Source organism: Brevundimonas sp. 1080 (assembly GCF_040545985.1).
GTDB lineage: Bacteria > Pseudomonadota > Alphaproteobacteria > Caulobacterales > Caulobacteraceae > Brevundimonas.
Window position 1 is genome coordinate 942436 of record NZ_JBEPMW010000001.1, and the last position, 55075, is coordinate 997510.

The 55075-nt window shown below is 66.5% G+C and carries 52 protein-coding genes and 1 tRNA gene (2 of these 53 running past the window's edge); 31 read left to right on the forward strand and 22 right to left on the reverse strand.

Annotation, left to right across the window (positions count from 1 at the left end; genetic code table 11):
- On the reverse strand, positions 1 to 196 hold the 5' portion of the coding sequence (locus ABIC32_RS04800; RefSeq protein ID WP_354072705.1) for an intermembrane phospholipid transport protein YdbH family protein. It extends 3035 nt beyond the left edge of the window; only the first 196 of its 3231 coding nucleotides appear in the window; its start codon is at positions 194 to 196; its stop codon lies off the left edge, out of view.
- 318 nt (positions 197 to 514) lie between these two features.
- On the opposite strand from ABIC32_RS04800, the gene ABIC32_RS04805 reads away from it, so the two are divergent.
- The gene (locus ABIC32_RS04805; RefSeq protein WP_055754622.1) at positions 515 to 1870 is read left to right on the forward strand and encodes a M23 family metallopeptidase; all 1356 of its coding nucleotides are present in this window, start codon (positions 515 to 517) and stop codon (positions 1868 to 1870) included.
- 3 nt (positions 1871 to 1873) lie between these two features.
- On the opposite strand, the gene ABIC32_RS04810 is transcribed toward ABIC32_RS04805, so the two are convergent.
- The 3 genes from ABIC32_RS04810 to ABIC32_RS04820 form a co-directional block, all read right to left on the reverse strand.
- Positions 1874 to 3550 carry a TadG family pilus assembly protein gene (locus ABIC32_RS04810; protein ID WP_354072706.1) on the reverse strand — a complete coding sequence of 559 codons (1677 nt, stop codon included), beginning with the start codon at positions 3548 to 3550 and terminating at the stop codon, positions 1874 to 1876.
- A complete protein-coding gene (locus tag ABIC32_RS04815; RefSeq protein WP_354072708.1) occupies positions 3550 to 3975 on the reverse strand; it encodes a TadE/TadG family type IV pilus assembly protein in 426 nt (141 codons plus the stop codon). Before ABIC32_RS04815 ends, ABIC32_RS04810 begins: the two co-directional genes overlap by 1 nt.
- 275 nt (positions 3976 to 4250) lie before the next feature.
- The gene (locus ABIC32_RS04820) at positions 4251 to 4958 is read right to left on the reverse strand and encodes a response regulator transcription factor (RefSeq protein ID WP_066625181.1); all 708 of its coding nucleotides are present in this window, start codon (positions 4956 to 4958) and stop codon (positions 4251 to 4253) included.
- A 339-nt stretch (positions 4959 to 5297) separates the two neighbouring features.
- Between ABIC32_RS04820 and ABIC32_RS04825 the strand changes: the two genes are divergently transcribed.
- The 5 genes from ABIC32_RS04825 (at position 5298) to ABIC32_RS04845 (ending at position 11098) form a co-directional block, all read left to right on the forward strand.
- Positions 5298 to 5888 carry a hypothetical protein gene (locus ABIC32_RS04825; protein ID WP_055807932.1) on the forward strand — a complete coding sequence of 197 codons (591 nt, stop codon included), beginning with the start codon at positions 5298 to 5300 and terminating at the stop codon, positions 5886 to 5888.
- Between the two features lie 78 nt (positions 5889 to 5966).
- Positions 5967 to 6716 (forward strand): fimbrial biogenesis chaperone, encoded by a 750-nt coding sequence (locus ABIC32_RS04830; protein ID WP_502909303.1) that lies wholly within the window; start codon positions 5967 to 5969, stop codon positions 6714 to 6716.
- A 105-nt stretch (positions 6717 to 6821) separates the two neighbouring features.
- Positions 6822 to 9314 carry a fimbria/pilus outer membrane usher protein gene (locus tag ABIC32_RS04835; protein WP_354072713.1) on the forward strand — a complete coding sequence of 831 codons (2493 nt, stop codon included), beginning with the start codon at positions 6822 to 6824 and terminating at the stop codon, positions 9312 to 9314.
- 76 nt (positions 9315 to 9390) lie between these two features.
- The gene (locus tag ABIC32_RS04840; RefSeq protein WP_354072715.1) at positions 9391 to 10251 is read left to right on the forward strand and encodes a hypothetical protein; all 861 of its coding nucleotides are present in this window, start codon (positions 9391 to 9393) and stop codon (positions 10249 to 10251) included.
- A 370-nt stretch (positions 10252 to 10621) separates the two neighbouring features.
- A complete protein-coding gene (locus tag ABIC32_RS04845; protein ID WP_307508410.1) occupies positions 10622 to 11098 on the forward strand; it encodes a helix-turn-helix transcriptional regulator in 477 nt (158 codons plus the stop codon).
- Positions 11099 to 11326: 228 nt separating this feature from the next.
- Here the strand turns inward: ABIC32_RS04845 and ABIC32_RS04850 are convergent.
- A tRNA-Arg gene (locus ABIC32_RS04850) sits at positions 11327 to 11403 on the reverse strand.
- A gap of 144 nt (positions 11404 to 11547) precedes the next feature.
- Between ABIC32_RS04850 and ABIC32_RS04855 the strand changes: the two genes are divergently transcribed.
- Positions 11548 to 13302 (forward strand): gamma-glutamyltransferase family protein, encoded by a 1755-nt coding sequence (locus ABIC32_RS04855; RefSeq protein ID WP_354072718.1) that lies wholly within the window; start codon positions 11548 to 11550, stop codon positions 13300 to 13302.
- A gap of 4 nt (positions 13303 to 13306) precedes the next feature.
- Here the strand turns inward: ABIC32_RS04855 and ABIC32_RS04860 are convergent, their stop codons facing one another.
- Positions 13307 to 14113, reverse strand: a complete 807-nt coding sequence (locus ABIC32_RS04860; RefSeq protein WP_354072720.1) for a lipid A-modifier LpxR family protein — start codon at positions 14111 to 14113, stop codon at positions 13307 to 13309.
- A 216-nt stretch (positions 14114 to 14329) separates the two neighbouring features.
- Positions 14330 to 16219 carry a ribonucleoside-diphosphate reductase subunit alpha gene (locus ABIC32_RS04865; RefSeq protein ID WP_055809354.1) on the reverse strand — a complete coding sequence of 630 codons (1890 nt, stop codon included), beginning with the start codon at positions 16217 to 16219 and terminating at the stop codon, positions 14330 to 14332.
- Positions 16220 to 16492: 273 nt separating this feature from the next.
- Here ABIC32_RS04865 and ABIC32_RS04870 point away from each other — a divergent pair, with 273 nt between their 5' ends.
- The 3 genes from ABIC32_RS04870 to ABIC32_RS04880 are packed head-to-tail and all read left to right on the forward strand — an operon-like array spanning position 16493 to position 20008.
- Positions 16493 to 17269 (forward strand): phosphatase PAP2 family protein, encoded by a 777-nt coding sequence (locus ABIC32_RS04870; protein WP_354072722.1) that lies wholly within the window; start codon positions 16493 to 16495, stop codon positions 17267 to 17269.
- Positions 17270 to 17306: 37 nt separating this feature from the next.
- Positions 17307 to 18644 (forward strand): acetyl-CoA hydrolase/transferase family protein, encoded by a 1338-nt coding sequence (locus ABIC32_RS04875; RefSeq protein WP_502909304.1) that lies wholly within the window; start codon positions 17307 to 17309, stop codon positions 18642 to 18644.
- A gap of 59 nt (positions 18645 to 18703) precedes the next feature.
- Positions 18704 to 20008, forward strand: a complete 1305-nt coding sequence (locus ABIC32_RS04880; RefSeq protein WP_354072726.1) for a PQQ-dependent sugar dehydrogenase — start codon at positions 18704 to 18706, stop codon at positions 20006 to 20008.
- A gap of 17 nt (positions 20009 to 20025) precedes the next feature.
- Here ABIC32_RS04880 and ABIC32_RS04885 read toward each other — a convergent pair whose 3' ends face one another.
- Entirely contained in the window at positions 20026 to 20427 is a 402-nt protein-coding gene (locus ABIC32_RS04885; RefSeq protein WP_354072728.1) for a DUF805 domain-containing protein, read from the reverse strand.
- A gap of 98 nt (positions 20428 to 20525) precedes the next feature.
- Positions 20526 to 21764, reverse strand: coding sequence for an argininosuccinate synthase (locus ABIC32_RS04890; protein WP_354072730.1), 1239 nt, complete (start codon positions 21762 to 21764; stop codon positions 20526 to 20528).
- Positions 21765 to 21954: 190 nt separating this feature from the next.
- On the opposite strand from ABIC32_RS04890, the gene ABIC32_RS04895 reads away from it, so the two are divergent.
- Positions 21955 to 24819 (forward strand): M16 family metallopeptidase, encoded by a 2865-nt coding sequence (locus ABIC32_RS04895; RefSeq protein WP_354072732.1) that lies wholly within the window; start codon positions 21955 to 21957, stop codon positions 24817 to 24819.
- A gap of 98 nt (positions 24820 to 24917) precedes the next feature.
- Here ABIC32_RS04895 and yihA read toward each other — a convergent pair whose 3' ends face one another.
- From yihA to rpmH, 4 genes are read right to left on the reverse strand one after another with little or no spacing between them, the layout of a single operon-like run.
- Positions 24918 to 25571 (reverse strand): ribosome biogenesis GTP-binding protein YihA/YsxC, encoded by a 654-nt coding sequence (gene yihA / locus ABIC32_RS04900; RefSeq protein WP_354072734.1) that lies wholly within the window; start codon positions 25569 to 25571, stop codon positions 24918 to 24920.
- Entirely contained in the window at positions 25568 to 27364 is a 1797-nt protein-coding gene (gene yidC, locus ABIC32_RS04905) for a membrane protein insertase YidC (RefSeq protein WP_295175396.1), read from the reverse strand. The genes yihA and yidC overlap by 4 nt, the downstream gene beginning before the upstream one ends.
- Positions 27361 to 27765, reverse strand: a complete 405-nt coding sequence (rnpA, locus tag ABIC32_RS04910) for a ribonuclease P protein component (protein WP_055754640.1) — start codon at positions 27763 to 27765, stop codon at positions 27361 to 27363. The genes yidC and rnpA overlap by 4 nt, the downstream gene beginning before the upstream one ends.
- Positions 27766 to 27795: 30 nt before the next feature.
- Positions 27796 to 27930: a 50S ribosomal protein L34 gene (gene rpmH / locus ABIC32_RS04915; RefSeq protein ID WP_003164000.1), complete on the reverse strand. Its 135-nt coding sequence runs from the start codon at positions 27928 to 27930 to the stop codon at positions 27796 to 27798.
- A gap of 126 nt (positions 27931 to 28056) precedes the next feature.
- Here rpmH and ABIC32_RS04920 point away from each other — a divergent pair, with 126 nt between their 5' ends.
- Together ABIC32_RS04920 and ABIC32_RS04925 are read left to right on the forward strand one after the other, a co-directional pair.
- Positions 28057 to 28806, forward strand: coding sequence for a TVP38/TMEM64 family protein (locus ABIC32_RS04920; RefSeq protein ID WP_153923987.1), 750 nt, complete (start codon positions 28057 to 28059; stop codon positions 28804 to 28806).
- A complete protein-coding gene (locus ABIC32_RS04925; protein WP_066625151.1) occupies positions 28803 to 30275 on the forward strand; it encodes a sensor histidine kinase in 1473 nt (490 codons plus the stop codon). Before ABIC32_RS04920 ends, ABIC32_RS04925 begins: the two co-directional genes overlap by 4 nt.
- A 4-nt stretch (positions 30276 to 30279) precedes the next feature.
- Here the strand turns inward: ABIC32_RS04925 and ABIC32_RS04930 are convergent, their stop codons facing one another.
- Both ABIC32_RS04930 and ABIC32_RS04935 read right to left on the reverse strand, forming a co-directional pair.
- On the reverse strand, positions 30280 to 31371 hold the full coding sequence (locus ABIC32_RS04930; RefSeq protein ID WP_354072738.1) for an NAD(P)-dependent alcohol dehydrogenase: 1092 nt from the start codon (positions 31369 to 31371) through the stop codon (positions 30280 to 30282).
- A 66-nt stretch (positions 31372 to 31437) separates the two neighbouring features.
- A complete protein-coding gene (locus tag ABIC32_RS04935; protein ID WP_354072740.1) occupies positions 31438 to 31701 on the reverse strand; it encodes a hypothetical protein in 264 nt (87 codons plus the stop codon).
- Positions 31702 to 31847: 146 nt separating this feature from the next.
- Here ABIC32_RS04935 and ABIC32_RS04940 point away from each other — a divergent pair, with 146 nt between their 5' ends.
- Complete coding sequence (locus ABIC32_RS04940) at positions 31848 to 32348, forward strand: hypothetical protein (protein ID WP_354072742.1); 501 nt, start codon at positions 31848 to 31850, stop codon at positions 32346 to 32348.
- A 6-nt stretch (positions 32349 to 32354) separates the two neighbouring features.
- Here the strand turns inward: ABIC32_RS04940 and ABIC32_RS04945 are convergent, their stop codons facing one another.
- A complete protein-coding gene (locus ABIC32_RS04945; RefSeq protein WP_354072744.1) occupies positions 32355 to 32990 on the reverse strand; it encodes a glutathione S-transferase family protein in 636 nt (211 codons plus the stop codon).
- A 312-nt stretch (positions 32991 to 33302) separates the two neighbouring features.
- On the opposite strand from ABIC32_RS04945, the gene ABIC32_RS04950 reads away from it, so the two are divergent.
- The gene (locus ABIC32_RS04950) at positions 33303 to 33719 is read left to right on the forward strand and encodes an ester cyclase (RefSeq protein WP_199060090.1); all 417 of its coding nucleotides are present in this window, start codon (positions 33303 to 33305) and stop codon (positions 33717 to 33719) included.
- A gap of 22 nt (positions 33720 to 33741) precedes the next feature.
- Here the strand turns inward: ABIC32_RS04950 and ABIC32_RS04955 are convergent, their stop codons facing one another.
- Entirely contained in the window at positions 33742 to 34791 is a 1050-nt protein-coding gene (locus tag ABIC32_RS04955) for a ribonucleotide-diphosphate reductase subunit beta (protein ID WP_112862969.1), read from the reverse strand.
- 173 nt (positions 34792 to 34964) lie between these two features.
- Positions 34965 to 37103, reverse strand: a complete 2139-nt coding sequence (locus ABIC32_RS04960; RefSeq protein WP_354072747.1) for a response regulator — start codon at positions 37101 to 37103, stop codon at positions 34965 to 34967.
- A gap of 117 nt (positions 37104 to 37220) precedes the next feature.
- Here ABIC32_RS04960 and ABIC32_RS04965 point away from each other — a divergent pair, with 117 nt between their 5' ends.
- The 6 genes from ABIC32_RS04965 (at position 37221) to ABIC32_RS04990 (ending at position 41524) form a co-directional block, all read left to right on the forward strand.
- Entirely contained in the window at positions 37221 to 38009 is a 789-nt protein-coding gene (locus ABIC32_RS04965) for a nucleotidyltransferase family protein (protein ID WP_055754649.1), read from the forward strand.
- 13 nt (positions 38010 to 38022) lie between these two features.
- Positions 38023 to 38796, forward strand: coding sequence for a metallophosphoesterase family protein (locus ABIC32_RS04970; RefSeq protein ID WP_354072750.1), 774 nt, complete (start codon positions 38023 to 38025; stop codon positions 38794 to 38796).
- A gap of 79 nt (positions 38797 to 38875) precedes the next feature.
- Positions 38876 to 39319: a hypothetical protein gene (locus ABIC32_RS04975; protein WP_354072752.1), complete on the forward strand. Its 444-nt coding sequence runs from the start codon at positions 38876 to 38878 to the stop codon at positions 39317 to 39319.
- An 80-nt stretch (positions 39320 to 39399) separates the two neighbouring features.
- Positions 39400 to 40026: a hypothetical protein gene (locus ABIC32_RS04980; protein WP_354072754.1), complete on the forward strand. Its 627-nt coding sequence runs from the start codon at positions 39400 to 39402 to the stop codon at positions 40024 to 40026.
- A 193-nt stretch (positions 40027 to 40219) separates the two neighbouring features.
- Positions 40220 to 40852 carry a LysE family translocator gene (locus ABIC32_RS04985; protein WP_045810913.1) on the forward strand — a complete coding sequence of 211 codons (633 nt, stop codon included), beginning with the start codon at positions 40220 to 40222 and terminating at the stop codon, positions 40850 to 40852.
- Between the two features lie 99 nt (positions 40853 to 40951).
- Positions 40952 to 41524, forward strand: a complete 573-nt coding sequence (locus ABIC32_RS04990) for a CC0125/CC1285 family lipoprotein (RefSeq protein WP_026108394.1) — start codon at positions 40952 to 40954, stop codon at positions 41522 to 41524.
- Positions 41525 to 41566: 42 nt separating this feature from the next.
- Here the strand turns inward: ABIC32_RS04990 and ABIC32_RS04995 are convergent, their stop codons facing one another.
- Positions 41567 to 42334, reverse strand: a complete 768-nt coding sequence (locus ABIC32_RS04995; RefSeq protein ID WP_156146787.1) for a DUF6065 family protein — start codon at positions 42332 to 42334, stop codon at positions 41567 to 41569.
- A 37-nt stretch (positions 42335 to 42371) separates the two neighbouring features.
- On the opposite strand from ABIC32_RS04995, the gene ABIC32_RS05000 reads away from it, so the two are divergent.
- The gene (locus ABIC32_RS05000) at positions 42372 to 42887 is read left to right on the forward strand and encodes a prolyl-tRNA synthetase associated domain-containing protein (RefSeq protein ID WP_354072756.1); all 516 of its coding nucleotides are present in this window, start codon (positions 42372 to 42374) and stop codon (positions 42885 to 42887) included.
- 15 nt (positions 42888 to 42902) lie between these two features.
- On the opposite strand, the gene ABIC32_RS05005 is transcribed toward ABIC32_RS05000, so the two are convergent.
- On the reverse strand, positions 42903 to 43400 hold the full coding sequence (locus ABIC32_RS05005; RefSeq protein WP_354072758.1) for a hypothetical protein: 498 nt from the start codon (positions 43398 to 43400) through the stop codon (positions 42903 to 42905).
- Between the two features lie 350 nt (positions 43401 to 43750).
- On the opposite strand from ABIC32_RS05005, the gene trxA reads away from it, so the two are divergent.
- The 7 genes from trxA (at position 43751) to ABIC32_RS05040 (ending at position 51732) form a co-directional block, all read left to right on the forward strand.
- Positions 43751 to 44656 (forward strand): thioredoxin, encoded by a 906-nt coding sequence (gene trxA, locus ABIC32_RS05010; RefSeq protein ID WP_295198402.1) that lies wholly within the window; start codon positions 43751 to 43753, stop codon positions 44654 to 44656.
- A 55-nt stretch (positions 44657 to 44711) separates the two neighbouring features.
- On the forward strand, positions 44712 to 45368 hold the full coding sequence (locus ABIC32_RS05015; protein ID WP_026108391.1) for an LON peptidase substrate-binding domain-containing protein: 657 nt from the start codon (positions 44712 to 44714) through the stop codon (positions 45366 to 45368).
- A gap of 25 nt (positions 45369 to 45393) precedes the next feature.
- Positions 45394 to 45588: a Trm112 family protein gene (locus ABIC32_RS05020; protein WP_017505027.1), complete on the forward strand. Its 195-nt coding sequence runs from the start codon at positions 45394 to 45396 to the stop codon at positions 45586 to 45588.
- 91 nt (positions 45589 to 45679) lie between these two features.
- Complete coding sequence (gene gshB, locus ABIC32_RS05025) at positions 45680 to 46636, forward strand: glutathione synthase (RefSeq protein ID WP_292078344.1); 957 nt, start codon at positions 45680 to 45682, stop codon at positions 46634 to 46636.
- Positions 46637 to 46696: 60 nt separating this feature from the next.
- Positions 46697 to 48313 carry a YifB family Mg chelatase-like AAA ATPase gene (locus tag ABIC32_RS05030; RefSeq protein ID WP_354072762.1) on the forward strand — a complete coding sequence of 539 codons (1617 nt, stop codon included), beginning with the start codon at positions 46697 to 46699 and terminating at the stop codon, positions 48311 to 48313.
- Positions 48314 to 48383: 70 nt separating this feature from the next.
- Positions 48384 to 49922: a response regulator gene (locus ABIC32_RS05035; RefSeq protein ID WP_354072764.1), complete on the forward strand. Its 1539-nt coding sequence runs from the start codon at positions 48384 to 48386 to the stop codon at positions 49920 to 49922.
- Positions 49923 to 49965: 43 nt separating this feature from the next.
- Positions 49966 to 51732: an AmpG family muropeptide MFS transporter gene (locus ABIC32_RS05040; RefSeq protein ID WP_354072766.1), complete on the forward strand. Its 1767-nt coding sequence runs from the start codon at positions 49966 to 49968 to the stop codon at positions 51730 to 51732.
- 4 nt (positions 51733 to 51736) lie between these two features.
- Here the strand turns inward: ABIC32_RS05040 and ABIC32_RS05045 are convergent, their stop codons facing one another.
- On the reverse strand, positions 51737 to 52129 hold the full coding sequence (locus ABIC32_RS05045; RefSeq protein ID WP_354072768.1) for a YidB family protein: 393 nt from the start codon (positions 52127 to 52129) through the stop codon (positions 51737 to 51739).
- 105 nt (positions 52130 to 52234) lie between these two features.
- Positions 52235 to 52372: an entericidin A/B family lipoprotein gene (locus tag ABIC32_RS05050; protein ID WP_039247129.1), complete on the reverse strand. Its 138-nt coding sequence runs from the start codon at positions 52370 to 52372 to the stop codon at positions 52235 to 52237.
- A 190-nt stretch (positions 52373 to 52562) separates the two neighbouring features.
- On the opposite strand from ABIC32_RS05050, the gene ABIC32_RS05055 reads away from it, so the two are divergent.
- Both ABIC32_RS05055 and trmD read left to right on the forward strand, forming a co-directional pair.
- Positions 52563 to 54398 (forward strand): DUF885 domain-containing protein, encoded by a 1836-nt coding sequence (locus tag ABIC32_RS05055; RefSeq protein ID WP_354072770.1) that lies wholly within the window; start codon positions 52563 to 52565, stop codon positions 54396 to 54398.
- Positions 54399 to 54616: 218 nt separating this feature from the next.
- Positions 54617 to 55075, forward strand: partial view of a tRNA (guanosine(37)-N1)-methyltransferase TrmD gene (trmD, locus tag ABIC32_RS05060; protein WP_153923945.1) — the 5' portion only. It continues 267 nt past the right edge of the window; the window shows 459 of its 726 coding nt (coding positions 1-459); its start codon is at positions 54617 to 54619; its stop codon lies off the right edge, out of view.

The window sequence follows — 55075 nt, forward strand, 5'->3', positions numbered from 1 at the left end:
CATCGGCCGGGATCCCGCGCTGGTCCAGCCAGCCGACGAGGACATTGCGGGCCACCGAGCGGCGATTGAGATAGATCAGGGCCGCCACCACGCCGATCAGCAGCGCCAGGATCAGAACGCCGACTGCGACGGCGCGCAGGATGCGACGGGTCTTGGCCTGCGGCTTTGGCTTTGGCTTGGACGGTGTGTCGGTCAAACGGATCGATCGCGTGATTGAAACAGCGGGCCGCCCACCTTGGTCATCCTTGTCCTCAGCACAAGATCAAAGCGTGACGGTCGGTTGTCGGCGCCCGCTTCCTGCCGGTCAAGCTAGGCCAGATAACGGCGAATCAACCGGTCGGGATCCCTGCACCGTCGAGCTTTGTCTGACGCACGTTAACCGTTTGTAACGGTCTGCTTTCCAAAATGAGACAAGCGCGGTATAGGACCGCCTTCGCGCCACGGGCGATACGGCGCGATCTTCGAGAACGAGTAAAGCTTTGGCGCCGAAGGCGTCGCAATACGACGGGGACCGATGGCTCAGTTCGACCCACGCCGCCAGCCGATGCGGCTCGCGCCGCACATGCTTACGGCGGCAGCTGCAATCTCGGTGGCGATGCTCGCTGGTCGAGCCTATCAACCCGCTCAGGCCGAAGAAGTTCCCGCCCTGACCTCGGCCCAGATGGCGGCCATGGAAGCCAAGGCCTTCGCCGCCGCCAACGCGCCCGCCGGCCTGACCGCGCCCGAGGCCGTCAACGTCCAGATCCGCCGCGGCGAAACCTTCGAGCAGGCCGTGCGCCGCACCGGCGTCGCGCCCGAAGAAGCCAGCGCCGTCGCCGCCACCGTGGCCAACGCCTTCGATCTGGCCGATCTGCGCGCCGGACTGAAGTTCGAAACCGCCATCGCCAAACCGCGCAACGGCCGGGGCGACGCTCGCCTGATAGGCCTGACCATGCGCACCGGCCCGGCGTCGCAACTGACCGTATCGCGCAGCTTCGACGGCGCCCTTCGCCTGCGTTCGCTGGAAGAAAAAGTCACCCACGAGACCGTCGTCCTGAAGGGCGATGTCGAGCGCAGCCTGTCCGCCAGCGCGCGTGAGCTGGGCGCCACCGCCTCCATCGTTCGTTCGGCCAGCCGCCTGTTCGCCACCAAGTTCGACATGCAGCGCGACATCCGCGCCTCCGACGAGTTCACCATGGTGTTCGACCGTGAAGTGACCGAGGCCGGCCGCACGGTGGACGTGGGCGACCTGATGTACGCCGAACTGCGCGGCGTGACCTTCTATCGCTTCAAGCCCGCCGGCGCTAAGGAGGCCCAGTTCTTCGATTCGAACGGCAAGAACCTGCGCTCCGCCATGATGCGCACGCCGCTGCAGAGCTTCCGCCGCGTGTCTTCCAACTTCGGTTTCCGCACCCACCCGATCTCGGGCTACAAGAAGATGCACCAAGGCATCGACTTCGCCGCCGGAACCGGCACGCCGGTCGTGGCTCCCGCCGATGGCGTGGTAGTCGAGGCGCGCCGCTGGGGCGGCTACGGCAACTGGCTGCGCATCCGCCACAACAACGGCCTGGAAAGCGGCTACGGCCACCTGTCGCGCTACGGCTCGGGCATCCGCGCCGGCCAGCGGGTCAGCCAGGGTCAAATCGTCGCCTATGTCGGTTCGACCGGCGCCTCCACCGGCCCACACCTTCACTATGAGCTGTGGCGCGGCGGCCAGCGGATCAATCCCGCCGGCGTGCGCACCCAGGAAGGCACCGAACTGGCCGGCGCCGATCTGACCGCCTTCCGCGCCGAAAAGGCCCGCATCGACCGCATCATCGCCTCGGGCGGTCAAAAGCGTCCGGCCATGCAGCAGGCCTCGGCCGAAGGCCTGCGTCCCGCCCGCGGCTAAGGGTCAGCCGACCAGACGCGGGGTCGCGCGCCCCAGCATGGGGCAGGACAGGCCGTGGACCGTCACATCGGCCTCGCCCAGCTTCAGGCCCAACAGGTCCAGCACGGGATTGAGCGCGCCGTCCAGCACCGGCCCCAGCGGTTCCAGCAGCCGCCCCAGGGCCTTGGTCAGGTCGCCTAGCCCCAGGCCCAGGCCGATCACGTTCACATCCACGTCCAGTCGCGCCAGCAGGCTGGCGACCGCCCCGCTGGCGAAGCTGCGCGAGGCCATGGTCTTGGTGCGCTGATTGTCGATGTCGCCCGCGTCGAACCTTAGCGGCCTGAAACCGATGTCCGCCGCCTCGACATCGGCCTTACCGGTGATGCTGACGAGGCCCAGGACCGACAGCAGGGTCGCGCGCTGGGGCGTCAGCGGGGTCTTGAAATCGCCCAGCTTCGCCTCGTCCACCACACCGATCGATGCGCGCGCCAGGCCCGGCCGGACATCGACCTCGACCGCGCGCGTCGGATCGCAGGACAGCGACTTCAGTCGCGCCTCGGACGCCGCCAGTTCGATCAGGATCGGCAGTTCGACCCGCGCCAGACCCGACAGGGATTGCGCGGTCTTGGCCCGCACATAGAGCCGCGCCTGGGCCGTGCGGATGATCGGCTGGCCGTCAGCCGTCACCGTCAGCCACGGGGAGCGATTGGGCCGTTCGCCGATCGCCAGGCTGGTCTTCAGATCCGCCAGCCCCGCCGGCACGCCCTGGTTCAGCGCGATCTGTCGATCCCCGCCCCCGACCTCCAGCATGGCCATGACCAGATCCATGGCCGACACCGAGGCGTCCAGCCCCTCGCGGATCCCGTCCGGCGCGCGCGCCTCCAGCCCGATCAGATCGCCCAGCCTGACCTTCGTCCCGACCGAGGCCGAGGCCACCTTGCCCAGCGCCCCGCCGTCCTGGCCGCCCGCCACCCGCTCCAGCACCCTCAGCGCACGGCCGGCATCGACCTGGGTCGCCAGAAGCCGGTCGTAGTCGCCGACCTGGACGCCCAGATCGTTCGCCAGGGCGTCGGTAAACCCCAGCAGATTGATGTCCAGATCGATCAGACGACGATAGTCCATGACGCTGAGCGAGACCTTGGACCCGGTCAGGCCGCCGAGCACCTGATTGGCCACGCCGCCGTCCAGTCGCGCCAGACGCGACCCGATCGAGATCATGGCCTTGGGCGTCCCGCCGCCCGTCGTCGCCGTGGCCCGGCGGGTGACCCGCACCTGATCGCGGCCCAGCAACAGCGGCGTGAAGAACATCGGTGCGCGGCTGGTGACCTCGACCCGTGCGGCGTTCGGCTTCACGCCGCCCGTCATGAACCGGTCATTGCGCGCCTTGGCCGGGTCGGGGGTATAGACGCCCAGCGCCGTCGCCACCGTGACCGAGACGTCGGGCGCCACATTGGCCTCGACCGTCGCCTGGGCCGCGCGCAAGACCGCACCCTCGCCCTGCGCCAGGTTTCGCACCGCCGACAGCGCCGCGAGATCCGCCGCCCCCTGAACCCGGCGCGTGTGCAGAACCAGAACGCCCAGGTCGATCACCGCCGCCGTGAACAGACACAACAGACCGCCCGCGACCGCCGCGATCACCGCCACCGCCCCACGCCGATCGGCGCCGAACCGGAGAAGCAGACAAGGCGCCCGGACGCTCATCAATAGTCGCCCACATGGATGACCGCCGACCGCCGAATGACAGACGGCGGGCGCGGCAGCATTCCGCCCAGCGCCATGATCAGACTGTCGCTCGCGTCATAGGCCACGACGACCCGCAGGCGGCCGGCGTCCTCCATCACCTCGATGGTCGTGTGATCGGGGTTCAGCGCCACGCCTCGCACCGCCTCGCTGACCTCGCGCCGCGCCAGACCGTCGCGCTCGACTGGATCCAGCCCCCCGATCGCCGCCCTGGCTCCCTCCGACGCCAGGGCCTGAACCGACTGGGCCATCAAAAACCAGCCGCCATAGACGACGATGCCGATCAGCAGCAGGACCAGGATCGGCCCCACCAGCGCAAACTCCACCGCCGCCACGCCCTCGCGCCCGCGTCGCCTTGCAGAAGGAATGGGTCCGAACGTCCGCATGCCAACCTCACGGTTACCATCATGGGTTGTATGTCAGGCACAGTTAAGTGTTCGTGTGGCCGGCGCCATGTCCATTCTACGGCTTCTCGCAGGTACAATTGCGCGCGAGCACCAAGGCATCTGCCCGGCGCCAATAGCGGGCCGGGAGATTGCCACGAAAATCGGAGCGCCCCTGAAGGTGTAGCTCGATCAGCCGCTGCGTCGCGGACCGAACGGCATGTTCACGCAATGGCCGCCAAACGGAACCTAAGTCTCCGCCCGAATCGTGCGCCGGCCTAAAGACCCGCGAAGTCCACAGCCTTGGCGAATAGTTCGCCACGACTGCTGACGTCTAACTTGCGATAGGCATGTTTGATGTGAGTGCGCAGTGTCTCGATGGAGATGTCCTGCTTTTGAGCAATACGCCCCGTCTCCATCCCCGCCAACATCATCGTCACGATGTGTTTTTCGCAGGGTGTCAGGTGGTGAATCTGGAGCATTGCTTCGTACGAAACACGGTCCGCCATTCGGTGTGCGGCAAACCCTATGCTGTCGTCATCGCCGGGTATCAGTTGTTGACAGCGCAAAAGCCATTGTCGATCCGCATCCGTCGATGTGACCGCATAGATCGCTTGGCCGGGCACAGCGTCTCTTAGAAGGCGCGCCAGCGCTGCAGCCGTCTGAGCACTGTCGGAGACAAGATGGTCGTCAATGAGCCGGAACACGCCGGCGTCCTTCAACATTCGATAGGCGGCTTCGTTGGCCCAACCGATTCGTCCCGATCGCGATAACAACATCCTGGCGCGGGGATCGATGTTGACCCAAGCCGCGATGGCGCGAGACCAAGGCGGTATGAGATCGGCGTCATCGTCGAAGTTCAGGTTCGCCTGTCGTGGATCGCAGTCGCCGATTTCACTCCCGACAGCAAGAAAGCCCGTCACGCCCACAATCATCTCAACCCTCCCTCGTGGCTGGGCCTCGATGCTCGACACGTAAACAGCCATTCCAAGCGTCGAGCGTTCTCAGGCGCAGTTCACCACACCGTCCTATCCACAGACCGGGCCAATTGACATACCCGAGTTAGGGGAGTGACGGCCGTCGAAGCCGATCCAGCTCAATACCGCTCGCCAAGTGGCGTCGAACTTTCACACCAACACGCTGGCGCAGCTTCAAGGTGTGTCCTTGCACCACCAATAATGATGCGCAGATCGACTAAGCAATCATCGATAGTGTCTTTGACGATGCGACGCCGCCTCCAGCGGTGAATAGATGGTGACACCACGACATTGTGGCGCCCACCCAGTCTCATTGGGCGGGAAAATATTGAAAAGCTGGAGGATAATATGCGGACCTATATTATTGCAGCGGCGACTGCCGCTGCGGCCTTGCTGGCGATGCCGGCTGTGTCGAGCGCACAGACCAATGTGACCGTCTCGACCACCGTGACCAACTTCTGCGGCATCGGCTTGGCCAATGTTGCAGGCGGAAACGTCGCGGTCGCCAACGGCGTACGTCAGAAGGTCACCACATTGCGGATGTCGTGCAACGCCGCCAGCGGCGCCAAACTGACATCAAGCGCCGCCAACGGCGACTTCAAGTCGGCGGCAGGCAAGCTGATCAACTACGATTGGGATCTGTCCGTGCCGGAAATCCCCAGCCTGGGCTTTGCGGCCAACGACACCTATCCCGGCGAACCTGCCCAAGTCACCAACTCTGGCGGCTACAGCCAAAAACTGGCTGACGGCGTCTTCGGCGATCTGTTCCTGAACCTCTGCTACAACGTCCCCGGCGGCAGCGGTGTGGGCGGAACGCAGGGCGATCCGAGCAACCCCGGCTCTTCGGGTTGTGCTGCCTCCCCCTCGGGTCCAGGCGCCGCTTCGGCTCCGGCCGGAACCTATACGGAAACCTTCACCTTCTCGCTCGATCCCGCTTGATCGTCGCGAAATGCAGGGGCCGCCCTCGGACGGCCCCTGCTTCTTCGTCAGAAGTCTGACAACACAACGGGGGCAACAATGACACGTCGTGTATTCGCGACACTGATGGCCGCAACGGCTTTAACGACAGTCCTGATGGCAGGCGCGACTGCACCGGCCGAGGCCATGGACGTGTCGCCCATGATCTCGAAGATCACGCCGTCCGGCAATGGGTCCAGCTATCGGATGACCGTCAGGAACGACAGCGCCACACCGGCGACGGTCGAGATCGAGACCTATCGCATGCAGGTTGATGATAACGGCGCCCGGTCTCTGGTCGAAGACGACAAAGACATCACGGTGTTTCCTGTCCAGTCCGTCATCCCGGCCAATCGCGAGCAGGTGATCCAAGTCCGCTACACAGGCGACGCTACAGAAGAGGGCCGTATGTATCTGGTCCGCGCAGCTCAGTTGCCGATCAATATGCAGACAACGCCCAGCGACGGCGGCGTCGGCGCCGACATTCAGGTCGCCTTCACGATCAATACCTATGTGTTCGTGGCCCCGCCCAGAGCGCGCGCCGAAGTGCAGGTCACTGCCGTGTCGCGCGAGCCGAACGGCGACGTCATCCTGACCGCCCATAATTCAGGGACCGGCTTCGCCTATATCCGCGAGTCCAAGATTATCCTGAAGACGGCGGACGGACAGTCGCATGAGGTGCCGGCCGCCGAAGTGGATGTCGGACAGGTCAGCGTGATCGCCGGCGGCGCCACGCGGCAGGTGAAGATACCGGCGGCCCTCGCCGCATCGGCATCCGGCGACCTCACCGCTTCCATCGTGCTGCTGTGAGGGCCGGCGATGGCCCGCGAGTCCCTTAAGGGCGGGCGGTCCGGAGCGCGAAAGGCTTTCCGCCGCATCGGGGCCGTCGCCTGTATGGGAGGCGGATTGGCTACCGTGGCGCATGCCGCTCCCGTCGTGCTGACCGATGAAGTCATGCGCACGGCGCCGCCGGACTATTCCGCCGTCGTAGCCATCGATCGAGGCGAAAGCGAACGCCCAGTCACCGAAGCTTCGCCGCCCATTCAGGACCAGTCTGCTTCGGTCAGGCCGTCCTCGGTTTTTACCCCGATCCAGGGACCCCTAACGCTCGACGGCAAATATCTTGGCGACATCAGCGGCTCGGTCGACGCCCAGGGCCAAGGATTGGTGGATGCGACAGCCCTGCTGGACCTGTTGCGGCCTCAGATCGGGTCCGAACTCTTCACCACCCTGACAGGCCGGATCGCGACACAGACGAAGGTCAATATGGCGGACCTTGTCACCGACACCTTCTCTCTAATCTTCGATCCTCTTTCCCTGACCTTCGTGGCGACATCCACGCCGGAAAGCCGCGCACGGCGCGATGTCGGCTTCTCCCAGACCCCGGTGATCGACCCTGCCGCCTTCGATCAACCGGCGGACTTTTCGGCTGGCGCGAATATCACCCTGGCCCAACTCTACTCCCACACCGACACTCGTTTTTCGCCGCTGCAGGGCGGCGTCGATTTTTTCGCCAACCTCGGCGGGTTTGACGGCGTCACGCTGACCACCGGCGTCGATTACGACGGGAACAACACGCAAGGCCGCTGGCAGCGCCGCGAAATCCGTCTGACCAAGGACGTCTTCAAATCCGCCGTGCGTCTGACCGCCGGCGAGTTCTCGCCCCCCATCGACAGTTTTCAGGGCTCGCAAAGGTTGTTGGGGCTATCGGCCGCACGCGCGTATTCGACTATTCGACCCTTCCAGAACGTGCGTCCCGCAGGGCGCCGCCAGTTCATCCTAGACCGTCCGGCCTTGGTCGTCGTCGAGGTCAACGGCGTGGTGGCGGAACGGATTCGCCTGGACGCCGGCCCCTACTCCATTGGCGACTTTCCCTTCGCGCAGGGCGCCAACACGGTTCGCCTGCTCGTCGAAGACGACAGCGGTCGGCGCGAGATCGCTGTGTTCGACCTTTTCGGCGGCGCCGGGCTGCTGGATCGCGGCGTGTTGGATTTTGGGGTGTCGGCCGGACTGCTGGAAGAAGGCGGAGATCTTCAGTACGGCTCGACGCTGGCCGCGAGCGGCTTTGTTCGCAAGGGCCTGTCCGATGTTTTGACCGTCGGCGTCAACGCTCAGATCGCCGACCGAAAGGGGCAAGCCGGCGCGATAGCGACGTGGGGTTCCAAACTGGGTCTGATCCAGCTGAGCAGCGCCGCCAGCCACAACGGCGACACCGGAAGAAACGGCTACGTCGCCTCTATCGACTATCTCCTCGAAAGGACTTTGGGCAAGACCGCTGATGCGCGCCTTGTGGCGTCGGCCCAGGCGACCAGCCGCTATTTTCAGAGCGCTTTCGATCCGTCCGCTTTCAACAACGAGAAATGGCGCGCCGCCGCGCGGCTGCTTGTGCGTTTTCGTGACTATTCGATCAGCGGCGGCGTCGCCTTCGTAAAGGGTCGCAAACAAAAAGATCGCACCGATTTCAGCCTGGGCCTGGGCCGCACTTTCCGTCGTTTCGCGGTCAATCTGGCCTGGCAGCGCGGGTCCACCGAAGATGGCCGCGACGAGGACCGCTTCGGACTGACGCTGACGTCGCGCTTCGGCGGGCGCTGGAGCACCACCGCGCGCTACGACACCGACAACGACCTGCGTGAGGTTGGGGTGTCACGCGCATCTTCGGGCCGCCTCAACGACTTGAGCGGCGACTTGCAGCTGTCGCAAGATCGAACCAACCAAGCGATCACGGCGGACCTGCGCTACATCAATAATCGGTTCGACGCCGAACTCGTATCGAACCGGCTAGTTTCGTCCGAGCCCGGCGGGGTCACGCGCCAGGAGTCGTTGTGGCGAATGTCGACGATGATCGGTTATGCCGGCGGCGCCTTTGGCGTCGGACGTTCGGCGCGCGAGGGCTTCGTCATCGCAACGCCCCACCCTACCCTCTCCCGTTCGCGCATCAAGCTGACGGATTCCAGCGGCAATACGGTCGCGCACAGCGGATGGCTGGGTCCGGCTCTGGTCGGGTTGGATCGCGGCTATGGCGTCAATCGCTACGAGATCGAGGCCGATCCGTTGCCGCAGGGCTATGACCTGGGCAGTGGCGTCATCAACATCTTCCCGGGCTACGGCAACGGGTACCGCTTCGTGGTGGGTAGCGACGCGTCGCGCACCGCGCGAGGCGTCCTGATGTCCGCCAATGGGCCGGTCGCTCTGGCCGGCGGCGTCATCCAAGCGGTAGGCGCTCCGGCTGATGCCGAGGGCAAGCCCTTCTTCACCAACCGCTCCGGGCGTTTCGTCGCCGATGGCCTGGCTCCGGGTCGCTATCGCCTGGTGATCCAGGGCGCCGTGGTGGGAGAATTCGTGATTCCCGAGAAAGTGGAAGGAACAGTCGATGTCGGCGAAATCCGCACGTCTCCGCCGTCGCCGTAGGCGCAAGGCGCAAGGTGACCGAAAGATCCGGGTTCCAACCTGGTCTGAAACGCTGACCGTCATCGTCTCGCTGGTCTTGGCGGCTATCCTGGCCGTGACCGCCTCCAAGGCGAGAGCCTGCGACCTTGCCCTGACCCAGAGCCCCAGCACTGTCGTCATCAACTACAATCCCTTCGCTGCGGGACCGCCGAGCGGCGCCATCGATCTGGGTCTGAAGAACCAGGCAGACGAGGTCTGCGAGCTGCGGCTGTCCGTTGTTGACGACGGCGGGGCGATTGTTTCCGGGCTGGCCCTTGGGGGCGTGGGGGTGCAGTTCCGCCCGAGAGAGGCGTCGGGGCTTCAGACGTCTGACGTCGAGCCTGGCGTCTTCCGCTACACTCTCGCAGGCAAGGCGACAGGTCAGGCGCAGCTGGACGCCGCCATCGTCGTGGACGCCGTGCCCGACGCTGGAACCTACGCCACCGACCTGAAGCTGCTGGTCAAGGACGCTGATGGAACGGCTTTGCTTGCCCCAATCCCGGTCCGTATGCAGTTGGTCTCCACGCCCCGAGCACAACTGAATCTGGCTGGAGCCGCCGGCGCCTTTGGTTCGGCTTCCAGTGTGGAGGTGGTCGATTTCGGTGACGCCTCTACCGGCCTGACGCGGCGCATTTTCATCCAGGTCCGCGCCAACGCACCGTCGGTCATCGCGATCACGTCCGAACATCGCGGCCTGATGCAGCGTCAGGGCGACGCGGAGACACCGTCCACCGTCGCCTACGCCGTCGAGTTGGACGGGACATCGGTCGATCTACAGGCGCCGTGGACCAAGGAGGTCGATCCGCCCCGCACCCTCGCCGGCATGTCGCTGCCGATGCTGTTCACCTTGGGCAAGATCAAGGATCAGATGGCTGGTCGCTATCAGGATGTGCTCGCCATCGACATATCGCCCCGCTGACGAGAGATACCCCATCATGGTTAGCCCATAGCGGCGATTACGACCCGACCGTCAAACTGGTAACAAAGTTAACACGATGAGCCGGCTGTTTGGAGGAGCCGGCACACACAGATCGTAAGCTTGAGGCTGACAGCCATATCCGGGTTTGGACGGCCTGCAGAAATGGGTGGCGCAAATGTATGAGCAAAAGATAGCGGCGTCGTCGCGAACAGACGGCCGTGCTGTTTCAGCAATCCTGCAAGGAGAATTTGGGCAGCGCCGGACGCCAATCAGATCAACCGGAAATCCGACACCTCTGCCCCGTGCGGACTGCACCGCCTGGTTCGAACATGACATTCTCGCCCGGTTCGTTCTGGATCCTCAAGGCTGCGTGATCCACGCCAACGCCAATGCCAGAGCCATGATTGCAGCGGGTGTGCTGGGCGCTGGCGGGGCCTTTATCTGCCCCTCCCATCGCAATCGTGGCGAGTTCGACGCCTTGGCCAACCGTCTGCTGGAAGGACGACAATCGCACGGCCGCCTTCTGTTTCGCGCCGGCGATGACGCCTGGTGCCTGCTGGATCTGGCGACGGCGCCCGATGCGATCGACCGCATCTTCGCCACGGCGCGCCCGGCCCACTGCATGGGCGTGGAGGTTATGGAGCCGCTGCGCGCCATCTTCGGTCTGACCCGGGCCGAACTCCTGGTCCTTTCCCATCTGACCCAAGGCGAGGCCCCGAAGGACATCGGCCGAAAGATGGATATGTCGATCCACACCGTGCGCGCCCACCTGCGCGCCATCTGCATGCGCATGGGCGTCAAAGGCATTACCGGCGCCCTGAGACTGAGTTTTCAACTTATAAACTGACGCTGGTTTCGCAAAGCCATCAAAACCGTCCGCCGCGCTCCCATGTCTTCCATCAAGACAAACGATGGACCGGGCCACATAACTTCGGCGGCGCGGTTCGCGAACCGGTGACGTGCTGGATGCCGATTAGACCATACGAGCCGAGCGCCGACTTCAAAGAATGGTGCAAAACGACTGTAACCACGCGTCCATGAACACGCGCGCTGATCATCAAGTCATTGGAAGAAGTGGCGCACCCGGAGCGATTCGAACGCCCGACCCTCAGATTCGTAGTCTGATGCTCTATCCAGCTGAGCTACGGGTGCGGCTGCCTTGCGGCGAGGGCGGGTCTTTAGCCGGTGGATCGGGCGGACGCAAGCGGGGGAATGCAGTTTCTGCGTCTGAAGCGGTTGGCGTGGCGGCTGCGACGGCTTAGGCCTGTCTGACGCTCCCCTGCTTTCGGATCTTCCATGCGTTTCTTCCGTCGCCAGATCGCCGCTGTGCTGGTCCCCGTCCTCATGGCGGGATGCCAGACCGCGACAGACATCCACGGCGCGCACTCGCCGACGACAGCGTCGCCGCCGGCCGTGTCGGCCCCGTCGATTGCCGCATCGCCCGGTCGGGGGCCGTTCGTGGCGGCGGCGAATCCGCTGGCGGTCGAGGCGGGGATGGACGTGTTGCGGCGTGGGGGATCGGCCGTGGATGCGGCGGTGGCGATCCAGGCGGTTTTGGGGTTGGTGGAGCCGCAGTCGTCAGGCCTGGGGGGCGGGGCCTTCCTGATGAGCTATGACACCGAGACCGGGACCGTCACGGCCTATGACGGGCGCGAGACGGCGCCGGCGTCAGCGACGCCCGAATTGTTCTATGAGGACGGCAAGCCCCTGTCCTTCATCGACGCAGTGCTGTCGGGCCGCTCGACCGGGGCGCCGGGGGCGGTGGCCATGCTGGCGATGGCGCAAAAGGATCATGGCAAGCTGGCTTGGCGTGATCTGTTCGGGGACGCCGAACGGCTGGCGCGCGACGGTTTCACGGTCAGCCCGCGTCTGGCCGGAATGATCAATGGACGCAGTCCTCAGGCGCGGACGCGGTGGGCCAGCGCCTATTTCACCAAGCCGGACGGCACGCGGTATCAGGCAGGCGATACGTTGAAGAACCCCGCCTACGCCGACACGGTCGCGCGACTGGCGCAGCAGGGGCCGGGCGTCATCTATGGCGGGCCGATCGGGCGCGACATCGCGGCGGCGGTTCGCGAAGGACCGCGTCCCGGCGGTCTGACCGAGGCGGACATCGCCGGCTATCGGCCCTTGCGCCGCGACGCCCTTTGCCGGCCGTATCAGGCCTATGTGGTCTGCGTGCCGCCGCCGCCGTCCAGCGGCGTGGCGTTGCTGCAGTTCCTGGCCATGGCCGAGGCGACGCCGGATCTAGACAAGGGGGCCAAGAGCCCTGAAGCCTGGGTCGCGTTCGGGCGGTTGCAGCGGCTGATGTATGCCGATCGGGACCGCTATATCGGCGACAACGACTTCGTCGGCGTGCCGATCGCCGGTCTGCTGGATCCCGATTATGTCGCGTCGCGCGCGGCCCTGGCCCCGCAGGTGAACGGGCCGGTCGAGGCCGGCGCCCCGACGGGATCGCCGCCGCGCGGGGTCGACCAGACCGCCGAGCCGGGCGGCACCTCGCACATGGTCGTGGTGGACGCCTGGGGGAATGCGGTCAGCATGACCACGACGGTCGAGAGCATCTTCGGCAATGGCCGGATGGTCGACGGCTTCTTCCTGAACAACCAGCTGACGGATTTCTCCTTCACGCCGCAGGAGGACGGACGTCCGGCCGCCAATGCGGTGGCGGCGGGCAAGCGGCCGCGCTCGTCGATGACGCCGGTGCTGATTCTGGATCGTCAGGGGCGGCTGGTCGGCGCCATCGGCTCGCCGGGCGGGTCCAGCATCCTGGCCTATGTCGCCAAGGCCCTGGTCGGGACGATGGACTGGGGCCTGTCGATGCAGGAGGCGATCGCCCTGCCCAATCTGGTGGTGCGTGGCGAGATGGTCGGGGCCGACACCGACATGATCACGCCCGATATCCGCGACGCCCTGGCGGCGGCGGGCATGGCCCTGAAGCCCAACGCCACCGAGACCTCAGGCCTGCATGGCGCGATCTGGCGCGACGGTCGCTGGGACGGAGGGGCCGATCCGCGTCGCGAGGGCGTGGCGGTCTCGGAGGTTCGCTGAAGGCTCAGCGGCCGGGACGGATCGACAGTTGGAAGGCCAGCAGGCCTTCGCTGACGTCGGTGTCCAGGCCGTTCATGCCGCGCAGACCCTTGCCGGCGTCGATCTCGCGATAGACGACGCCGAACGAGGTCTGCATGTCGCCCTTGCGATAGGCCACGCCGATCGAGGCGTCGCCCAGGAAGCTGCCCTTGTCCTGGGTATAGCCGGAGCGCGCGTAGTCACCGTCGCGGGTGCGGGCGAAGTTGTAGCCGACGGCTCGGCCGGATCCGGCAGCATACAGATACCATCGCGGCCGCTCGCCGAACCGCTCGCGGCCGTTGGGGGCCAGACGATCCAGACCCTCGCCGATCTTGAGCGTGACGCCGGCCTCGGCCGAACGGCCTTCGCTGCCGACGCCCAGGCCCGCGTGGGGCGTCAGGCTGACTTCCAGGCCCGAGGCGGTGTGGCCGCGCGCGCCGCGGAAACCGCGCACATAGCGCAGATCATACGCGTCGGGGTCCAGTTCGGCCCGATCGACGGGCGTGACCGGCAAGGGAGAGCCGTCGGCGCGGCGCAGACGGCCGGCCGTCTCCAGCGTCACCCGGTCGGTGAAGTCGGTGCGATCGATCCAGACGTCGTTGCGCGTGCTGGCGGACAGGCCGGATCGGTCATCGGGACGGAAGGCGGTCGGGATTTCGATCTGGGCGCCGAACCGGGCGTCAGGTGCTATGCGGAAACTTGTCTGTTCAGTCAGGCGCGCCTCGACATCGGGCGAGGCGTCGAAGGCGTTGGGGGCCCAGGTCTGTGCGCAGGCGGCGCTCGCGCCGGCCATCGCCAACACGCCCCCAAAGCCGACAATACAGGCCTTTAATCGCATCCGGTCTCCCCACCGATCCGCTGGACACACACTGCAACCCTCAGGCGCAAGAGTCCAACGGCTTTTGGTCATGGTTTCGTCGCTTTTGAACGAGGACGCCCAGCAGCGGTTCCCAAACGAAAAAGGGCCCCGCTGTCGCGGAGCCCTTCGGGTCGTTTGGTGCAGATGGCCTTATTGGCAGGCCAGGCACTCGTCGTAGTCGGTCTTAGGCAGTGAGAAGAGATCCGGCTGATTGGGATCGATCACCTCTTCGGCCTTGTCCTCGGCGCCCGCGAAGGCGGCGCGCTGCACCGACTTGGAGCGTAGATAGTACAGCGACTTCACGCCGCGCTCCCAGGCGGACCAGTGCAGCATGTGCAGGTCCCATTTGTTCACGTCGCCGGGGATGAACAGGTTCAGCGACTGGGCCTGGCAGATTTCCGGCGCACGGTCGGCGGCCAGTTCGATCACCCAACGCTGGTCCAGTTCGAAGGCGGTCTTGAACACGCCCTTCTCATCCTCGTTCAGGGCGTCGAGGTGCTGGACCGAACCTTCGTTCTCCAGGATGGAGCTCCACACCGCCTCGGTGTTGATGCCTTTTTCGTCGAGCAGGCGCTCCAGATAGGGGTTCTTGACCGCGAACGAGCCCGACAGGGTCTTGTGGGTGTAGATGTTGGCCGGGATCGGTTCGATGCCCGCAGACGTGCCGCCGCAGATGATCGAGATCGAGGCGGTCGGGGCGATGGCCAGCTTGTGGCTGAACCGCTCCATCACGCCGCGCTCTTCGGCGTCCAGGCACGGACCCTTCTCTTCGGCCAGCAGGCGGCTGGCCTTGTCGGCCTCGCGGCGCAGATGCTTGAACAGGCGCATGTTCCACGACTTGGCCATGGCGCTTTCGAAGGCCACGCCCTGACCTTGCAGGAAGGAGTGGAAGCCCATCAGGCCCAGACCCACCGAACGCTCGCGCTTGGCCGAATAGACGGCGGCGGCCATGGCGGGCGGGGCGCGGCGGATGAAGTCTTCCAGCACATTGTCCAGGAACCGCATCAGGTCCTCGACAAAGCGCGGCTCCTCGCGCCATTCCAGGAAGGTCTCGGCGTTGACCGACGACAGGCAGCATACGGCGGTCCGGTCCACGCCCAGGTGGTCGCGGCCGGTGTGCAGCATGATCTCGGCGCACAGGTTCGACTGCTTGACCTTCAGGCCCAGGTCGCGCTGGTGCGGCGCCATCTGGCGGTTCACCGTGTCCGAGAAGATCAGATAGGGCTCGCCGGTCTGCATGCGGATGTCGAGCAGCTTGGTCCACAGCGAACGGGCGTCGACGGTCTTCATGACCGCACCGTCCTTGGGCGACTTCAGGTCGAAGGTTCCGCCGACCTTGACCGCTTCCATGAACTCATCGGTGACGTTGATGCCGTGGTGCAGGTTCAGGGACTTGCGATTGAAGTCGCCCGACGGTTTGCGGATTTCGAGGAACTCCTCGATCTCCGGGTGATGGATGTCCAGATAGACGGCGGCCGAACCGCGACGCAGCGAGCCTTGGCTGATCGCCAGGGTCAGGCTGTCCATCACGCGGATGAAGGGGATGATGCCCGAGGTCTTGCCCGCGCCCTTCACCTTTTCGCCGATGGAGCGGACGCCGCCCCAATAGGTGCCGATGCCGCCGCCGTTGGAGGCCAGGGCCACGTTCTCGTTCCAGACGTTCTGGATGCCGTCCAGGCTATCGCCCACCGCGTTCAGGAAGCAGGAGATCGGCAGGCCGCGATCCGCGCCGCCATTCGACAGGACCGGGGTCGCCGGCATGAACCACAGGCGGCTCATATAGTCATACAGGCGCTGGGCGTGTTCGGCGTCGTCCGAGAAGGCGGTCGAGACCCGCGCGAACATGTCCTGATAGCTTTCGCCCGGCAGCAGATAGCGATCTTCCAGCGTCTTCTTGCCGAAGTCGGTCAGCAGATCATCGCGCGAGCGGTCGACCTGGACCGATTTGACCACGGTCAGGTGGGGGCGCTCCGGCGTCGGCGTCGCCGCAACGCCTTGGAATTCCGTCGTCTTCAATGCCTCGCCGCCAGCCATGGTCATCTGCGTCCTGAACAAAAAATCGTTTGAGCCGCCCGCGCCGCGACCACATCATCTTGTGGCCTCTGCGCTCCCCGAGCCCACATATAGGGCGCATATGCCTAATGACCCGTCAACGGGTTGACGCCGACCATTGTGGGCGAATCGGTCGGACAAGTCTCAGCCGTCTGTTGAAAAGCCAGCACGCAAGCCAGCACGTCCGTTTTACGCGCCCGAGACAACGCGATCACGAACGCGTGATCGGAACGACTGCCCAGCTTGGCCGTTGGCTCGCCCATGACGCTTTCCGATGTCCGCGCCTTTTTGATACGCGTCCTGACGGTCGCCCGCACGGAGATCGCCGCGCTTCTGGCCCTGCTGGTCGTCGCCGGCGGCGTTCTCACCTTCGCCGGTCTCGCCGATGAGATGACCGAGGGCGAGGGCCAAGCCTTTGACCTTCATGTCCTGGCGCTGATGCGCCCCTATGCTGATGATCCGGGCCGACCGTGGGGGCCGTGGTGGCTGAAGGAGGCGGCGGCGGACATCACCTCGCTGGGCGGCATCTCGGTGCTGGGTCTGTTCGCCCTGATCGTGATCGTCTTTCTGCTAAGCCAGCGGAAATGGCTGTCGTCCCTGCTGCTGGTCGTGGGCCTGGCCGGCGGCGTCATGCTCTCGGAGGGTCTGAAGGCGGTGTTCGAACGCGCCCGTCCGCCCGCGGCCATGCAGGCGGTGGAGACGATCAACGCCAGCTTCCCCTCCGGCCACGCCCTGCTATCCACCGTCTTCTATCTCAGCGTCGCCGTCATGCTGACCCGCGCCTTCCCGCGCGAGCGTTTCAAGGTCTTCGTCCTGGGCGTCGGCATTCTGCTGGCCCTGCTGGTCGGGCTGACACGCATCTATCTGGGCGCCCATTGGGCCACCGACGTCTTCGCCGGCTGGGCGGTCGGCGCGGCCTGGGCCATGGCCCTGTGGCTGGTCGCCTATGGGGTGGCGCGCTGGCAGAAGCGCCACCGTGCGGCGCTGCAGGACGAAGCCTCCCCGATCGAAACCGCGCCCGACCCGACCAAAGTCTAGGCCCGCGATCCGCCTCGCGGCAGGCTAGTCTGAAGACATGTCGGAGACGCACGCCATGGATCACGCCGCCCTCTACGCCGAACGCCTGAAGACCCCCGACCAGGCCGCAGCCCTGATCGTCTCGGGCGCCAAGGTCGCCATGGGCCTTGGCGTGTCCCAGCCGCCCGCCCTGCTCAAAGCCTTGGCCGAACAGGCCGCGCGCGGCGAGGTGGAGGATGTGAACCTCTATTATCTGCTCTCGACCGCCATCGCCGGGGAGACGGTGCTGCGCTATGAACTGATGGACCGGATCCGCCCGTGGAGCCTGTTCCACAGCGCCATCGAACGCCGGCTGGAACAGCGCGCACACGAGGAGGGTCGCCCCAACCCCGTGCAGTTCATCCCCACGGGCTTTCAGCAGTCGCCCCGCCTTCTGTGCGACGAGGTCAAGGTGGACACCCTTATTTGCACCGTCTCGCCGATGGATGCGGACGGCTTCTTCTCGTTCGGCACCAACACCGACTATTCCAAACCGGTGTCGCAGACGGCGAAGACTGTGATCGTCGAGGTCAATCCGCACATGCCGCGTGTGTTCGGCGACTGCACCGTCCATGTGTCCAAGGTCGCCGGCATCGTTGAACATGCCGCGCCCCTGCTGGTCGTGCCGCGCGCCGAGCCTCAGCCGGCGGACATGACCATCGGCCGCATCATAGCCGGCCTGGTCGAGGACGGGGCGACGCTTCAGATGGGGATCGGCGCCCTGCCCAACGCCGTCTGCGACGCCCTGATGGACCACCGCGATCTGGGCGTTCATACCGAGATGCTGACGCCCGGCCTGGTCGAGCTGATGCAGGCCGGCGTGGCCAACCATGCCCGCAAGACCCTGCAGCCGGGCGTGGGCGTCTTCGCCTTCTCGATGGGCGACCTCAACACCTATGATTTCCTGGACGGCAATCGCGGCATGGAGGCCCATCCGGTCTCGTATGTGAACGACCCGGCCGTGATCGCGCGCAATGCGAAGATGATCTCGGTCAACGCCACGCTTCAGGTCGACCTGACCGGCGCCTGCTGCTCGGAGTTCCTGAACGGGCGCCAGTTCACGGCCGCCGGGGGCCAGCTGGACTTCGTGCGCGGCGCCTATGGGTCGGAGGGCGGCAAGTCGATCATCGCCTGTCATTCCACGGCGGCCAAGGGGACGGCCTCACGCATCGTCGCGCGTCTGGACGGGCCGGTCACCACGCCCCGCAACGACACCCACATCGTCGCCACCGAACACGGCTGGACCAATCTGAAGGGCAAGTCGTCCAGCGAACGCGCCCGCGCCCTGATCGCCTTGGCCGCGCCGGAGTTTCGCGACGGCCTGACTGCGGCGGCGCGCGAGCAGGGCCTGATCTGACGCCCCGACAACTTGAACGACGGCTTGATCTTGGGCCGTCCGTCGGGACTTCTGGCGTCATGAAGACCGTCCGCCTTCTGGCCCTGCTGTCCCTGCTCCTCGCCGCGCCTGTTAGCGCCAGAGCGGCGCAAGGCGCCTATGCGACCGATGGCGACTGCAGCGGCCGCCCAATGACCACCGTGCGCATGGCGCCCGGCTATTGCCTGGGACTGGTCTGGCAGGGCGCGGGGGCTGAGGGACCGCGAATGCCGCGCGGCCTGCTGGCGCTATCGAACGGCGACTGGTTGGTGACGGATCTGGGCAACTGGTATCCGGGCAATGGCGCGATCTGGCGGCTGTCGTTCGGCTACGACGGCGCACCGCGCTGGAGACGGCTGGCCCAGGGACTGAACATGCCGCACACGGCGGCGCGCGGGCCGGACGGGCGCATCTATGTGTCCGAGATGAACCGCATCCTGATGCTGGACCCCGACGCGGCCGATCCGGCGGCGACGGTGCGCACCGTGATCGGCGATCTGCCCGACAACCGGCTGCACGCCAATCGCCACCCGCTGTCCAGCTTCCTCTTCGACGCCAACGGCGACCTGCTGGTCAATGTCGGGGCCCCCAGCGACCGCTGCGTGGATGCGCGGGGTCGGACGCGCGCCAATGCGGCGGGCGCCTGCATCGACAGCGCGGCGGCGGCCCAGGTGCGGCGCCACGCTTATCTGGGAAATGGCCGCTGGGCCGAGGACAGCACCGTCTTCGCCTCGGGCCTGCGGAACTCCATCGCCCTCGTGCGGCACCCGTCGGGCACAATCCTGCAAGGCGAGAACTCGGTCGATCTGACCACGCCCGACCATCCCTATGACGAGATCAATGTCCTGCGTCAGGGCGGCCATTACGGCTGGCCCTATTGCGTCGATCTGGCGACGCCCCTGCCGGGCTGGAGCGCGGCCCAGGCGCGATGCGGCCAGCGCGACCGCCCAGCGGCCCTGTTGCCGCCCCACGCTGCGCCGCTGGACCTGATCTATTACGACGGGGCGATGTTTCCCGAACTGCGCGGCCGGCTGCTGATGAGCTGGCACGGCTATCGTCGCGCGGGCGGCCGGATCGTGGCGGGCGAGACGGATGGCGAGGGCCGCCCCCTGACCGATATCGGCGGCCGCTATGCCATCTATCCGCGCGGCGCCCCGTCCTATCCCGCCGGCGCGCCCAGCCTACGCGGCAAGGTTCTGACGCCGGGCTGGGACACGGTCGCTGGCCGTCAGCCGCGCGGCGCGCCGGTCGTGCTGGCCGTCGCCGCCGACGGATCGATCTGGGTCACGGACGACCGAAACCGGGCGATCCTCAGGATCGCCCGCAAGGACCACGCAGAGCCTTAAGAGCGGCTTCGCAAAAATCAGGCGTGGCTTAGAACGCGCCCATCGATCGGCCTGATTTCTGCAGAAGGCCAAACGGAAAGGACAATCATAATCGGCACGGTCATGCCCGAAGCCACCACCAAGACAGTCCACCAGGGAGATTGACCGAGATCCCGGAGCCTTCTGACGGTCAAGGCGCAGAACAGCCACAGCAGCGGCAGGGCCACTGCAAGAGAGAGCAATCCATCGAGCGCACCCGGCGACAGGCGGACGAGATCATCCAGACCGCGCCCAAGCACCATCCATGGCGCATCTAACAACTGGAAGACCGGGTCGCCCGAAGAGGCGGAAAGCGTCAAAATCAGACCGACGAAAGCAGCTGTCAGAAGACCGTAAGGCTTGCGACTTAGGCGGCCGGAAAAATGCAGCAAGGACGGCATCGGATTATCCTGCATCGTAATCGATGGAGACTCAGGATAATCCGGGCTCGCAACCCTGAGTCAAGCAAGACCGTCCCCCTCCGCTTGGAGAGCAGCTATCAGCTCTTGCGCGCGTCGCGCTTGGCCAGGACGCGTAGGCGCAGGGCGTTCAGCTTGATGAAGCCGGCCGCGTCCTTGTGGTCATAGGCCTGGACGCCTTCTTCGAACGTCACCAGATCCTGATCGTACAGGCTGTTGGGGCTTTCGCGGCCGATGACCGAGACATTGCCCTTGTACAGCTTGACCTTGACCGTGCCGGAGACGTTTTCCTGGCTCTTGTCGATGGCCGCCTGAAGCATCTCGCGCTCGGGCGAAAACCAGAAGCCGTTGTAGATCAGCTCGGCGTATTTCGGCATCAGCTGGTCCTTCAGGTGCATGGAGCCGCCGTCCAGGGTGATGCTTTCGATGCCGCGGTGCGCCGCGATCAGGATGGTCCCGCCGGGGGTCTCATAGACGCCGCGCGACTTCATGCCGACGAAACGGTTCTCGACCAGGTCCAGGCGACCGATGCCGTTGTCGTGGCCATACTGGTTCAGGGCGGTCAGGATCGTGGCGGGCGACATGGCCTCGCCGTTGATCGAGACGGCGTCGCCCTTTTCGAAACCGATCTCGATGACGGTCGCCACGTCCGGCGCGTCCTCAGGCGCGATCGTGCGCTGGTGGACGAACTCGGGCGCCTCGACCGCCGGGTCTTCCAGAACCTTGCCCTCGGACGAGGAGTGCAGAAGGTTGGCGTCAACGCTGAAGGGCGCCTCGCCGCGCTTGTCCTTGGCGATCGGGATCTGGTTCTTTTCGGCGAAGTCCAGCAGGGCCTCGCGGCTGCGGAACTCCCACTCGCGCCACGGAGCGATGACGCGGATGTCGGGCTCCAGCGCATAGTAGCCCAGCTCGAACCGGACCTGATCGTTGCCCTTGCCGGTCGCGCCGTGACAGACGGCGTCGGCGCCGACCTGACGCGCGATCTCGATCTGGCGCTTGGAGATCAGGGGCCGGGCGATGGAGGTGCCCAGCAGGTAGTCGCCCTCATATTGGGCGTTGGCGCGGAACATGGGGAAGACGAAGTCGCGCACGAACTCTTCGCGCAGGTCGTCGATGAAGATGTTCTCAGGTCTAATGCCCAGCTTCAGCGCCTTCTCGCGCGCCGGGCCCAACTCTTCGCCCTGGCCCAGGTCGGCGGTGAAGGTCACCACCTCGGCATTATATTCGGTCTGGAGCCACTTCAGGATGATCGAGGTGTCCAGCCCGCCCGAATAGGCGAGGACGACTTTCTTGACGGGCTTGTCGGCGGGGGCGGACATGGCGGCTCTTTCAGCAAGGGGCGGTCAGTCGGGGAGTTGACGCGCGCATAAGACCGGGGGTCCGGCGATGCAACCTTTTCCGGGTCGCGCGGGGGAGAACATGAACCTTTCGTCATGTTCCATTTGGTCGCGTTGCCAGGCGGCAGACCGGCGTTATGGTCCCCTTCAACTGCAATCCCGAGGATATCGCATGCGCCGCACTGGCTCTCTCGTCGCCGCCGCCGCCCTTCTGGCGGTTTCAACGCCTGTCTGGGCCTCCGTGGCTCCTGCACCGGCCGCCCAGGCTACTGGTCAGGCCGCCGCTCCCGCCGTCCAGGCCGCGCCGGTGTCGCAGCTGATCAATGAAGTCGACATCCCCTACACCAAGTTCACCCTCGACAACGGCCTGACCGTCCTGGTCCACGAGGATCACAAGGCCCCCGTCGTCGCCGTCTCCGTCTGGTACAATGTCGGCTCCAAGGACGAGCCGGCCGGCAAGACCGGCTTCGCCCACCTGTTCGAACACCTGATGTTCGGCGGCTCGGAAAATGCGCCCGGCAGCTATTTCACGCCGATGCGCAATATGGGCGCGACCGACATGAACGGCACCACCTATTTCGACCGCACCAACTATTTCGAGACGGTCCCGACCCCGGCGCTGGAACAGGCCCTGTTCATGGAAAGCGACCGCATGGGCTACATGCTGGGCGCCATCAGCCAGGAGACGCTCGATCTGCAACGCGGCGTCGTCCAGAACGAAAAGCGTCAGGGCGACAACCAGCCCTATGGCCTGAACCAGTACAAGCAGCTGGAGGCCTTGTTCCCCGAAGGCCACCCCTATCGCCACTCGACCATCGGTTCGATGGCCGACCTGGACGCCGCTTCGATGCAGACGGTGCGCGACTGGTTCACCTCCAACTATGGCCCCAACAACGCCGTTTTGGTGCTGGCCGGCGACATCACCCCCGCCAAGGCGCGTGAACTGACCGACAAATACTTCGGCCCGATCGCCAAGGGTCCGGTGAACAATCCCGCCCAGGCCCCGGTGCCGACCCTGTCCGCCCCGCTCAGCGAAACCACCCATGACCGCGTCTCGAACGCCCAGGTCGAGGTCAGCTGGGCCGTGCCCGGCATGCTGGACCCGGATTCGGTGCCGCTCAGCGTCGCCGCCTCCGTGCTGGGCGGACTGGCCTCCTCGCGCCTGGACAATGAGCTGGTGCGCGGCGAACAGACCGCCGTCTCGGCCAGCGCCGGCAACAGCGCCTTCCACCGCGTCGGCATCTTCGAGATGAGCGCCACGATCAAGCCGGGCGAAGATCCCGCCGCCGTCGAAGCGCGCATGCGCGAAATCCTGAACGGCCTGATCGCCAACGGCCCGACGCAGGACGAGATCAACCGCGTCGTCACCCAATACGCCTCGCGCCGCATCCAGGGCCTTGAACAGGTCGGCGGCTTCGGCGGCAAGGCCACGGCGCTCGCCGAGGGCCAGCTCTATGCCGGCGATCCGGAGTTCTACAAGAAGCAGCTGGCCGCCTACGCCGCCGTCACGCCGGCCCAGGTCAAGGCGGCGATGCAGAAGTGGCTGACCCGTCCGGCCTATACGCTGACCACCCTGCCCGGCCAGCGCGAAGCCTATCAGGAGGCGGCCGCCGCGCCGTCCGGCGCCAACCGCACCCCGGCGCCGGAAATCGAACGCAAGCCGCGCATGCCCAAGCCCGAGATCGGGCAGGTCGCCAACGTCGACTTCCCGGCCGTCGAGCGCACCCGCCTGTCGAACGGCATGGAGGTGATCTACGCGCAGCGTGACGCCACCCCGACGACGAAGATCGCGCTCGACTTCGACGCCGGTCTGGCCGCCGACGACCGGTCCAAACTGGGTCTTCAGACCCTGATGCTGGACCTGATGGACGAGGGCACCCGCACCCTGAACGCCACGCAGCTGGCCGAGGCGCAGGAAGCCCTGGGCGCAACCATCACTACCGGCGCGACGATGGACAGCTCGGTCGTCCAGCTGTCGGCGGTGACGCCGAACCTGAAGCCCTCGGTCGATCTGATGGCCGAGGTGGTGCGCAATCCCGCCTTCGCCCCGGCCGAGCTCGAGCGCCTTCGCGCCACCCGCCTGTCGCGCATCGCCGCCGAGCGCACCCAGCCGGCCGCCCTGGCCAGCCGCGCCCTGCCGGAACTGATGTACGGACCGAACAGCCCCTACGGCCGTCCGTTCAGCGGCAACGGCGACGAGGCCAGCGTCAAGGCGATCACCGACGCCGACATCCGCGCCGACTACGCCAAGTGGATCCGCCCGGACAACGCCAAGCTGTTCGTCGTCTCCGACCGCCCCCTGGCCGAGCTGACGCCGATCCTGGACAGCGCCTTCGGTCAGTGGGTCCCGCCCGCATCGGCCAAGGCCGTCAAGGACTTCTCGGCCCCGATCCCGGCCGCGACGCCCAAGATCGTGCTGATCGACCGTCCGCAATCGCCCCAGTCCTACATCATGGGCGGCGAGGTCCTGGGTCTGTCGGGCACCGACGACCTGTTGGTGCTCAACGCGGCGAACAATGTGCTCGGCAACGACTTCCTGTCGCGCATCAACTCGGACCTGCGTGAGACCAAGAGCTGGTCCTACGGCGTCAACGCCTCGGTCAATCCGTTCGCCGGACGCGTGCCCTATCTGATCACCGCCCCGGTCCAGGCCGACAAGACCGGCCCGGCCATCGAAGCCCTGAACCAGCAGTTCAACGACTTCCTGTCGGGCGGCAAGGGCGTGACGCCTGAGGAGCTGCAACGCACGATCAACGGCAACACCCGCCGTCTGGCCGGCAGCTACGAGACCTCGGCCGCGGTCCTCGGCGCCATGCGCTCCAACGCCCTGCTGGGCCGTCCGGACGACTATCCGGAAACCATCGCGGCGCGCACCAACGCCCTGACCGCAGCCCAGCTGGACGCCGCCGCCAAGGCCGCCATCGATCCGTCCAGGTTCGTCTGGGTCGTGGTCGGCGACGCCTCGGTGGTCAAGCCGCAACTGGACGCCCTGGGCATCCCCGTGGAGGTCCGCGCGGCGGCTCCCGCCGCCCAATAGGGCGACGACAGACCAAAACGACGAAGGCCCGGAGAGCGATCTCCGGGCCTTTTCTTTTCTGCCGTCATGCTCGGGCCCTGGCCCGACGATGAGGGCCTCTAGTCCAACGTCGCGCCCGTCGTGCGCATGATCTCGGCGCGCAGTTCCGGCAGGCCCAGACCCTTTTCAGACGAGGTCAGGGCCACCACCGGGAAGGCGGCGGGGCGTTTGGAGATGGCCTTCAGGGTCGCGGCCTGCATGGCCTCGCCTTCGCCCTTCTTCAGCTTGTCGGCCTTAGTCAGGACGATCTGATAGCTGACGGCCGCCAGGTCCAGCGCATCCAGCGCCTCCGTATCCACCGACTTCAGCCCATGGCGGCTGTCGATCAGCAGATAGACCCGCTTCAGTGTCACCCGGCCGCGCAGATAGTCGCGGCCCAGATCCTGGAACTTCTTTACCGTGGTCTTGGATGCCTTGGCCCAGCCATAGCCGGGCAGGTCGACCAGACGCATCCGGCCGTCCAGATCGAAGAAGTTGACCTCGCGCGTGCGGCCCGGCTCGTTCGAGGCGCGGGCCAGCTTGTGCATGCCCACCAGCCCGTTGATCAGGCTGGACTTGCCCACGTTGGAGCGGCCGGCGAAGGCGATCTCGGGCAGGTCGGGGTCGGGCAACTGCTCGATCTTGGCCGCGCCCATGACGAAGGTCGCAGGCCGCGCGAACAGGACGCGCGCCGCTTCGATGTCCTCGGGCGTGAACTCGGTCTCGTCGATCACGCCGGCGACTTTTTGAACCGGGCGAAGAACGCATCGATCGGGTTCTCGGCCTTGTAGCGGTGCATGATCACATACTGCTGTAGGATGGTCAGGATGTTGGACCAGGCCCAGTAGATCAGCAGGCCCGCCGCGAACGGCGCCATGATGAAGGTGAACAGCAGCGGCATGAACTGGAAGATCTGGCGCTGGACCGGATCGGCCGCCGGCGGGTTCATCGCCGTCTGCAGCCACATCGTCAGGCCGTAGGCGATCGCCAGCAGACCCAGGTGCAGCGGGCCGGCCAACAGGCCGCCGATCAGGGGCGCCATCGCCGGATCCCACGGGATCAGGCCGAACAGGTTCCAGATCGACGACGGGTCGCGCGCCGACAGGTCATGGATGAAGCCCAGGAACGGCTGGTGACGCATTTCGATGGTCACGGTCAGCACCTTGTAGAGGGCGTAGAAGACCGGGATCTGCAGCACCAGCGGAAGGCATCCGGCGACCGGATTGATCTTCTCGCGCTGATACAGGGCCATCGTCTCCTGCTGCTGCTTCTGCGGGTCGTCTTTGAACTTCTTCTTGATCTCCTCCATCTTGGGCTGGAGGTTCCGCATCTTGGACATCGAGGCGTAGGCGTTGTTGGCCAGCGGGAACATCACCAGCTTGACGATGACGGTCAGGGCCAAAATGGCGACGCCGAAGCTGCCGACCAGGCCATAGACGTTCTCCAGGATCCAGAAGATCGGACGCGTCAGGAACCAGAACATGCCCCAGTCGATCGCATAGACGAAGCGCGGCAGGTTCAGGCTCTGCTCATAGGATTTCAGCACCTCGGCGCGCTTGACCCCGGCGAACAGGCGCTGGGTCTCGGTCGCGGTCGCGCCGGGCTGGATGGTGCGGGTCGTGCCCAGGACATTAGCTTCCAGCTGCTGGGCGCCGTTCAGGTCGCGCACGCGGAATTCGGTTTCGACCGCCTCGTTCTGCTGGGGCAGCAGGGCCGCCAGCCAGTATTTGTCGGTGATGCCCAGCCAGCCGCCGGTCGAGGCGTTCTCGATCCGCGGCTCCTTCAGCCAGTCCTTGTATTTCTTCTGCTCGGTCCGGTAGTCGCCCGGCTTGCCGAAGGTGCCGATCGCGCCCTCGTGGACGATGTGCGACGAGCCGGCTGCGGGCGGCACGCCCTGGCGCTGGACGCTGCCATAGGGGGCGATGGTGATCGCCTGCGTGCCCAGGTTCTGGACCGTGTCCTGGACCGAGAAGACGTATTTGTCATCGACCGAGATCACGCGGGTGAAGCGCAGGCCCTGGCCGTTGTCCCAGGTCAGGGTGATCGGCGTCGTCGGCGTCAGGGTCGACCCATTGGTCAGGCGCCAGACGGTATTGGGTCCGGGCACGCCGCCGGCGACATTGGGGCCGGTCCAGCCGAACTGGGCGAAATAGGCGTTCTGCATGCCCTGCGGGCGGAACAGCTCCACCGGCTGGGGCTTGTCCTGAACCTCGCGGTAATCGGTCAGGAACAGGTCGTCGATCCGGCCGCCCTGAAGCGACAGCGAACCCTTCAGCGTGCCGGACTGGATTGGCACACGCGCGGCTGTGCTCAGCGCCTGGCTGCGGTCGGTGACGAAGGTCGGGCCCTGCGGGCTCAGCGCCGTGCGCGCGGCGTTATCGGCGGTCTGCGACTGCTCGGCCTGGGCCTGCTGTTGCACGGCGCGACGCTCGGCCTGCGGACGCAGCACGGCGAAATAGTAGATCCCCATGATCAGGACCGAGCACACGATGAAGATGATCGTGTTGCGCGTGTTTTCGTTTTTCATGGATTCTGGCGGTCCTGGCCGGAGGGGGCGCGGGCGTGCGAAGGCCTGTTGGCCTTGGGTGTCGCCAGCCTTGTAAGCGTCGATTTCACGTCGTCAAGCAGACGGTCCCACGCACGCTCGGTCGTGCCCATGCGGGCGATGAAGACATAGTCGCTTCCGGGCACGCCATGCTGGGCCAGCATAGCCCGTGCGGCCTCGCGCAGACGGCGTTTGGCGCGGTTGCGCTGAACCGCCCCGCCGATCTTCTTGGTGGCGGTGAAGCCCAGGCCGATGTGCGGCGAACCGTCGCCGCGCTCCAGCCGCTGGATCACCACGGCGCCGCGCGCCTCGGAAACGCCTTTGGCGGCCGCCAGGAACTGGGGCCGCCGCAACAGACGCTTAATCTGTAAAAGGTCGCTCATGCGTCCAAAAGATCCGGACGCGTAAGCCGCTTACGCCGTCAGGCGCTTGCGGCCCTTGGCGCGACGGCGCGCAACAATCTTCTGGCCGTTCTTGGTGGCCATCCGGCTGCGGAAGCCGTGACGGCGCTTGCGCACGAGTCGCGACGGCTGATAGGTCCGCTTCACGGTCGGCTCCTGACGTTAAAAGGTTGGGCGACGGGGCAAGAGGCGTCCGCCGCAGGAAGGGCGGGCGTATAAGTCGCATGTCCGCGTGAGTCAACGCTCGGACGGCATTTCGGGACGATGAAACGGATGGCGAAACGAACGGCGAAGGAATGGGCCCTGCGGCTGGCGCCGTTGGCGGCCATCGCCGGCCTGGTGATCGCCTTCTTCGCCCTGGGCTGGAACCGCTATCTGTCGATGGATCTGATCCGCGAGCACGGGCTGAACCTTCAGGCCTATGCGCAACAGAACTGGTGGGTCGCGCTGGTCGCCTTCATCGCCGTCTATGCCGTGGCGACCGCCTCGACCATTCCCGGACCCGTTTTCCTGACCCTGCTGGGCGGGATGATGTTCGGCCCCTATGTCGGGGCCCTGGCCCAGTCGACGGGGGCCACCATCGGTTCGGTCGTCATCTTTTATGTCTATCGCACCTCGATCGGTTCGTGGCTGCGCGCCAAGTTCGAGGCCGACGCCGGCTTCATGGATCGGCTGGCCAAGGGCATCGACCGCAACGCCTTCACCACCCTGTTCACCCTGCGCGTGATCCCCAGCGTGCCCTTCGTCCTGGTCAACGCGACGGCGGGGATGATGGCGGTGCCGCTGAGGCCCTACATCATCGCCACCTTCATCGGACTGCTGCCGTCCACCTTCATCTACACCTGGATCGGATCGCAGCTGGGCGGCCTGCTGCGCGCCGGCGTTCGGCCGGACCTGCCCATGCTGCTGCAACAGTTCTTCTGGCCGTTGATGGGCGTGGTCTTCCTGTCCCTGCTGCTGCCGATCGGCATCAAGCTGTTCCAGATGATCCGTGCCCGGCGGATCGGGGCGACGGCGGCATGAGCGCCCTGTTCGATCGGATCGCGGCGCGGCTGAACCTGACGCCGGACCAGGCCAATCTCTGGCGCGAGCGCCTGACCCCGCGCGCGCCCGACGGTCTGTCGGCGCGGCTGCTGCTGCTGACCGTCGCCTTTACCCTGGCGGTCGAGGCCCTGATCCTGGGGCCGAACCTGGCGGCCTTCCATGAGCGCTGGCTGCGCGACCGGCTCCAGGCCGCCGAACTGGCCTCGGTCGGGGTCGAGGCCCTGCCCTATAGCGCGGTCGAGGACGACACGGCCGCCGAGCTGATGCGGATCGGCGGGGTTCAGGCGGTGGCCCTGACGGAGCAAGGGGTGCGCCGCCTGCTGCTTCAGGCCCCCAACCTGCCCCGCGCGCCCGAACTGATCGACCTGAGGCGTCAGGACAGCTGGTCGCGCCTGACCGACCCGTGGCGGACCCTGTTCGGACATCCGGACCGCTCGCTGCGGGTTCAGGCCAAGCCGCGCTATCGCTCGGGCGACTTCATCGAGATCGTCACGCCTGCTCAGCCGTTGAAGCTGGAGCTGCGCGCCTTCCTGCTGAACAGCCTGCTGGTGTCCCTGCTGGTGTCGGTGACGGCGGGCGCGCTGCTGTATGGCGGTCTGGCCCTGCTGGTGCTGCGCCCGCTGCGTCGCGTCACCCGGTCGATGGAACGGTTCGCCGCCGATCCCGAGAGCGAGGCCGAGGCGCCGTCCGACCGCCACGACGAGATCGGCCGCGTCGAGCGCGAACTGAGCCGGATGCAGGAGGAGGTGCGCCATTCCCTGCGCTCTCGCGCCCGTCTGGTCGCGCTGGGCGAGGCGGTGGCGAAGATCAACCACGACCTGCGCAACATGCTGACCTCGGCCCAGATGGCGTCCGAGCGGCTGGCGACCTCCGCCGACCCCCAGGTGGCCAAGGCCCTGCCCCGGCTGGAGCGCGCGCTCAGCCGCGCCGCCGGCCTGTCCCGCAATGTGTTGGAGTACGGAAAGAGCGAGGAGCCCGCCCCCCAGAAGACCCGCGTCGTCCTGACCAAGGCCCTGACCCTGGCGGCCGAGGACGCCGGACTGGACCCCGACGGCGTGCGCCTTGTCAAACAGCTGCCGCCCCGGTTCGCCGTCGAGGCCGACCCGGATCAGCTGTATCGCATCCTGGTCAATCTGATGCGCAACGCCCGCCAGGCCATCGAGGCCGATCCCACGCGTCCGCCCGAGCGGCGCGGCAAGGGCGCCATCACCGTCAGCGCCTTCGGTCAGGACGGCTTCTGCGTCGTGCGCATCGCCGACGACGGCCCCGGCATTCCGCCGCGTCTGGCCGAACGCCTGTTCGAACCCTTCGTCAGCTCAAAGAGCTCGGACGGCTCGGGCCTGGGCCTGACCATCTCGCGCGAACTGGCCGCTCTTCACGGCGGCGACCTGCGGCTGGTCGAGACCGACGGAACAGGCGCAGCCTTCGAGCTGCGCCTGCCCGGCTAGGCGATCAGGCGGCCTTCAGGGTCGCCATGTCGATGACGTAGCGGTAGCGCGCCTCGCCGTTCTCGATCTTCACATAGGCGTCGTTGATCTCGGCGATGTCGATCATTTCGACCTCGGGGGCCACGCCATTGGCGGCGCAGAAGTCCAGCACGTCCTGGGTTTCCTGAAGATTGCCGATCAAGGAGCCGCCGACCGTCTGGCGTTTGAAGGCCAGTTTGGAGTTATCGACCCCGTCCACGACATCGAGATTGCCAACGACGATGAAGGCCGCATCGCGCTTCATCAGGTCCAACAGGGCGCCGATCTCGTGCTTCTCGGGCACGGTGGACAGGATGAAGTCGAACGTCCCCGCCAGGGGCGCCAAGGCCGTCTTGTCCGTCTCGATATGGGCCGCGTCGGCGCCCAGCCGCTTGGCGTCCTCGATCTTCTCCGGCGTCGAGGTCAGGACGGTCACTTCCGCCCCCAGAGCCTTGGCCAGCTTGGCCGCCATATGGCCCAGACCGCCAAAGCCCAGGACGGCGACCTTGTCCCCCGCCTTGACGCCCCAGTGTTTCAGCGGCGACCAGGTGGTCACGCCGGCGCACAAAATGGGCGCGGCCGCCTTTGGGTCCAGGCCTTCGGGGATTCGCAACACGAAGTCCTCCGGCACGACCACCACATCGGAATAGCCGCCGTAGGTATTGTCCCGGCCGTACATGTTGGCGCCGTCTTCGGTCTCGGTCGCCGGCGTCATGGGGCCGTTATAGGTCGCCAGCCAGCTGTTTGGACCCTCGCAGTAGTTCTGATCGCCGGCGCCGCAGGCCTCGCATTGGCGGCAGCTGTCGATCATGCAGCCGACGCCGACCAGATCGCCTTCCTTGAAGCGCGAAGTTTCGGCGCCCGCCTGTTTGACCCGCCCGACGATCTCGTGGCCCGGCACGCACGGATAGACCGTGTTGGCCCATTCGTTTTTGACCTGGTGGATGTCGGAGTGGCAGACGCCGGCGTAAAGAACCTCGATCACCAGCTCGTTGGGCTTGGGATCGTCGCGCTCGAACGTCATGGGCTCGAGCTTGGACCGGGCGGTCTTTGCGCCGTAACCGATTGATTGGAACATGAAAGTCTCCGGGGGCAAGGGGATGTTGCCGCAATCCCCCGCGCTCGAAGACGTTCCAGCGTCGCCCTATTCCAGACCGTCGTCGGACACGACGAAGGGCCGGTTCTCCGTCTTGGCCTGGGCCGCCAGCTCCTCCTGGACCAGATGCCAGCGCCGCAGCCGCTCATAGTCGATGGCGTGTTCGGGCGAGGCGTCCAGCCAATGGCGGAAGTCCTCTATCTGGAGCTGGGCGTCCGCGGCGGTCGTATCGGGCAGGGCCGGCACGTTCGGCAACTGACGCGCGACCTCCGCGGGAATAGGGAAGTCGCCGGACGCGGTGCTCAGGATCATCGGTCTTCTCGGATAGGCTGCGGTCGGGAGAGGACGACCATGACGCGAAGCCGAGCCTTTCGCCACCTTTTCATCGCTGCGGCGTTGTGCAGCAGGATCACAATGGCCAAGCTGCGCAGAACGCCACGGCCTCGGGAGAGACAGTCATGATCGTTCGCACCGCCGCCGCCGCTACCCTGCTGGTCGCCGCCCTGACCGCACCCGTCGCCGCCCAGACGACGACGGCGCCGGCGACCGCCGACCCCTATCGCGATCAGCGCGCCCTGCCCGACCCGGCCGATCCCGCCAGCCGCGACGAAATGATGAAGGCGCGGGGCGAGGCCTATCACCGGGCCAGCGACGCCCAGCAGACTGAAGAGGAACTGCGCACCACCCGCGCTCTGAACGACGAGATCGCCGCCCAGAACGCCCTTGCCGACAAGACCGACGCCGACAACCGGCTGAACTACGACGCCGCCCTGGCCCGTCATCAGATCGAGGTCAGTCAGGCCGAGGAACAGGCGCGCGCCGCCGCCGAGACCGCCCGCTTGGCCCAGGAGAAATACGACCGTGACTACGCCGCTTGGCAGGAACAGGTACGACTGTGCCGCACCGGCTTCCGCCCCGCCTGCACCGCCCGACCGGCGTGGGTCGCGCCGGCTCAGTAAGCGCCATCAGTCCGCCTTGGCTTTCGCCTCGGCGATCAGCGCGTCGTCGATTTCGCGGGCGCGCGCAGCGGCCGGGCGGGTGGTGATCCGCTCGGCATAGGCCTTAAACGCCGGCCGTTCGGGCAGGCTCTTGAACATCAGTCCCCAGGCGATCTGGCTGCCGACATAGACATCGGCGGCGCTGAACCGCTCGCCAAGGATCCACGGGCTGCGGTCCAGCGCATGTTCCAGTCCGTCGATCACCTGATCGAACGAGCCGTAGCCGACCATGGCCGACTTCTCGGGCGGCGGCAGTTGACCCAGCGACTTTGCCGTCACCGCCGCCTCGACCGGTCCGGCGGCGAAGAACATCCAGCGATAATAAAGGCCGCGCAGGGGATCGTCCGTCGCCGGCGCCAGGCTGGCATCAGAAAAGGCGTCGGCCAGATAGGCGCAAATGGCGGCGCATTCGGTCACGACGACGCCGCGATGAGCGATGGCCGGCACCTTGCCCATCGGATTGATCGCCAGATAGTCCGGCGACTTCATCGCCGGATAATCGACCACGACGGTGCGATAGGGCTGGCCTGCCTCCTCCAGCATCCAGCGAACGATGCGTCCGCGCGACATGGGGTTGGTGTAGAAGACGATCTCTTCGCTCATGGGGTGCTCTCCCTTTCGAGAGAGCCTACGCCCGAAATGGGAGATGTGTCAGCCCGCGGCCAGGCTCATGTCGCGCCGCGCCATCATGCGATCGAACGCGCCCCAGACGCCCTCGACACCGCGCCAGCCCGGAGCAATATGATCGCGACTACGCCCCTTGGCAGGAACAGGCGCGGCTATGCCGGTCGGGCCTCCGCAAGGCCTCATCGCGCGACCGGCCTGGATCCGGCCAGCGCAATAAACCGTGCCGGCTGAAACCATAGAGGGATCGGGCGGTTGTCTCTATCGAACCCCAAGCGAAAGAGACCCTCCATGGCCGATGCCACCGCCAATATCGCCGCAACCAAACGCTTCGGCGAGATCGTCAACACGGGCGCTCTGGACGCCTTTCCCGAGGTCGTGGCGGAGGCTTGCGTCGACAACGATCCCGCACCGGGTCAGGGACCGGGGCCCGAAGGCTTCAAGGCCTTCTTCACCGAGATGCGGACCGCCTTCCCCGACCTGAAGGTCGAACCTGAGACCATGCTCAGCGAAGGCGATCAGGTGGCCTTCGCCTACACCCTGACCGGCACGCACAAGGGCGACTTCCAGGGCGTAGCCGCTACGGGCAAGTCCATCGAGGTTCGCGGGATGCAGATCGGCCGGTTCGAGGAGGGCAAGATGGTCGAACGTTGGGGCAGCTCCGACGAGCTGGGCATCCTCAAACAGATCGGCGCGGCCCCCGTCTGAGGCCGCGCCCCTGGTCGCGGGTTCAGCCCGCGACCAAGCTCATGTCGCGGCGCGCCATCATGCGGTCGAACTCGGTCCAGACGCCGTCCGCGCCGTGCCAGTTCCCCTGCGTCGCCGCCTTGGAATATTCGGTGGCGCGGGCCTCGAAGAAATTGGCGTGTTCGACGCCGCTGAGTAGCGACTGCAGCCAGGGCAGCGGGTTTTCCGTCACCCCATAGACTTCCGGCAGCTTCAGCTGACGCAGGCGCCAGTCGGCGATGAAGCGGATGTACTGCTTGATGTCCTCGGGCGTCATGCCGTTCACCGAGCCCATTTCGAAGGCCAGGTCGATGAACTTGTCTTCCATGTTCACCACCGTCTTGCAGCAGTCGACGATGTCGTCCGCGACCGACTTGGTGACCGCCCCCGTTTCCTTGTTGAAGGCGTGGTACAGCTTGATGATGCCTTCGCAGTGCAGGCTCTCGTCGCGCACCGACCAGGACACGATCTGGCCCATGCCCTTCATCTTGTTCTGGCGCGGGAAGTTCATCAGCATGGCGAAGGACGCGAACAGCTGAACGCCTTCCGAAAAGCCGCCGAACATGGCCAGGGTCCGGCAGATGTCGGCGTCGGAATCGACCCCGAACTGGCCCATATAGTCGTGCTTGTCCCGCATGGCCTCATATTCCATGAAGGCGCCGAACTCGCTCTCGGGCATGCCGATGGTTTCAAGCAGCAGGGCGTAGGCCGCGATATGGATCGTCTCCATATTGCCGAAAGCGGCCAGCATCATCTTCACCTCGGTCGGTTTGAACACCCGGCCGTAGCGTTCCATGTAGTTGTCCTGAACCTCGATGTCCGCCTGGGTGAAGAAGCGGAAGATCTGGGTCAGCAGGTTGCGTTCGCCGTCGTTCAGGGTCGAGGCCCAGTCCTTGACGTCCTCGCCCAGCGGCACCTCCTCGGGCATCCAGTGGACCTGCTGCTGCTTCTTCCACATGTCGAACGCCCACGGATAGCGGAACGGCTTGTAGGCGGCCGACGGGGTCAGAAGACCGGCGCGCTCGGGGAGGATGATCGGAGTGATGGCGTTCATCGAACTGGACCTGAGGGCGATTCTGAAGACGCATTCACCATGCGATTTGAAGGCGTCGGCGCCAAGTCAAAACAGGTCTATTTTGCGATCACAATTTATCGCGACCGCTAGATGTTGTGTCCGTGCCGCACATTCCTGGGGACGGGCCTGGGGATGAAGCCGCGCCCGACGGCTCAGGCGGCTTGGGCGTCCAGTCGCGACGCAGCGGCGCTCAGCGTCTCGTCGATGGCGGCATAAAGCTTGGCCTGGGTCACCGGTTTGGCCAGATGACCGTCCATGCCGGCGGACAGGCACCGTGCGGCGTCTTCGGGCATGGCCTCGGCGGTGACGGCCAGGATCGGCGTCCGGCTGGCGGGATCGGCCAGGGCGCGGATCGCGCGAGTGGCGGCTAAGCCATCCATCACCGGCATGCGCACATCCATCAGGATCAGGTCGAAAGCTTCGGCCGAGGCGGCGTTCACCGCCTCGCGCCCGTCGCAGGCCTCGGCGGTGTCGCAGTCCGCGGCCTGCAGCATGATGCGCAGCAGATCCCGATTGGCAGGGTGGTCGTCGACGATCAGAACCTTCATGCGACGGCTGTCCAGCGGCGAGCCGCTCTCCGTCTCCACCGGTGCCACGACCGGCGCCTCGATCTCCAGAGTGAAGGTCGAGCCCTGCCACTGGACGCTGTCGACGGCGATGGTGCCGTTCAGCCGCTCGGCGTGGCTCTTGGCCAGGGCCAGGCCGACGCCCGCCCCCTCATGCGCGCGGCTGGTGGAGGCGTCCGCCTGTTCGAACAGGCGGAACACGCCCGCCAGGGTCTCGGCATCCATGCCGCAGCCGGTATCGGAAACGGCGATCCGCAGCCGGTCATCGCTGCGATCGACCGTGACGCCCACGCCCCCGTGCGAGGTGAATTTCGAGGCGTTCAGCGTCAGATGATGCAGGATCTGGCGCAGACGCCGCATGTCGGTCAGCACCCAGCCCTCGGCGTCCGGCGCGATGTGCAGGTCGAACGTCAGGCCGCGGATCTCGGCCCACTCGCGCGCCGGCGCCACGGCGTCCTGGATCAAGGCGCGCAGATCGGCGGGCTTCAGCACGACCTCGTCGCCGCCGCGCGAAATCTCCAGCAAATCCTCGACCAGACGCAGCATGGATTCGCCGCACTGGCGTACCGCATTGACCTGCCGATGGCCCTCGGCGTCCAGACTGGTGGAGCGCGACAACAGGTCGGCATAGCCGGTGACCCCGGTCAGGGGGGTGCGCATCTCATGGCTCATCAAGGCCAGAAAGCGCGACTTCGCCTCGTCGGCGCGCCTGGCACGCGCCAGGGCGTCCAGCGCCGCCGTCGTGCGCGCCCTCAGACGCGCCGTCAGACGCCGACGCTCGGTCGACAGGGTGGTGATGGGCAGGACCGACCCAACGACGCACAGCAGGAACAGATGAAACACGTTCATCTGGCGCATCACCTCAGGCAAGGCGGCCAGAACCGGGTCGGGCGGCAGGCGGGTCAGCACGACCGGCCCATGCCCGGCCAGCGTGGCGGCGCCGCCGATGGCCGCGACCAGCACCACCGCGCAGGCGGTGGTCGGCGGACCCAGCCGGAAGGCCAGAAGGATCAGCGGCGGAAGCACCGCGAACATCACCGGCGCCGATGTCTGGCTGAAGACCCAAAGGGTGACGCCGCCGACCAGCACCAGCAGGGCGGCCGCCTCCGTCATCGTGGCCTGGGCGTCGTCCCGGAAACGGTGGTTGCGCGCCAGCAGCAGCAGGGACGGCGTGACGATCATCATCGCCAGCAGCTCCATGTCGAACAGGTGGTGCATCCGAAACGCCAGCGTGCCCGGCACCTTCCAGCTCATCAGCACCGCGACCGCGCCCGCCAGCAGGGTGCTGATCAGGACGGCCGGCACGGCAGCGAAGACGGCGAAGCGGAACAGACGCCAGGGCCGACGCATGTCCAGCGCGGCCCCGCAGAAACGGCGCGCCAGCACGGTCGCGATGCAGACCTGCGTCAGGTTCAGGGCGACGTTGGTGAACATCATTACGCCGGGGTCGCCGCGCACGATGTTGCTGGCGAGGTTGATCGCGGCGCAGGCGAGCATGACGCCGATGGCCTGGCGACGATGAAGCTGAAGGACGGCGGCCAGAAGCACCGCATTGGCCGGCCACAGAACCGTGGCGCCGAAGGCATGCATGCTCCACTGGGCGACCGACAGGCACAGGGCGAACAAGGCCACATAGGCGTAGGGCGACGGTCCAGCCGCGCGGCCGGCCTCGTGACGGAAAAACCGCCAGCGCCCGCCTTCTGCGTTCACCCACTTCAGTCCCATGACGTAACGGTGACACGCGGGGGTTAAGGATCCCGTAGCGGCCCACCTAGGTAGGATTGCGGAACCGCCGTTCAGCGTCGCCGTTTACTCGCCCTTGCCAGCGAAGGGCCCCAGCCAATGTCAGACGTGATCGCCGAACCGACCTTCGAGCCGCCGGCGGACGCCCTGGCCTTCTATGAAGAGAGCCTGCGCCTGCTCAAAGAGAGCGGCATTCCCTTCCTGTTGTCGGGCACCTATGCGGTCACGGCCTACACCGGCATTCGGCGTCCGACCAAGGATTTGGACGTCTTCTGCAAGCCCGGCGACTACCCCCGCATCCTGGCCTTCTTCCAGAAGCACGGCTACCGCACCGACGTCGAGGACGAGCGCTGGATCGCCAAGGTCTGGAAGGACGAGAAACACTTCTTCGACGTCATCTTCGCCATGTCCAACGGCACCATCGCCGTGTCCGACAGCTGGTTCAGCGAGGACCGGATCACCGTCTATGGCCATCAGGTCCAGATCACCCCGCCCACGGCCCTGATCCTGTCCAAGGTCTTTATCCAAGACCGCTATCGCTATGACGGCGCCGACGTGAACCACGTCATCCTGAAACAGTCGGACGCCATCGACTGGAAGAGCCTGCTGGACCAGATGGACCTCTATTGGGAGGTGCTGGCGGCGCATCTGCTGAACTTCCGCTTCGCCTATCCGACCGAGCGCGACCGGATTCCGCGCTGGCTGATGGAAGAGCTAGTCCAGCGATTGACGGCCCAAATCGATCTGCCGGCGCCGCGCGTGAAGGTCTGTCGCGGCCGCCTGTTCAGCCCACGCGACTATGTCGCCGACGTCGCCGAGTGGGGCTTTGGCGATGTCGTCGGCAAAGGGCTGGAGGAACGCCACGACCCCGTCAACCTGGGCCACTGAAAGGTAAGCCGCCATGACTGACGCCGTCTCCGATACCCAGACGATCCAACCCGGACTGGAAGCCGGCCCCGCCAAGACCCTGCGCGTCGCCGCCGTCGGCGACCTTCATGTCGGCGAGACCACTGAGCATCGCTATCGCGACCTGTTCGAGCGGGTGGCTGACGACGCCGATGTCTTGTGCCTGTGCGGCGACCTGACCAACTACGGCAAGACGCCCGAGGTCGAGCGGCTGCTTGAGGATCTCAAGCTTTGCAAAATCCCGATGGTCGGCGTGCTGGGCAATCATGAGCACGAGTGCGGCCAGCCCGAGGTCGTCACCAAGATGCTGACCGACGCCGGGGTCAAGATGCTGACCGGCGAGGCCTATGAGATCGAGGGCGTCGGCTTTGCGGGCGGCAAGGGGTTCGTCGGCGGCTTCGGCCGCTATATGCTTTCCTCGTTCGGCGAGGCCTCGATCAAGCGTTTCGTGCAGGAGGCGGTCGAGGACGCCAATCTCATCGAGAACTCGATCCGCATGCTGCGCACCGAACGCTCCGTCGTGCTGCTGCACTATGCGCCCGTGGTCGAGACGGTGATGGGCGAGCCGCCCGAAATCCATGCCTTCCTGGGGTCGTCGCGTCTGGCCGAGACCATCGATCGCTACGACAACGTCCGTCTGGTCGTGCACGGCCACGCCCATCGCGGCGGACCGGAGGGACGCACCACCAAGGGGACGCCCGTCTATAATGTCGCCCTGCCGGTGCTGAAGACGCTAGGCGACAAGCCTTATCGGGTCTTTGAAATCTAATCGGACTGTAGGAGGGTGCGGCCGGGGCTGGGATGCAGCCTCGTTCGGGGCCGCAAGGCGGCCCATCGTGGAGTTTCCGATGCGCCTTCTGTCTTCCGCCGCGGCCGTCGCCGTCCTGGCCCTGACCACCCCCGCCTTCGCCGCCGGTCAGGCCGCCGCCCCTGCGCCGCAAGCCGCTCCGGCGCCCGCCCAAGAAGCGGACAGTCCCGAGGAAGCCGCCTTCGAGGCCAAGGCGGAAGCCTTCCAAGAGCGCATGGAAGCCATGGCGACGGAAATGCAGACCGCTGCCGCTCAAACCGACAAGGCCAAGGCCAAGTCCGATTTGGACTCATTGCAGGCCAAGTATCAGCCCGAGGCCGACGCCTTCGCCGAGGAGGTCAACACCTTCGCCACCGCCCAGGGCGCGCCGGCCGAACAGATGGCCATGGTGATGCAGCAGATCAAAGGCATCCCGCTGAAGGCCCGCACCGAGATCGAGGCGGCCGCCTCCGCGCCGGCCGCAGCCCCGGCGACGCCGCAGTAAGCCAAGCCTTACCGCGATTTCACTTGAGACGGGGCGGCTGAGGGCGGAGTTTGCGCGGGTCATTCAACGGGAGCCGTCCCATGATCCGCCTGCTCAGCCTGACCGCCGCCCTGGCGCTCGCGCCCCTCTCCTCGGCCTTGGCGCAGACCCCGGGGCCTGCGCCCACGCCGGCTCCGGCTCCGGCTTCCGCTGAAGCCGCCGAAGCCCGCATGGAAGCCGCCGCCGAGGCCTTCGAGGCGCGCATGGAGACCTTTGGCGAACGGGCCGAGGCGATTTCCGAAGACCAGAGCCTGAGCGAGGCCGAACGCGGCCGTCGCATCGCCACCCTGTGGTCGGACTATGCGCCCGACGTCGCCGCCTTCACCGCCGAGGCGACCAAACACGCCAATGAAATGGCCGCCCAGGCGCTGAAGAACATCGACGTCGACGCCATTGTCGCCGACGCCCTGAACGACCCCGAGGTCAAACAGGCGATGGAGGAGGGGATGCAGAAGGGCGTCGTCACCGCCGAAGGCATCGCCCGCAACAGCGCCTGGACCAATCCGACGCCCGAGCAGATGGAGACCTACAGCCTGGTCGCCCAATACGCCCTGGACCAGGCCGCCGACGCCGTCGTCGAGGACGAAGCGGCCGCCGAGGTTCCCGAGGCGCCCGAGGCCCCGGAAGCCCCCGAACCGCCGGCGCCGCCAGCTCGTCCGGCTGCCTAACATCCTTGTCTCCTCCCCATAAAATGGGGAGGGGGACCGCGCAGCGGTGGAGGGGTTTTTTGATCCCTACGGACGCCGATGAATGGGCGAAGAACCCCTCCGTCACGGCGCAAGATGCGCCGCGCCACCTCCCCGCGACGCGAGGAGACAGAGCGCCTTGACCGCGCCCGACTAAGCAGCGACATCGCGCCGCATGCCCGCCCTGCCCGTCGATCCGCACCTCTATTCGACCTTCCTCGGCGTTATGGCGGTGATGGCGATCACGCCCGGCCCGGCCAATCTGTTCGCCGTCGCGACCGGCGTTGAAAAGGGCCGCGCCTCGGCCCTGATCGGCGTCTTGGGCATGAACGCCGCGACCCTGGTGTGGTTCGGCGCGGCGGCCCTGGGTCTGGGCGCCCTGGTCAAGGCCTTTCCCGCCGCCTTCAAGGTCATCGCCGTGCTGGGTGCCCTCTACGTCGCCTGGCTGGGGATCAAGGCGCTGCGCGGCGCCTTCGCCACCGCCGCCGATCCCGACGAGGTCGTCGTCAAGAAGGGCCGCAGCGCCCTGATCGACGGGTTCGCCGTCCAGATCGCTAACCCCAAGGCCATCCTGTTTTTCACAGCCGTCCTGCCGCCCTTCATCGACGTGAACCGCCCGGTCGCGCCGCAGATGGCGATGTTCGCCATGGCGGCCATCGGCATGGATATGGTGTCGATGAGCACCTACGCCCTGTCCGGCGCCGCCCTGTCGCGCCGCATGCAGCAACCGCGCTTTCGCAAAGGCTTTGGCGTCTTCGTCGGCCTTTTGCTGATGGTCGCCGCCGTGCTGATCGTTCTTCGGCTCTAGACGCCGCGACGCTTCGTCATACAGTGGTCGGGAACGCCTTCGTTCATGCTCCGTTCAGCCGTCAGAGCGCCCGAATGGGCGATCAAGGAGTTTGATGTCATGAAAACCCTCCCCCTGAAGACCCTGGCGGTGACCGTCGCCGCCGGTCTGGCTCTGGCGGCCTGCGCCACCGCCACCCCGTATCAACCCGCAGGCTTCAACGGCCAGCGTGGCGGCTATGCTGAGCAGCGCCTGGAAAACAACCGTTTCCGGGTCAGCTTCTCGGGCAATTCGCTGACGTCGCGCGAACAGGTCGAACAGTCGCTGCTGCTGCGTTCGGCCGAACTGACGGTCGAGAGCGGTTACGACTGGTTCTCCACCGTCAATCGCGCCACCGACCGCGACACCCGCTTCGTGGGTACGCCTGATCCGTTCTATTCGGGCTATAACCGCTTCTACAGCCCCTACTGGGGTCCGTCGTGGCGCTATTACCGCAGCGGCTTCTGGAGCCCATGGGACCGTTACGGCCCGTGGGGAGTCAACGACTTCGACGTCCGTCAGGTCGACCGCTTCGAGGCCAATGCCGAAATCGTCCTGGGCCGCGGCCCCAAACCCGCCAACGACCCCAACGCCTTCGACGCCCGCGAGGTGATCCAGAACCTGGGTCCGCAGGTCACCCGCCCGGCGGCCTGATGCTGAAAGCCCCTCTCCACGGCGTGGAGAGGGCTTTTTCTTTCATCCCACGCGCGGCGACTTCAGCCGGCGCTTGTTGGAGTGGGTCGCCGGCGCCGTGCCCAGATCTTCCGGCACCTCGCCCTTGAAGTAGTAGCGCTGCCACGCCTCCTTGGCCGCATCCGGGTCGCCGCCGGCCAGACGCTGGTTGAAGTCGGTGCGGGCGCGGTTCCAGGCCTCGAACTGACCCTTCATCACCGGGTTGGATTCCAGCGTGCGGATGATCGGCTGGAACTGTTCGACCTTCTTGTGCTCGATCAGATTGATGAAGCAGAAGGGTTCGCCCTTCTCGAAGGTGATCCGCCCCGGCCGGGTGAAGATCCAGTTCATCGTGAAGGGGAAGGGCAGCCAGTCCGTCTCGATCAGGCCGACCAGCGGCTGGATGCCGTCCTTCACATGGTTGGGCGACCCCGAGCACATCATCCCCCAGCCAGGCGGCGTGCGGAACAGATATTGCGGGTGCATGGTCAGCACCCCGCGCGAGAAGTGCGAGGTGACGAAATGGGCCAGATCGTGCTGGGGCCGATCCGGCGTGATGACGATGTCTTCCTGGCGCGGACCGCCGTTCCACTCGGCCGAGAAGCCGAACGGGCACAGGATTTCCCACCCCGTCGTGTTGGCCATGTTCAGCGGCAGGCAGCGATAGGGGTGGCGGCTGATGAAGGCGTCCATCCAGTTGCGCGACTGGCGGCCGGGCACCAGGTCCGGCGGCCGGGCCGTCATCGGATAGCATTCCAGTTCCAGCGGGCGCGTGTTGACGGTATCGACCATGACCATTTCCTAACGCCCGAAACCCGACGGCTCAACCATGACTGACGCACCCGCTTTCGACCGCGAGACCCTGACCGTCTGGCTGAAGGCGAACGGCGTGGATCACGTCACCCACGACCACCCGGCCGTATTTCGGGTTGAGGAAGGGCTGGATCTCAAGGCCGACCTGCCGGGAGCCCACACCAAGAACCTGTTCCTCAAGGATCACAAAGGCCGGCTGTGGCTGATCTCGGCGCGTCAGGACACGGTCATCGACCTGAAACGCGCCGCCGCCGTCATGGGCTCAGGCCGCCTGTCGTTCGGCGCCGAAACCCTGATGTGGGAAACGCTGGGCGTCCGTCCCGGCTCGGTCACGGCGCTGGGCCTGATCAACGACATCGACCGCCGCGTCACCTTCGTCTTGGACCGGCGCCTGTGGGACGCCGACATCGTCAACTTCCACCCCCTGACCAATACGGCGACCACCGCCCTGGATCGGTCAGCCTTTCGGCGAGTTCTGGCGCTGCTGGAGCGGGAGCCGGTGGTGGTGGATTTCGAAGCGATGGGCGCTTGAACCGATTGCGCGAAATCAGACCTTCGCCAGACGCGCCCTTCTCCACGACGCCCGCACGCCAAGGATCGCGACAGGCAGGGCGAAGATGTTCATATAGCTACCGCCCATTCTGTAGTCGAACAGCCACCGGCCGCAGGTGATTTCCACCACGAGCCAGGCGAGGACAAAACAGATCGGCCAGATCGTGCGTCCATAGACGATGGCGTAATAGGCCAGGATCACAAATCCCGTCAGCACCCCATGCACGACCAGACTGGACCAGTCGCCCGTGACGAGCGCGACAAAGGCCAAGAAGCCGTGAACCATGCCTAAGGGAATAACGGCTGTGCTTCCGCCTTCGATGCCCTCCGATAGGCTGCGTTTTGTGTCGACGGGCGCGAAGGCGGCCGCCAGAACCCTCCGATCATTGCCGAGGGCGTTCGACACCACCTCACCAAAGCGCAACCTGCGACCGGCGGCGCGCTCCGCCAGCGGCAGCGGCTTTTTGATGGGGCCGTTCTGGTTGTCCAGCATTCAACCTGAATACGGCAGGCTTGCTTGAAGACAGGTTAGCGGCGATGCCGAAGCGGTCGCGGCACCTATCCTGTTGGACTTCGGGAATGTCGCGAGGGACGCGGCAGCGTTGCGTTTACACCATCGTCATCGCGGACCGCTTGAACCTTGCCGCACAGGCCCCATCTCGCAAAGTCGGGCACAATGAGGCAGACTAGCAGCGGGGGAAGTCAGACGAATTAGACGAATTAGACGGTGTTTTTCATGACCACTGTCTGAAATCCCGGCGCGACCTTTTCCCGGCTTGATGCCGACGCATCCCGACGCCATCTGAACCGTTGAACCTGACCGATCTCTGCGCGGACCCGCCCATGACCCTGCTCGACCCGACCCTGACCCCCGACGCTGCCGGCGACCTGATCAAGGAAGGCACCGACGCCTCCTTCATGACCGACGTGATCGAGGCGTCGAAGCATCAGCCGGTCATCGTCGACTTCTGGGCCACCTGGTGCGGGCCGTGCCGGACCCTGGGTCCGGCGCTGGAGAAGGCCGTGCGCGCCGCCAAGGGAGCGGTGAAGATGGTCAAGATCGATGTGGACGCCAACCCGGCCTATGCGGGCCAGCTGCGGGTGCAGTCGATCCCGACCGTCTACGCCTTCGTCAACGGCCAGCCGGTCGACGGCTTCCAGGGCGCCATTCCCGACAGCCAGATCAAGGCCTTCATCGACAAGCTGACCGGCGGTCAGGGCGGCTCGACCGAGACGGCGCAGCTGCTGGAGCTGGGCGAGGAATCGCTGGGCCTGAACGACTTCGGCGGCGCGGCCCAGGCCTTCGCCCACGTCCTGTCGATCGAGCCTGAGAACGAGAAGGCCATCGCCGGCATGGCGCGGGTCTATCTGGCGGGCGGCGACCCGGAACAGGCGGCCCAGACCATCGCCATGGCGCCGCAGGATTCCAAGGAGCCGGCGGTCCAGAGCGTGCGCGCCCAACTGGCCCTGGCGTCTAAAACCCCTTCCGGCGCCTCGGCCGAACTTGAGGCCAAGGTCGCCGCCGATCCGAACGATCATCAGGCGCGTTTCGACCTAGCCGAGGCCCAGAGCGCGGCCGGCGACTTCAAGGGCGCGGTCGACAATCTGCTGGCCATCATTCAGGCCGACCGCGAGTGGAACGATCAGGCGGCCCGCAAACAGTTGCTGGTCATCTTCGAGGCGGCGGGGCTGACCTCGGACGTGTCCAAGGATGGCCGTCGCCGCCTGTCGTCCATTCTGTTTTCGTGATCCAGAACAAGCGGGCCTCAAGCAGCGCGAAGCGCGGTAGGCCCCAGGAGAAGTGATGCCTCAAGGCTATGTCCGCGCCCTCGACCTGCCCCAGGTGATCCCGGTGTTCCCGCTGGGCGGGACCATCCTGCTGCCGCGCGGACAGCTGCCGCTGAACATCTTCGAGCCGCGCTATCTGAACATGGTGGACGACGCCATGGCCGGCGACCGGATCATCGGCCTGGTCCAGCCCAAGGGCGGCACGCCGGCCCTGCCCGGCCTGTCGCCCGTCGGCTGCGCGGGTCGGATCACCAGTTTTGCCGAGACCTCCGACGGGCGCTATCTGATCACCCTGACCGGCGTGTCGCGTTTCCGCATCGCCGCCGAGATGCCGTCCAAGACTCCCTACCGCCAGGTTCGCGCGGCGTTCGAGGCCTATGAGGACGATCTCGTCTCCCCGCCCGAGGAGCCTGACTTCGACAGGGACGCCTTCCTCGACGCCCTGCGCGCCTATATGGCCCACCGGCTCCTGGACATCGATTGGGAGACGGCCGAGACCGCGCCGATGGAGGCCTTGGTCAACAGCCTGTCGATGGCCCTGCCGTTCGAACCCGCCGAGAAGCAGGCTCTGCTGGAGGCCATGGGCCTGATGCCCCGCGCCGAGGCCCTGACCGCCCTGATGCGCATCGACGCCGCCGACGGCGGTGACGACGCCGCGCCGTCCATGCAATAAGCGGCCACGCTTTCAGGAATCCGCCATGAGTGACGCCTTCAACACCCCTGTCTCCGTCGATCCCCGCCTGCTCGAAGTGCTGGTCTGTCCGGTCACGCGGGGCAAACTGACCTACGACCGCGACGCCAACGAGTTGATCTCGGCGGGCGCCAAACTGGCCTATCCGATCCGCGAGGGCGTTCCGATCATGCTGGCCGAAGAAGCGCGTCAGATCGACTGAGCCGCCGCACCGACACCGAACATCCACTGGCCCGGAGCGCGGCGCGCTCAACGGGCCTCAAGTAGCGCGACGCGCGATAGGCCCAAGAACAATGACCCTCAGAGTCGCCATCCAGATGGACCCGATCGAGGCCGTCGACATCGCCGGGGACACCACCTTCCTGATGGCCGAGACGGCGCAGGCGCGAGGTCACAAACAGTGGGTCTATGACTTCCGCACCCTGGCGCTGGAAGAGGGCCGCCTCTACTGCCGCGCCCGCCCGATCACGGTGCGGCGCGAGGTCGGAAATCACGTCGATTTCGGCGATTGGGAAAAGCTGGATTTGGCCCAGGACGTGGACGTGATCCTGATGCGCCAGGATCCGCCGTTCGACATGGCCTATGTGACGGCCACCTATCTGCTGGAGACAGTCCATCCTCGGACCCTGGTGGTCAACGACCCGGCCCAGGTGCGTTCGGCCCCCGAAAAGCTGATGGTCACCGCCTTCCCCGGCCTGCAACCGCCGACCCTGATCTCGGCCGACCCCGTCGCCCTGGACGCCTTTCACAAGAAGCATGGCGAGGTAGTCCTGAAGCCCCTGCATGGCAACGGCGGCTCGGGCGTCATCAAGCTGCGCGCCGACGACCCCAACCTGGACGCCCTGATCGAGATCCATGCCGCCGGCAGCCGCGATCCGCTGGTGATCCAGAAGTTCATTCCCGCCGTGTCCAAGGGCGACAAGCGTATCCTGCTGATCGATGGAGAGCCCGTCGGCGCCATCAATCGCGTCCCGGCGGCGGGCGCGGTGCGCTCGAACCTGCATGTCGGAGGCACGGCCATGCCGGTCGAGCTGACGCCGCGCGATCTGGAAATCTGCGCCGCCATCGGTCCGACACTGAGAGAACGCGGCCTGATCTTCGTCGGCATAGACGTGATCGGCGACTACCTGACAGAGATCAACGTCACCTCCCCCACCGGCGCCCAGCAGTTGAAGGCCTTCACCGGCATCGACGCCACGGCCTTGATGTGGGACGCCATCGAAGCCAAACGCGCCGCTCAGGTTGCGTGATCGCCACTTGAATTAGATTTTGGTTCATGGTTCGTTCTCTTGCTCAGCTGGGAGAACGACATGGTCGCGCGGGTTGTCACGGTCGCCTTTGAGGGGGTGGAAGCCCGGCGCGTGGACGTCGAGGTCCAGTTGATCGGCGCCGACGGGCCGACGATCTTCAACATCGTGGGCCTGCCGGACAAAGCGGTGGCCGAAAGCAAGGAGCGGGTGCGCGGGGCCTTCGCCGGCATTGGTCTGGCCCTGCCCGCCAAACGGATCATCGCCAACCTGGCGCCGGCCGACCTCCCCAAGGAGGGCAGCCATTTCGACCTGCCCATCGCCCTAGCCCTGATGGCGGCCATGGGCGTGATCGCACCCGATGCGCTAGACGGCTGGGCCGCCATCGGCGAGCTGGGGCTGGACGGCCAGATCGCGCGGGTCGGCGGCGCCCTGCCTGCCGCCGTCGCCGCAGACGCCATGGGCCTGGGTCTGATCTGCCCCGAAGCGACGGGACCGGAGGCCGCCTGGGCGGGCGGCGCCCGCATCCTCGCGCCGCGCTCGCTGATCAGCCTGGTCAACCATTTCAAGGGAACCCAGGTGCTGCGCGCGCCCGAGCCCGGACCGCTGGCGGACGGCAAGGCCGTGCCCGACCTGCGCGAGGTCAAGGGTCAGGAAAGCGCCAAGCGCGCGCTGGAGATCGCGGCGGCCGGCGGCCACAACCTGCTGTTCATCGGCCCGCCGGGGTCGGGCAAGTCGATGATGGCGCAGCGCCTGCCGGGCCTCTTGCCGCCCCTGACCTCGCAAGAGTTGCTGGAGACCTCGATGGTCTGGTCGGTCGCCGGCCTGATCGAACGCGGTGCCCTGACCCGCAATCGCCCTTTCCGCAGCCCGCACCATTCCGCCTCAATGGCGGCCCTGACCGGCGGCGGCCTGCGCGCCAAGCCCGGCGAGGCCTCGCTGGCGCACAATGGCGTGCTGTTTCTGGACGAACTGCCGGAATACAGCGCCCAGGCGCTGGACTCGCTGCGGGCGCCGCTGGAGACGGGCGAGATCGTCGTCGCCCGCGCCAACGCCCACATTCGCTATCCCGCGCGGTTCCAGTTGGTGGCGGCGATGAACCCGTGCCGCTGCGGCATTGGCGGCGCCGGACGCGGCGCGTGCGGCAAGGCCCCGCGTTGTCAGCGCGACTATCAGAACCGCGTCTCGGGTCCGATGTTCGACCGCATCGACCTGACGGTGGAGACCCCGCCGGTCACTGCCGCCGACATGGCCCTGCCTCCGCCCGCCGAGGGCACGGCCGAGGCCCGGGCGCGCGTCGCGACCGCCCGCGCCATGCAGGAGGACCGGGTGCGCGAGGCCGGGCTGGACGCCGCCCAAGGCCTGAACGCCCGCGCCTCCGGCGGCACTCTGGATCGGTTCGCCACGCCGGACGAGGCGGGCCGGATGCTGCTGATGCGGGCTGGCGAGGCCGGCGGCCTGACCGCGCGCGGCTGGACCCGCACCCTGCGCCTGGCCCGCACCATCGCCGACCTGGACGGCTGCACCGGCGTTCTGCGTCGCCACATCGCCGAGGCCCTGATCTACCGCCGCACCACCATCGGCGCCGAAGCCGACTTCGACCGCCGCGTGGCGCAGCGCCATGAAGGGTTCGGCCTACGCGAGGGCGACGACGAGCAGACGCCCTTCCTGCACGCGTGACGCGTCCGCGTCATGGTGGAGACATCCTTAACCGTCGACCTTTAGGCTCCGTGTCGTTGGGGAGACGGCCATGACGCGACGGACGGCGACGAAGCGGATTGAGGAGCGCACGAGCGCGCCTGTCGACCCCGCCCAGCAGTTCCTGCGACTGATGAGCCACGAAATGCGCACGCCGCTGAACGGCGTCATCGGCATGATCAATCTGTTGCAACGCACCCGGCTGGACGGCGCCCAGCGCGCCTATGCCGAGAACGCGCGTCAGTCGGCCGAACATCTGCTGGGTCTGGTCAACGACCTGCTGGACTACGCCCGGCTGGAAGCCGGGGCGCTGGAGTTCGATCTGGCGCCCGTCGATCTGGAAGGTCTGGTGCGCGGCGTCGCCGAGTTGCTGAGCCCGCGCGCCCACGACAAGGGGTTGGAGATCGTCTGGTCGGTCGCCGCCGACGCGCCCGACGTGCTGGCGGACGAAGGCCGGCTGCGTCAGGTGCTTTTCAACCTGGCGGGCAACGCCGTGAAGTTCACCGAAACCGGCGGCGTGCGCATTTCGGTCGAGCGCGTCGGCGGCAGCGCGGCGCGGCCGCGTCTGGCCTTCCTGGTCGACGACACCGGCCCCGGCGTCGCGCCCGAGGCGCGTACACGGATCTTCGAGGAGTTCGGCCACGCCGACAGCTCCGACGCGGTCCGTCAGGATGGGGCGGGCCTGGGTCTGGCGGTCGTGCGAAAGCTGGCCGCCGCCATGGACGGCTCGGTGAAGGTCGAAAGCCGGCCCGACGGCGCCGCAACCGGCGGGGGCGCCCGCTTCCGCTTCGAGGCCGCCTTCGCCGCCGTCGCGGTGGCGCGCGACAAGCCGTTGCGCGGCCAAACGGTCGCGGTGCGCGCCGTCGATCCCTTCGTCCTGTCGGCGGCTCGCGCGCAGATCGAGGCCTCGGGCGGGGTCGTGGCGGATGCGGCCCCGGTGACCCTGGTCGATCACGCCGACGCCCCGGCGGGCGCGCTGGCCGCCCTGCCTTCGAGCGGTCGCGGCATCGTCCTGCTGAAACCGGCCGAACGCGACCTGATCGCCCGCTATCGCGCCGTCGGTTTCCACGGCTATCTGATCAAGCCCTTGCGTCGCGCGTCCCTGGCCGAGCGCGTCCTGGCCGCCATCGGCGCGGAGGCGCCGGATAGGGCCAGCGCCCACTGCGCCGCCCCGGTCGAAGACGACCGTGTCGCTCCCGTGCAGTTCGCCGGAATCCGCGTCCTGCTGGCTGAGGACAATCCCGTCGGCGCGCTTCTGGCCCGCACCCTGCTGCGCCGCGAGGGCTGCACCGTCGAGACGGCCGCCACCGGCGACGAAGCCGTCGCAGCGCTGAAACGCGCGCGCTATGACGTGGTCTTCATGGACATGCGGATGCCCGGCATGGACGGCCCCGCCGCCGCCCGCGCCATCCGCGCGGCGGGCGACACGACGCCGATCCTGGCCCTGACCGCCAACGCCTTCGCCGAGGACCGCCGCGCCTGTCTGGAGGCCGGCATGGACGACCATATCGTCAAGCCGCTGGACGCCGAGGCCCTGCGCGCCGCCCTCGCCCGCTGGACGAAGCGCGACATCCGCGCCAAGGTCGGCTGAGTTACAGGCGCCCGCGTTTCCGGCCGCCGCGCCGGAGCCGTGCATGACCGACCAAACCCATCGCCCCGCCAACGGCAAGCCCACCGGCCGTTTCGGCGGCCTCGCCGTCTATGGCGAGCGGCGCGTCTTCATCATGCTGTTGCTGGGCTTTTCGGCAGGCCTGCCGAACCTGCTGATCTTCGACACCCTGACCACCTGGTTGCGAGAGAGCGGCCTGACGCTCGAAGTGATCGGCTTCTTCGCCTTGGCCACACTCAGCTACTCGTTGAAATTCGTCTGGGCGCCGCTGATCGACCGAACCGCCGTGCCGCTTCTGACGCCTCTGCTTGGTCATCGACGCGCCTGGATGCTGGTCACGCAGGGCGTGATCATCTTCGGTCTATGGTCGATTTCGACCCTGAACCCCTCCAACGCCTTGATCGCCGTGGCCGGCTTCGCCGCCCTCGTCGGCTTCTTCGGCGCTACCCAAGACATCGTCATCGACGCCTGGCGGATCGAGGCCGCCGATGACAGCCGCCATGGCGCCATGGCCGCCGCCTATCAGCTGGGCTACCGCGTCGCCATGATCGTGGCCGGGGCCGTGCCGCTGGTGCTGGCCGATCTCTACAACTGGAACCTCTCTTACGCGGTGATGGCCGCACTCATGGGCGTCGGCATCGCCGGGGTGCTGTTTGCGCCGCGAGAGAAGGCGCACTCGATCCGCGCCATCCCGGTTGGAGACGTCCCCTCGCGACCAAAGCTGGAAATCTTCGAGTGGATCGCGCGTCTCGCGGTCATCGCCGTCGCCGCCATGTTCCTGGGTTCGGGCCTGACGGGACAGTCGGTGCCCTTGAACGCCCTGTTCGGGCTCTTCGGTATCGGCCCGGACGGCAAGGCGGCGGTCGCAGCAGCGCTGGCGGCGAAGCCGGAGGGTGTCTATCTGCAGTTCGCTCTGGTGCTCATGGGTTTGGCCGTCATGGTCATGGCCTGCTGGCCGCTGCCGGGAACGAAGACGCGGCCCGGCGCCTATCTCGCCGGATCGTTCGGCCAGCCCCTCGCCGATTTCTACAGGCGCTTCTCGGGCGTAGCGACGCTGATCCTGGCGCTGATCTGCGTCTATCGCCTGGCGGATTTCGTGCTGAACATCATGCCGCCCTTCTACATCGACCTCGGCTTTTCCAAGACGGAACTGGCCGAGGTGCGCAAGGTGTTTGGCGTGGTCATGACCAGTCTGGGCGTGATCATCGGCGGCTGGTCAGTCGCGAAGCTCGGCCTGATCCGCACCATGGTCATAGGCGCCTTCATGAGCCCTGTGTCCAACCTGATCTTCGCCTGGCTGGCGACCCAGGGACACAGCTTGTCGGCCCTGACCGTCGCCATCGGCGTGGACAACGTCTCAAGCGGATACGCCGGGACCGCCCTGATCGCCTATATGTCCAGCCTGACGTCGATCGGCTTTACCGCGACCCAGTACGCCCTGTTCACATCACTGTACGCCCTGCCCGGCAAGCTGATCGCGACGCAGTCGGGACGGATCGTCGAGGCTTCGGCGCGAGCCGCCGAAGGGACCGGACCTTTCGCTGGCCTGCGGGCGCTGTTCGCCAATCTGCAACCCGGCGTGTTGACCACCGGAGCGGCGACAAGTGGCGTGACCCCAGCGGCACTGGGCGCGGGCTACGTCGCCTTCTTCCTGTATTCGGCGATCATCGGTGTGTTCGGGATCGTGTTGGCCTTCATCGTGGCCAGCAAACAGACCGCGCTGCAGGCGCGCCAGAAGGCCGCGATGGAAGAGGAGGACGTGATCGCGGCGACCGAAGGCCAGCCGTCCTGAGGCTTCAGCGCTTCAGAAAACCGCCGATCATGTCGCCCAGGCCACCCGGCAGTTTGCCAAGCAGGTCGTCGGCGCCGTCGATCTGACCGCCGGGGGTCAAGCGGTCGATGGCTTCGGGCAGAAGACCGGCCAGGGTCTCGCCAGCCTGTTCGGGGGTCACGCCCATCTTGGCGGCGATGTCGGCGATGGGGCCGTGGCCGAGGACGGCCGTGATCTGCTCAGGCGAGATGTTGGCGTTCGGCCCCGTGCCGACCCAGGAGCCGATCACATCACCCAGGCCCGCCTGACCAAACTTCTCGGCCAGTCCGCCGACGCCGCCCTGACCTTTGACCAGGTCGCTCAGACCGCCTGCGGCGTCGTCGCCGAGACCCTTCACCACATTGTCCAGAAAGCCCATCGCCGTCTCCCGAATGATAGCCCACCGTAACACCGTCGTGCGACGGATACGAGAAAGGCCCGCCGGGATCCGGCGGGCCTTTCCAACAACGGCTTTCGAAAAGCCTTAGTTCTTGGCGTCGTTCGCGCCCTGCGTGACGGCCGAACCGGCGGCCGAGACGTCGCGGCCGGCGCCGGCAATGGTGTTGCAGGCCGACACGGCCAGAGCGGCGGCGACGATGGACAGGGTGATGATCTTGCGCATGGTGTGAACCCTTGTTGGTATGGTCAAGTTTCGTCGAAACGCCGACCCTGAACTTGGGTTGCATCAAGCGACGCCGTATCGAAAATTTTGCTTTCGGCGTGTCGGATCGCCGCAACGGCGGCGGCATTGATCGCTTGCGCCGCGCGCACGCGGCCCCGAAGGTGCACCCCTGTTTCACGAGGGGTTGTTCATGCGTCGTCTTTTGATCTCGTCCGCCGCTGTGATGGCGGTGCTGTCCGCCGCGCCCGCGCTGGCGCAAACCTCCGCCCCCGCCCAAACAGCCGCGGCCGAAAGCGAGGACACGCGGCTGAACGCCTTCTTCGAACAGGCCTTCCAGGCGCGGATCGCGCTGAGCCCGCAGCAGATGACATCGCTGGGCATCAAGACCGACTACGACAAGCTGGACGACGTGTCGGACGCGGCGACCGACCGGGCCCTCGCGCTTCAGGAGGCGCAGCTGGCGCAGATGAAGGCCCAGTTCGATCCGCAGAAGCTGGGGCCGCAGGCGGCGCTGTCGTGGCGGATGTTCGAATATGGCGTCCAGCAGGCGCGACTGTCGAACCAGTGGCGCGACTGGGGCTTTCAGTTCGCCGCCAACGGCAATCCGACCACCAGCCTGCCGGTCTTTCTGATCAACAACCACCGGGTCTCCGGCGTGGCCGACGCCGAGGCCTATGTCGCGCGGATCAAGGCCGCCGAGACGCAGATGGATCAGGTGGCCGAGGAACTGCGTCAGCGCGCGGCGGCGGGCGTCGTCTCGCCGCGCTTCGTCTTCGCCCCATCCATCGCCAACACCCGCAACGTCGTCACCGGCGCGCCGTTCGACGATGGCGCGGACAATCCGGTCTGGGCCGACTTCAACAAGAAGGTCGCGGCGCTGGAGACGGATCAGGCGACGAAGGACCGGCTGCTGGCGGAAGGCCGCGCGGCCCTGACCGGACCCTACAAAGCCGGGTTCGAGACCGTTCTGACGGCGCTGGCCGAGGTGCAGCCCAAGGCTGACAGCGACGCGGGCGTGTGGCGCCTGCCGCAGGGCGAGGCCTATTACAACGCCCGGCTCCAGCTCTCGACGACCACTGACCTGACCGCCGACCAGATCCATGAGATCGGTCTGGCCGAGGTTGCCCGCATCCAGGCCGAGATGGAGACCATCAAGACCCAGGTCGGCTTTACCGGCTCGCTGCAGGCGTTCTTCACCGTCCTGAAGACGGATCCACGGTTCCAGTATCCGAATACGCCCGAGGGCAAGGAGCAGTATCTGACCGACGCGCGCGGCTTCATCGCCCAGGTGATGGCGGCGGCGCCGCAATGGTTCTCGACCCTGCCCAAGGCGGCGCTGGAGGTGCGGGCGGTGGAGCCGTTCCGCGAGGCGACGGCTTCGATCGCCTTCTACAACTCGCCGGCGCCGGACGGATCGCGGCCGGGCATCTACTACGTCAATCTGTCGGACATGACCCAGGTGCTGAAGCCCCAGATCGAGGGCATCAGCTATCATGAGGGCGCGCCGGGCCACCATTTCCAGATCGCCTATGCGCAGGAGATCGAGGGCCTGCCGCGTTTCCGCCGGTTCGGCGGCTACGGCGCCTATGCGGAAGGGTGGGGACTGTACGCCGAACAGTTGGGCAAGGAGATGGGCTTCTATCAGGACCCCTATTCCGACTTCGGCCGCCTCTCGACCGAGCTGTGGCGCGCGGTGCGTCTGGTGACCGACACCGGCCTGCACGCCAAGCGCTGGAGCCGCGAGCAGGCGATGGACTATTTCCGCCAGAACTCCCTGCTGTCCGAGCGCGACATCGAAAAGGAAGTCGAGCGCTACATCACCAACCCCGGCCAAGCGACCAGCTACAAGATTGGCGAGCTGAAGATCGAGGAACTGCGCGACCGGGCCAAGACGGCGTTGAGCGACCGGTTCGACATCAAGGACTTCCACGCGGTCGTATTGGGCTCTGGCTCGGTGCCGTTGGACGTGCTGGAGGATCAGGTGGACGGCTGGATCGCGGCGGGCGGCGGGGCCCCGACGGCGTAAACACGCCCTTCTCCCTCCCCGCTGCGGGGAGGGATGTCGCGAAGCGACAGGGTGGGCGCGGCCCGGCAGGGACGCACTTGCTGATTTCGGAAGGTATTGCCGAAAACATCGCCTCGCCGCCCCCACCCGGCTTCGCTGCGCTCAGCCACCCTCCCCGGAGCGGTGAGGGAGAGGTCTGGAGTCGGATTTTTCCGACTTTGTGTGTATGAGCCGCCGCCATGCCCTTCACCGCAACCGTCCTGACCATGTTTCCCGAGGCCTTTCCGGGCCCTCTCGGGGTGTCGCTGATTGGCACGGCCTGGCGCGAGAAGGGCTTGTGGAGCCTGGAAACGGTTGACATTCGCGCCTTTTCCACAGATACGCGCGGCTTCCTGGACGATACCCCTGCGGGTGGCGGCCCGGGAGCTGTGCTGAAGGCGGACGTTGTGGCCCGGGCGGTGGATAGCCTGCCGGGACCGAAACGGCCGCTTTTGTACATGAGCGCCAGGGGTCGACCCCTGACCCAGGCGCGCGTCAAGGAATGGGCGAAAGCCGACGGGATCGTCGTGCTGTGCGGTCGTTTCGAGGGGGTGGATCAGCGGGTGCTGGACGCACGCGGGTTCGAGGAGGTCTCGGTCGGAGACGCGGTTCTCGCCGGCGGCGAGGCGGCGGCGATGGTCGCGATCGAGGCGTGCGTA

What these genes read in the sequence shown, in the direction of transcription:
- ABIC32_RS04805 (WP_055754622.1), top strand. Translation starts at nt 515, where the DNA reads ATGGCTCAGTTCGACCCACGCCGCCAGCCGATGCGGCTCGCGCCGCAC.
- ABIC32_RS04810 (WP_354072706.1), bottom strand. Translation starts at nt 3,550, where the DNA reads ATGAGCGTCCGGGCGCCTTGTCTGCTTCTCCGGTTCGGCGCCGATCGG.
- ABIC32_RS04815 (WP_354072708.1), bottom strand. Translation starts at nt 3,975, where the DNA reads ATGCGGACGTTCGGACCCATTCCTTCTGCAAGGCGACGCGGGCGCGAG.
- ABIC32_RS04820 (WP_066625181.1), bottom strand. Translation starts at nt 4,958, where the DNA reads ATGGCTGTTTACGTGTCGAGCATCGAGGCCCAGCCACGAGGGAGGGTT.
- ABIC32_RS04825 (WP_055807932.1), top strand. Translation starts at nt 5,298, where the DNA reads ATGCGGACCTATATTATTGCAGCGGCGACTGCCGCTGCGGCCTTGCTG.
- ABIC32_RS04830 (WP_502909303.1), top strand. Translation starts at nt 5,967, where the DNA reads ATGACACGTCGTGTATTCGCGACACTGATGGCCGCAACGGCTTTAACG.
- ABIC32_RS04855 (WP_354072718.1), top strand. Translation starts at nt 11,548, where the DNA reads ATGCGTTTCTTCCGTCGCCAGATCGCCGCTGTGCTGGTCCCCGTCCTC.
- ABIC32_RS04860 (WP_354072720.1), bottom strand. Translation starts at nt 14,113, where the DNA reads ATGGCCGGCGCGAGCGCCGCCTGCGCACAGACCTGGGCCCCCAACGCC.
- ABIC32_RS04865 (WP_055809354.1), bottom strand. Translation starts at nt 16,219, where the DNA reads ATGACCATGGCTGGCGGCGAGGCATTGAAGACGACGGAATTCCAAGGC.
- ABIC32_RS04870 (WP_354072722.1), top strand. Translation starts at nt 16,493, where the DNA reads ATGACGCTTTCCGATGTCCGCGCCTTTTTGATACGCGTCCTGACGGTC.
- ABIC32_RS04875 (WP_502909304.1), top strand. Translation starts at nt 17,307, where the DNA reads ATGTCGGAGACGCACGCCATGGATCACGCCGCCCTCTACGCCGAACGC.
- ABIC32_RS04880 (WP_354072726.1), top strand. Translation starts at nt 18,704, where the DNA reads ATGAAGACCGTCCGCCTTCTGGCCCTGCTGTCCCTGCTCCTCGCCGCG.
- ABIC32_RS04885 (WP_354072728.1), bottom strand. Translation starts at nt 20,427, where the DNA reads ATGCCGTCCTTGCTGCATTTTTCCGGCCGCCTAAGTCGCAAGCCTTAC.
- ABIC32_RS04890 (WP_354072730.1), bottom strand. Translation starts at nt 21,764, where the DNA reads ATGTCCGCCCCCGCCGACAAGCCCGTCAAGAAAGTCGTCCTCGCCTAT.
- ABIC32_RS04895 (WP_354072732.1), top strand. Translation starts at nt 21,955, where the DNA reads ATGCGCCGCACTGGCTCTCTCGTCGCCGCCGCCGCCCTTCTGGCGGTT.
- yidC (WP_295175396.1), bottom strand. Translation starts at nt 27,364, where the DNA reads ATGAAAAACGAAAACACGCGCAACACGATCATCTTCATCGTGTGCTCG.
- rnpA (WP_055754640.1), bottom strand. Translation starts at nt 27,765, where the DNA reads ATGAGCGACCTTTTACAGATTAAGCGTCTGTTGCGGCGGCCCCAGTTC.
- ABIC32_RS04920 (WP_153923987.1), top strand. Translation starts at nt 28,057, where the DNA reads ATGGCGAAACGAACGGCGAAGGAATGGGCCCTGCGGCTGGCGCCGTTG.
- ABIC32_RS04925 (WP_066625151.1), top strand. Translation starts at nt 28,803, where the DNA reads ATGAGCGCCCTGTTCGATCGGATCGCGGCGCGGCTGAACCTGACGCCG.
- ABIC32_RS04930 (WP_354072738.1), bottom strand. Translation starts at nt 31,371, where the DNA reads ATGTTCCAATCAATCGGTTACGGCGCAAAGACCGCCCGGTCCAAGCTC.
- ABIC32_RS04935 (WP_354072740.1), bottom strand. Translation starts at nt 31,701, where the DNA reads ATGATCCTGAGCACCGCGTCCGGCGACTTCCCTATTCCCGCGGAGGTC.
- ABIC32_RS04940 (WP_354072742.1), top strand. Translation starts at nt 31,848, where the DNA reads ATGATCGTTCGCACCGCCGCCGCCGCTACCCTGCTGGTCGCCGCCCTG.
- ABIC32_RS04945 (WP_354072744.1), bottom strand. Translation starts at nt 32,990, where the DNA reads ATGAGCGAAGAGATCGTCTTCTACACCAACCCCATGTCGCGCGGACGC.
- ABIC32_RS04950 (WP_199060090.1), top strand. Translation starts at nt 33,303, where the DNA reads ATGGCCGATGCCACCGCCAATATCGCCGCAACCAAACGCTTCGGCGAG.
- ABIC32_RS04955 (WP_112862969.1), bottom strand. Translation starts at nt 34,791, where the DNA reads ATGAACGCCATCACTCCGATCATCCTCCCCGAGCGCGCCGGTCTTCTG.
- ABIC32_RS04960 (WP_354072747.1), bottom strand. Translation starts at nt 37,103, where the DNA reads ATGGGACTGAAGTGGGTGAACGCAGAAGGCGGGCGCTGGCGGTTTTTC.
- ABIC32_RS04965 (WP_055754649.1), top strand. Translation starts at nt 37,221, where the DNA reads ATGTCAGACGTGATCGCCGAACCGACCTTCGAGCCGCCGGCGGACGCC.
- ABIC32_RS04970 (WP_354072750.1), top strand. Translation starts at nt 38,023, where the DNA reads ATGACTGACGCCGTCTCCGATACCCAGACGATCCAACCCGGACTGGAA.
- ABIC32_RS04975 (WP_354072752.1), top strand. Translation starts at nt 38,876, where the DNA reads ATGCGCCTTCTGTCTTCCGCCGCGGCCGTCGCCGTCCTGGCCCTGACC.
- ABIC32_RS04980 (WP_354072754.1), top strand. Translation starts at nt 39,400, where the DNA reads ATGATCCGCCTGCTCAGCCTGACCGCCGCCCTGGCGCTCGCGCCCCTC.
- ABIC32_RS04985 (WP_045810913.1), top strand. Translation starts at nt 40,220, where the DNA reads ATGCCCGCCCTGCCCGTCGATCCGCACCTCTATTCGACCTTCCTCGGC.
- ABIC32_RS04990 (WP_026108394.1), top strand. Translation starts at nt 40,952, where the DNA reads ATGAAAACCCTCCCCCTGAAGACCCTGGCGGTGACCGTCGCCGCCGGT.
- ABIC32_RS04995 (WP_156146787.1), bottom strand. Translation starts at nt 42,334, where the DNA reads ATGGTCGATACCGTCAACACGCGCCCGCTGGAACTGGAATGCTATCCG.
- ABIC32_RS05000 (WP_354072756.1), top strand. Translation starts at nt 42,372, where the DNA reads ATGACTGACGCACCCGCTTTCGACCGCGAGACCCTGACCGTCTGGCTG.
- ABIC32_RS05005 (WP_354072758.1), bottom strand. Translation starts at nt 43,400, where the DNA reads ATGCTGGACAACCAGAACGGCCCCATCAAAAAGCCGCTGCCGCTGGCG.
- trxA (WP_295198402.1), top strand. Translation starts at nt 43,751, where the DNA reads ATGACCCTGCTCGACCCGACCCTGACCCCCGACGCTGCCGGCGACCTG.
- ABIC32_RS05015 (WP_026108391.1), top strand. Translation starts at nt 44,712, where the DNA reads ATGCCTCAAGGCTATGTCCGCGCCCTCGACCTGCCCCAGGTGATCCCG.
- ABIC32_RS05020 (WP_017505027.1), top strand. Translation starts at nt 45,394, where the DNA reads ATGAGTGACGCCTTCAACACCCCTGTCTCCGTCGATCCCCGCCTGCTC.
- gshB (WP_292078344.1), top strand. Translation starts at nt 45,680, where the DNA reads ATGACCCTCAGAGTCGCCATCCAGATGGACCCGATCGAGGCCGTCGAC.
- ABIC32_RS05030 (WP_354072762.1), top strand. Translation starts at nt 46,697, where the DNA reads ATGGTCGCGCGGGTTGTCACGGTCGCCTTTGAGGGGGTGGAAGCCCGG.
- ABIC32_RS05035 (WP_354072764.1), top strand. Translation starts at nt 48,384, where the DNA reads ATGACGCGACGGACGGCGACGAAGCGGATTGAGGAGCGCACGAGCGCG.
- ABIC32_RS05040 (WP_354072766.1), top strand. Translation starts at nt 49,966, where the DNA reads ATGACCGACCAAACCCATCGCCCCGCCAACGGCAAGCCCACCGGCCGT.
- ABIC32_RS05045 (WP_354072768.1), bottom strand. Translation starts at nt 52,129, where the DNA reads ATGGGCTTTCTGGACAATGTGGTGAAGGGTCTCGGCGACGACGCCGCA.
- ABIC32_RS05050 (WP_039247129.1), bottom strand. Translation starts at nt 52,372, where the DNA reads ATGCGCAAGATCATCACCCTGTCCATCGTCGCCGCCGCTCTGGCCGTG.
- ABIC32_RS05055 (WP_354072770.1), top strand. Translation starts at nt 52,563, where the DNA reads ATGCGTCGTCTTTTGATCTCGTCCGCCGCTGTGATGGCGGTGCTGTCC.